The organism is Pedobacter cryoconitis (assembly GCF_001590605.1).
Lineage (GTDB): Bacteria > Bacteroidota > Bacteroidia > Sphingobacteriales > Sphingobacteriaceae > Pedobacter > Pedobacter cryoconitis_A.
On record NZ_CP014504.1, the window covers coordinates 5,535,510 to 5,593,180 of the forward strand.

Sequence of the window (57,671 nt, forward strand, 5' to 3'; positions counted from 1 at the left end):
CATTACTATTGCCGAAGACAAGATCGATAAATTAAACGAGGTATTATTTGGCATACTAGGTGTGAAAGAGAAACCTCTTTTAACTTTAAAACAGCGTGTAAAACTGGAAGATGAAATTGCAGACTGGTTTGAAGCAAAAAACGTAGAGAACGGTTATGCCATTGCAGAAAGTTTTGTTGATTTTAACTTCAATATAGCCGACCTGGAAGCCTGTGCAGCACCTGTTGCGGAACATCTTTCTCCGGTTTTTAACTGGATCAGTAATCTGCTGGTTACAGAGCGGATGGTCGAAGATATTCAGGAATCTTCTAAAAGAATAGCTGATCTGGTTAATTCAGTTAAAACATTCACCCATATGGACAGGGGAATGGATAAAGAATACGCAGATATCCATATTGGTATCCGCAATACACTGACCATGTTAGGTCACAAAATCAAGAAAGGGAATATTACAGTGTTGGAAGAGTATGATGAAACGCTTCCGCAGGTCAAAGGGATAATTGGTGAATTAAACCAGGTCTGGACAAACCTGATTGACAATGCAATTGATGCTATGGAACCAAACCAGAAAGGTACTTTAATCCTGAAAACAGAGCAGGACAGAGAATTTGTCAATGTCTTTATTATTGATGATGGCCCAGGCATCCCTGCCGATGTTCTCACAAGTATATTTGATCCTTTTTTCACAACTAAACCCATGGGTAAAGGCACAGGAATGGGGCTGGAAGTGGTTCAAAGAATCATTCATCAGCACAATGGTAATGTTAAGGTTAAATCTGTACCGGGCCGAACGGAATTTACGGTATGTTTTCCGCTGGAAAACTAATGGCTTGATAAGCTGTTTAAACGAATTTTAAATTAGTATAAAAGATGAACCTTCCTATAATTTTTTCTATAGATGATGACCCACAGGTTTTGCGCGCAATCAGCCGTGACCTGAAAATAAAATACAGTAAAGAATATAAAATATTAAGTACTACGTCTGCTCAGGAAGCACTGGATATGCTGATCGATCTTAAAAACAGTGCTGATGTGGTTGCTTTATTTTTATGCGACCAGCGGATGCCTGAAATGGAAGGTGTAGCTTTTCTGGAGAAAGCAATGCTGATTTATCCCGAAGCAAAGCGTGTTTTGCTGACTGCTTATTCTGATACTGAAGCTGCAATTAAAGCTATCAATGAGGTGAAGCTTGATTATTATCTGATTAAACCATGGGACCCGCCAGAGGATAAACTCTATCCTGTGATCAATGACCTGCTGGATGACTGGCAAGGTGATTATACGCCTGAATTTAAAGGGATCAGAGTGGTCGGTTTTCAATTCTCCCCGTTATCGCATGTCGTCAAAGATTACTTAGCCAGCAATTTGATCCCATATCGATGGCTGGATGTCCAGACCAATCCTGATGCGACCAGTCTATTGACACTCAATAAGCTAACAAATGATGATCTGCCCATGGTTTTAATGGATGATGGGACATTTTTAACTAAACCATCTATTAAGGAAATTGCAGCAAAAATAGGCAAGAACCCGGAAATAATCCATGACATGTATGATGTGGTGATTATTGGTGCGGGCCCGGCAGGTTTAGCTGCGGCAGTTTATGGGGCTTCCGAAGGATTAAAAACACTGATGATCGAACGTAAAGCTCCCGGAGGACAGGCAGGAACAAGTTCAAGAATAGAAAACTATTTAGGCTTCCCGGCTGGATTGAGCGGAGCAGATCTGACCAGGAGAGCAATCAGCCAGGCTGTACGTTTAGGCGCCGGATTCTTATCTCCGCAATCGGTGAGCGATATTAAACAAAAAGATGGTTATAAAACCATTATCCTGGAAGACGGGCCTGAGATTATCAGCCGCTCTGTGATCATCACCACAGGCGTGGATTACCGGAAGCTGGAAGTAAAAGGTGTTTCTGATCTGACTGGTGCTGGTATTTATTATGGTGCTGCCACTACAGAAGCCAGTGCTTGCAGAGACAAAAATGTTTATATCATTGGCGGAGGTAACTCTGCTGGGCAGGCGGCAATGTATTTATCAAAATTTGCCTGCAGTGTCAACATTGTTATCCGTAAAGATGATTTGACATCGACTATGTCCTCTTACCTGATTGATCAGATTGGACATACACCGAATGTGCATACTTTAGGGAATACCGAAGTGATTGAAGCGAAAGGAGATAAGTGTTTAGAGAAATTGGTACTGATTAACGTTAAAACAAAAGAAACCAGAGAAGAAGAAGCTGCTGCACTTTATATTTTTATAGGTGCTAAACCCTACACAGACTGGCTGAAACTGGATATACTGAAAGATGAAAAAGGTTTCATTGAAACTGGCCGTGAATTGAGAAATTATGAGAGTTTTACTAAAACATGGAAGTTGAAAAGGGATCCTTTTTTACTGGAAACCAGTTGTGCAGGCATTTTTGCCGCAGGCGATGTCCGTTCTGGTGCCATGAACAGGGTAGCCTCAGCTGTGGGAGAAGGCTCTATGGCGATCAGCTTTGTCCATAAGTATTTGGCTGAAGTTTAAATAATACTCCGGTGTTTAACAATGCTCCGGAAGTTAACGATCGGAATTTAAACAATACGCTGGAACTTAAACGACCTGCTGAAGTTTAAAATAAAATGGCTTTTCCTGATCAGGGAAAGCCATTTTATTTTAGTGCGTGACATACTATAAAAATTTATAAAATCAATTCAGGATCGAATAACTAAACCGGTTTCTATTGTTTAACAAAGGCTTTACACTAAAGAATTATGTGAGCAATATCTTTGTTACAGCGCATTAATTATAAATATATCTTATAATTTGATAACTAAAATGTGCTCCATTAGATTAACACACATAATTTGATTAACAAAATGAATTCAAGAAGAGACTTTTTGAAGAAAGCAGCAATGTTTTCTGGTGCTGCCGGTTTAGCAAACGTAATTCCCATGTCTATACAAAAGGCAATGGCAATTGAAGCTGATCCCGGAACTACTTTTTATGACGCAGAACACGTGGTTTTCCTGATGCAGGAAAATCGTTCTTTTGATCATATGTTTGGTAAGCTGAGTGGAGTACGTGGATTCAATGATCCCCGTGCAGCAATTCTGCCCAATAAAAATAAAGTATGGCTGCAACAAGATGCTTCTGGAAATACTTTTGCACCTTTCCACATAGATATTAACAAAACTAAAATTACCTGGCAGGGTGGGTTGCCCCATTCCTGGAATGACCAGGTTGCAGCCCGTAATAAAGGGAAATATGATAAATGGGTCCCGGTAAAAACCCTGATGACCTTAGGGCATTACGAGCGTAGTGATGTTCCTTTTTATTACGCTTTAGCAGACGCCTTTACCATTTGTGACCACAGCTTTTGTTCCTCACTGACCGGGACTACACCAAACAGGTTATTCTTCTGGTCAGGTACAATCCGTGCGGAGCAAAATGGAAAAGCTGTAGCAGCAGTCAATAACTCACAGGCTGAATCTCATTCTGGTACTTTTGTAGACTGGGATACTTTTCCGGAACTACTGGAAGACAATGGCATATCCTGGAAGGTTTATCAAAACGAACTCTGGACGGTAAATTTACAAGATAAAAGAGTTGGTGATTGGGTGGATAATTATGGAGATAACGCCTTGGAATATGTGAAAAGATATAACGTTAAACTTTCTGCCTACTTCCGTAAACACGGTGACCAGACTAATAAAAAAGAAATTTTAACTGCAGAACAAGTCACTGCAAAATACAATAAACTAAGCCAGAAGGAAAGAAACCTGATAGACAAAGCATTTGCGACCAATATCAATATGCCAGGAGATTATCTGGAACTAGAACCCTTCACCTATACCGATGATCAGGGGAAAAAAGAAACAGTGGATATCCCTAAAAATGATATTTTCCATCAGTTCAGAGCAGATGTAGATCAGGGTAAATTACCTGCTGTTTCCTGGTTAGTTGCCCCTCAGCGCTTCTCAGACCATACCAGTTCTCCCTTATATGGGACATGGTATGTATCCGAGGCCATTGACATTCTGACCAAAAACCCTGAAATCTGGAAAAAGACCATCTTTGTTTTGACTTATGATGAGAATGATGGGTATTTCGACCATATCCCACCATTTGTAGCGCCAAACCCTAATGACCCGGAAACAGGAAAAGTCTCTTCAAAAATGAATATTGACGTAGAATGGGAAGCTAAAACGGGAAGTCCGCTAGGTTTAGGATACCGCGTACCGATGCTGATCGCTTCACCATGGAGTAAAGGAGGATATGTGAATTCACAAGTATTTGACCATACCTCTTCACAACAATTCCTGGAGAAATTTCTAAGTAAAAAGATAGGTAAGAAGATCAAAAATAATAATATAAGCGATTGGAGAAGGGCCGTTTGCGGAGACTTAACCTCAGTTTTCAGACCTTATAACGGGGAGAAAATAGTTAACCCTAAAGCATTGCAAAAGAATGAGGTCGTAACCAGTATTCAAAATGCGAAGAATAAACCAGCACAGGTTACCCCTGATGCACTAACAGCAGCAGAAATTGCGGCAATTAATGCCAATGCGCCATTTTCTTCCGCGTCGCCCGCAGCTATGCCTGTACAAGAAAAAGGAACAAGAAAAGCTTGTGCTTTACCCTACCAGTTATTCGCAGAAGCTAATCTGAATGCAGATAAAACGGCAGTAGAATTAAAATTTGAATCTGGTAAAACCGGATTTGGACAATTGCTGGAGCCAGTTGGTTCTGCATTTAGTGTGACTTCTTTAAATCCATATAGTGGTATCAATGGTAAAAACTGGGATTATGCGGTGAATGCAGGAGATCAGGTAACGCACCAGCTTCAGTTGAGTAAATTTAAAACTGAAAATTATAACCTGCTGGTTAGAGGGCCTAATGGATTTTTCAGACATTTCAAAGGCAGTAAAAATGATCCTGAGCTTACCATAAAGTGTACCTATGAAAAATCGGGGTTACTGAAAGAAAAACTCAGTGGAAATGTTAGTATACTATTGGAAAATACAGGAGCAGCAGCTTTAACACTGGAAATCAAACCAGGTGTATATGCAGGTAATTCCCAGAAAGTCCAATTGAAACCTAAAAGTAAGGAACAAGTCGTATTGAATCTTGGAAAGCACTCCGGTTGGTATGATTTTACCATTGTAACCGCAGATGAAGCTTATAGCAGACAGTATGCAGGGCATGTAGAAACCGGTGAAGAGTCCGTTTCTGATCCTTACATGGCAGGAATCCTATAATTACCTATCCTTGTTTATAAGTGGGCAGAGAGATAAAGAAAGAGCTTCCAAAGTTTTTACCTTCACTTTCTGCCCATACTTTACCTTTATGGCTTTCCACAAGCATTTTTACAATAAATAAACCTAAGCCATAGGATTTTTCATGTGCTGTAGGAATGGCACTTAATTTCGCGAATTTCGTAAATAGCTTTTTCATATCGTCCTCACTCAGGCCCAGGCCTTGATCCTTGAACTCAATAATCAGCTCCTCCTCCATCATCGAAGTATTGATAACAATGGTAGCTCCTTCATAAGAGTACTTCATGGCATTACTCAGCAAATTATCCAATACATCCACTATACGTTCCCGATCCGCATAAATTAAAGCAGACAGGTCATTGTTAATGATTAAAGTTTGATTTTTCGCAGCCAGTGAAAGTTCAAAAGACTGTTGCAACTGTAACAGCAGGCCGGTAATCATCACAGGTTCATGAACTAATTCAACCAGTGAATTTTCATTTCTGGCGTCTGTCAGCAGGTTGTTAAGCTTTTTCTCTACGCCTTTAGAAGAATTCTCAATTTTGGCGGCCATAGTAAATACCTTTTCACTTGTCATTTCACGGCTGCCCAACAGTTGGGCGTACAGAGAAATTGAAGTGATAGGGTTTTTCATATCATGAGCCAGACGATGCAGCCGGTCATCATAAGCTCTCACAATTTTTCTGTTCACCATCCTGGTCTCCAGCTTCTCCATCACCATCCTGGAAAGTAACAATAGCATTCTGGATTGATGGTCGGTTACTGTAGTCCGGGGTTCAGCATCCAGGACACAGACCGTACCCAGTGCAAATCCATCCGCAGTTCTGATCTGTGCAGCTGCATAAAATCTTACGCCCCCTGGCCTTGCGATATAAGGGTTTTTCATCAGTTCAGGAAATTGATGAGTGTCGTGAAAAATAGTCAGGTCATCCTCCATAATACTCAGCGAGCAAAGACCATAAGCTCTGGAAATATGATCAACCTCAATCCTGCTGCTACTTGCTTTAACGAAAACATGCCCTTTATCAACAAAAGTTACAAAAGCCTTCTTCGTTCCGAATATTTCGGCCGCCATTAAAGCAATCGTATCAAAATCCGTTTCAAAATGGGTGTCCAGAATTTCATATTGGTATAGTTTTTTTAATCTGCTCTCGTCATTATTGGGAATAAGATTATCCGGCATTTGATTATTTATCATTGATTTAATTCAAGGCATGCATAGTGAGTTGATAGGGCACGTTTTAGCCCCTTTTTACCCGGTATAAAAAGAAATCCCGGGAATAATATTATGCATTAAACAAAAAACTGGTTTGATTGTTGTATAAATTGTTCTTTTTATGAAACGATGCTGATTAACTACAATATTAAAAGAATTACAATGACCGGTCCGTGTATGTTTATTTGTGAATATTATTCATCCTTATAAATTATGAGTATAATTAGACTTTGCCTGGGATTTATTAAGTTTCTTTATTCACAGGTATAAGAAGAGCATGAAATTCATGTTGTTCTTATACCTGGACTGAAAGGCAGGAGAAAAAAGGCTTTAAAATTATTGCGACTAAGCCTTCATTTCCTTCTTTACACGCTGCTGCTTTTAACCAGCACTTTACATGGAGAAGTAAGTTTTACACTTATCGTTCTTTGCTGTAAGCTGTTCAAAATTTAGCACAGGTGAGAATTCAGCCTTTCCTTAACGGTTTAACAGGGGTAAAATCTCATCCACATACTTTCTTTCATTAGCCAGCCGGGGCACTTTGTGCTGTCCGCCTAATTTGCCTTTTGATTTCAGCCAGTTATAAAAAGTATCTTTTGGTGCATTGTGGACTTTAGGCCTGCAAAGCGCCATATTATTGAAACGTTTAGCATCATAGTCAGAATTGATTTCCCGCAGTGTCTGATCCAGCACGTCCACGAATTTCTCAAAATCATCAGGCTGCTGGTCAAATTCTATGATCCATTCATGTCCTCCAGCATCATTCCCTTTAAAATAAATAGGACAGGCAGTATAATCTTTAAAAGCTGCGCCAGTTTCTCTGCACGCTTTACTGATGGCCTGTTCGGCATTGTCAATAATTACTTCTTCTCCAAAAGCATTAATAAAATGTTTAGTTCGGCCTGTAATTTTGATCCTGAAAGGGGATAAAGAAGTAAATTGAACCGTATCTCCAATTACATAGCGCCATAAACCAGCATTGGTAGAAATAATAATTGCATAATTTCTATTTAATTCTACCTCTCCAAGATTTAAGGTAACCGGGTTATCATCACAAAGCTGCTCTAAAGGTAAAAACTCATAGTAAATGCCATAATCCAGCATGAGCAACATCTCTTCAGAATTTACCTGATCCTGTATGCCAAAGAAGCCTTCAGAGGCATTATAGGTTTCCAGGTAATACATATCAGCTCTTGGGATCAATTCTTTAAACTGTTCCCTGTAAGGACTGAAATTTACCGCCCCATGAAAATAAAGTTCCAGGTTTGGCCATACTTCCAGTAAATTCTTCTTGCCCGTAATTTCCAGTACTTTTTTTGCCAGCACAATTGTCCAGGTAGGTACACCAGAAATATTGGTTACGTTCTCTTTAATGGTGGCTTCTGCCATGCGGTCCATTTTTTGCTCGTAATCATCCATCAAAGCGATTGAAATATCCGGTGTACGGTAATATTCCGCCCACATTGGCAGATTTTTGATCAGTACAGCAGAAAGATCGCCATAAAAAGAGTCTTCATTTAACTGATTAATTTGATGGCTGCCACCTAATACAAGCGCTTTTCCGGTCAGGATCTGGTTGGAGGGTTTGTTATTGCAGAAGATGGAGATCATATCTTTCCCACCCTTAAAATGGCATTCCTCTAAAGCCTCAGGAGAGACTGGGATAAATTTACTTCTGTCACTGGTTGTTCCGGATGATTTGGCGAACCACTTAATCTCTGAAGGCCAGAGAATATTTTGTTCCCCCTGCAGCATCCGTTCGATATAAGGTTTTAGAGAATCATAATTCTGCAGCGGAATACGCTGCTTAAACTGATCTGGGGTCTCAATAGACTTATAATCATATTTCTTTCCCCATTCTGTGTTCTCTGCACAGGAAATCAGGGTATGAAACCATTCCTCCTGGACATCTATCGGATATTTCATGAAAAGCTCAATCTGGTGGACACGCTTTTTCATATACCAGGTGAAAATAGAATTTACAATTGCCATACGATACCTTATAAGTTTTTACTGCGAAGTACAAAATTGGAACCCAGGTAGACCTTTCTTACCATTTCATTGGCGGCAAGTATTTCGGGAGTGCCAGACTCCAGTATTTTACCTTCAAATAGCAAATAGGCCCGGTCCGTAATGGAAAGTGTTTCCTGAACGTTGTGGTCGGTAATCAGGATGCCGATGTTTTTATTTCTGAGTTTGGCTACAATTGTCTGGATCTCCTCTACAGCAATGGGGTCTACTCCTGCAAATGGTTCATCCAGTAAAATGAAATTAGGACTTGCAGCAAGTGCTCTTGCAATCTCTGTCCTGCGGCGTTCCCCTCCTGATAAAAGGTCACCACGGTTTCTTCTTACTTTATGCAAACTGAATTCGTCAATTAACTCTTCCAGTTTTTCCTGGCGCTCTACCCTGGTCATGGTTGTCATTTCCAGAATCGACAAGATGTTATCTTCTACAGACAGCTTTCTGAAAACTGATGCTTCCTGTGCTAAATAACCAATACCTTTCTGCGCCCTGCGGTACATCGCATCCTTGGTAATGTCTTCATCATCCAGAAAGATATTACCTTCATTAGGTTTGATCAGTCCTACAATCATATAAAAGGAAGTCGTCTTTCCCGCTCCGTTAGGGCCGAGTAATCCTACAATTTCCCCCTGACTCACACTAAACGAAACGTCATTAACGACAGTCCGCTGTTTGTATTTTTTTATAAGATTATCAGCTCTTAATATCATTTATATGATTGGTTATTTATCTCTATTGCTTTAATATTCAATTGCAGACGCTTCTGCTCTTTCCACACATTTTCTTCTATCGTATAACAAACAGAGAAAGGTTGATCGGGTTTTAATAGTTGTTCAAATTCTGCCAGTCCGAATCCAATGGTTTCAAAAATACTGGAATTTTGTTGTTTAATACTCAACTTTAAATGTTTTGCCCCTACAATATAAGGTCTTCCCACATAAAATACATCATGGCTCACAAATACCGGGGCCGGGTTAACCGGGCCAAAAGGGGCCATCTGAGCGAGTATGCGTTGAAATTTGCCATCAATCTGAGCCAGTGAAATTTCATTGTCAATCAAAATTTCAGGACAAAGTAAATTTTCTGTGATAGTAGCAGCAACGACAGTTTCAAACCTTTCTGCAAAGGCTTCGATGTTTTCGGGCTTGATTGTCATACCGGCTGCAAACTTATGACCGCCAAATTGTTCCAGTAAATCAGCGCAACTTAAAAGTGCTTCATACAGATCATAACCAGGTACTGAACGTGCCGATCCGGTCAGCATCCCATTTGACAGGGTTAGAACGATAGTTGGCCTGTAATATTTTTCCGTCAGCCGGGAAGCGACAATACCGATCACTCCCTTATTCCATTGGTCGTTGTAAACTACTGTTGTTTTTTTATTGATCAGGATTTCAGATTCATCAATCAGCGCTAAGGCCTCTGCGGTAATATGCTGGTCTGTTGTTTTCCGGTCTGTATTCTGCAGGTTAATGAAAAGACTTTGTTCTGCTGCCAGGGTATCTGCTGTACACAATAACATTTTAACAGCCTGGTTACCATGATCCATTCGTCCTGCGGCATTAATCCGCGGTGCTAAAGTGAATACCACATCAGTAATGGTAAAATCTTTGTTTTTACCACAGCTATCCATTAAAGCTTTCAACCCAGTACAAGGGTTTGTATTTAATTTGATCAGCCCATAATAAGCAAGGGTACGGTTTTCGTCATTGATTGGCACAATGTCCGCAGCAATAGAAACCATCACCAGATCAAGGTATCTTTCGTAATTTTCTGCCGGCAGATGATGTGTCAGGCAATAAGCCTGAGCCAGTTTAAAACCAATTCCGCAGCCTGCAAGTTCTTTAAACGGATAAGGGCAATCCAATCTTTTAGGATCAAGAATAGCAACTGCTGCCGGTAATTCATCGCCTGGTAAATGGTGGTCACAAATGATGAAATCTATACCAAGCGTATTGGCATAGCCGATCTTATCATTTGATTTAATTCCGCAATCCAGGGCAATAATCAGTGTAATTCCCTGCGCTTTTGCATGATCAATCCCTGCGGTAGAAATCCCGTATCCTTCTTTATGACGGTCAGGGATATAATATTCAATAGCCGAAGTAAACTGGCTGAAAAAACTATAAGCAAGTGCTACCGAGGTTGTTCCGTCCACATCATAATCTCCATAAATCATGATCTTTTCTCCTGCAGCCAGTGCAAGATCAATCCTGGCGATTGCTTTATCCATATCCTTCATTAAAAAAGGATCATGTAGTTGGGTAAGCTGCGGTCTGAAGAAGTCTTTAGCTTCCTGAAAAGAGGTGATATCCCGTTGTACTAATATTTCAGCTAAACTTATATCTATATTTAATTGCTGTGCAAGCGAATCTGTTATTTCTACTTTACCCTTTACGGCCTGCACCCATCTTTTCTTCATTTAGTTTTAGTTTTGTGTTTTTTGCAAAGCGCTGTTTAAGCGGTAATGACGTTAGCATGAAGGTATTTCATACAGGTTCCATATCTTTGTAACAGATTGTAAATATATCATTAATTATTCTTTTGACTAACACCTACGCCATTGCAAGTTTTCACTTTATATGAAGGTTCTTATTCTGTAGCAGCCGACAAAAAGTTCGTCCCTTTTAATCCTCAGACAGATAGCCCTAAAGACAGACCCGGATCTCTATTTATTCACGTTAATCCCTTCCTTGTTAAATTTGGAGATAAATTATTGGTACTGGATACCGGATTAGGCTATAGTAACAGTGATGGAGCGCTGATTTTACATGAAAATATCCGCAAAGCAGGCTTTAATCCTGAAGATGTGGATTATGTTTTAATGTCACATCTGCATTTTGATCATGCTGGTGGTATGGTGCATAAAGAAAACAATGGAATGGAACTTAGTTTTCCAAATGCGACCTATGTGATCCAGCGTGGAGAATGGGAGGGTGCCTTTACCAATGCTTCTTCCTCTTACAGAACCGAGATCTTTGATTTCCTGCAGCGGAATGCAACGCTGGTTTTCGTAGACGAAACAGGTGATTTAATTCCGGGTATCAAACACATCCTCACGGGCGGGCACACCCCTTTTCACCAGGCCTGGTTATTAGAAGATGAAGAAAATAAAGTATTTTTTGGTGGCGATGTTTTACCAGAGCCAGAAGAACTGTACAAGAAATTTATTGCCAAATACGACTATGATGGCCGCAAGTCCATGGAATTAAGAGAAGAATTTGGGCGTACCGCTGTTACCGAACACTGGAACTGTCTTTTTTATCATGGTAAAAGCAAAGCGACCGGCTTTATAGAACTCGGTGAAGAAGGTCAGTTTAAAGTTATATAGCCTGCGTATTTTTGCCTTCAAAGAGTTCAATAAGACGTTCAATAGAAAGGGGTTTAGAAATAAACCCTTTTACTGTTTTATAGGTTTTGGCTTTTTCAATATCATTCTCATAAACTGAAGAAGAGAGCATATACATGTCTATCTCTGTTTGTATCCCTAGTTTCTCATAGGCATCTAAAAACTCCCAGCCATTGAGTACCGGCATATTGATGTCAATCAGGATCAGATGCGGAAGGACCTCATTGTTCGCTATTAATTCCTGCAGGTATTCAATCGCCATTGATCCGTTTGTCTTGGCAACCATTTTAGCCTCAAAGCCTGTTTTTTCTACAATTTTCTTAATAATGAAAATGTTAATGTCATCATCGTCAATTACCAACAGGTTAATTTTAGTATTCATCAGCTTAATAGTTTATAGAAAGATCACCAGGATTAATATAAAGATATAAAATAGAAACGTAAAGTAAATCCTTGAGGATTTATATATTTCAAAAAAGCAGGATCATCTTAAAAAAATGATCCTGCTGCTTATCAAAGGAAGGTGAAATTGGTTTATAAACTAACTTCTTCTTCCATATAACTTTCTATTGGCGGACAAGCACAAACTAATGACCTGTCTCCAAATGAATCGTTAACTCTTCCAACCGAAGGCCAGAATTTATGTTCAGCTACATAAGGTAATGGGAATGCTGCAGTTTGTCTGCTGTAGCTATGTGACCATTCGTCCCCTGTAACTTTAGCTGCAGTATGCGGTGCATTTTTCAATGGATTATCTAATTTATCCAACGTACCGTTCTCCACCTGGGTAATTTCATTTCTGATCGCAATTAAAGCATCACAGAAACGGTCAAGCTCATGTTTAGGTTCACTTTCGGTTGGTTCAACCATAAGCGTTCCGGCAACCGGGAAAGAAACTGTTGGGGCGTGGAAGCCATAATCCATTAATCTTTTCGCAATATCAACGACCTCGATACCAAAGTTTTTGAACCCGCGGCAATCCAGGATCATTTCATGTGCACAACGTCCTTTACTTCCAGAATAAAGTACTGGATAATGTTTCTCTAAACGCGCTTTCATATAATTCGCATTTAAGATGGCATATTCAGTCGCATTTTTTAATCCCTCGCCACCCATCATTGCAATATAAGCATGAGAGATGATCAGGATAGAGGCAGAACCCCATGGTGCAGAAGATACCGCGTGAATTGATTTCTCATTGTTGATGTTTACAACAGCGTGACCCGGTAAATATTTCACCAAATGTGCAGCAACACCGATCGGGCCCATACCAGGACCACCACCACCGTGAGGGATACAGAATGTTTTATGCAAGTTCAGGTGACATACGTCAGCACCAATGTTTGCAGGGCTGGTTAAACCAACCTGAGCATTCATATTTGCACCATCCATATAAACCTGTCCGCCATTGGCGTGGATAACTTCACAAATTTCAATGATACTTTCTTCAAATACACCATGTGTAGATGGATAAGTAACCATGAAACAAGATAAATTCGCTTTATGCTCTTCAGCTTTTGCTTTCAGATCAGCTACATCAATATTACCGTTTGCATCACATTTAACAATCACAATCTTCATTCCGGCCATCGCTGCTGATGCAGGATTAGTACCATGTGCAGAAGAAGGGATTAAAGCGATGTTACGCTGATGATCACCACGGTCCTGGTGATAAGCTCTGATCACCATTAAGCCTGCATATTCTCCCTGGGCACCAGCGTTTGGCTGTAAACTCATGGCTGCAAAACCAGTAATTTCGCTCAACCAGCGGTCAATCTCATTGAATACAGTGTAATAACCAGCCACCTGATCTGCCGGAGCAAAAGGGTGAACACGGCCAAACTCTGCCCAGGTAACCGGGATCATTTCTGTCGTTGCATTTAATTTCATCGTACATGAACCTAAAGCAATCATAGAATGACAAAGAGAAAGATCTTTTGCTTCCAGTGATTTGATATAACGCAACATTTCATGCTCTGAATGGTGCAGATTAAATACCGGATGTGTCAGGTAAGCCGAAGTACGTTGTAATTCAGCAGGGATTACAGTTTGAATATTTTTTTCTTCAGCAAGTTCAACGCTGTCCGCAGAGATCGCTTTTACTTTAGAAAATATTTTATTCAGCAGTTTGATGTCTTCGATAGAAGTAGTCTCATCCAATGCGATCGTAGCTACAGTACCGATATAGTTCAGGTTGATTTCATTATCGATACATTCTCTATGGATTGAATCTTTCAAATCACCTAAATCAACACGGATGGTGTCGAAGAAAACTTTATTTAATTGTTGATAACCGATTTGCTCAATTGATTGTGAAAGCGCAACAGCCAAACCGTGTGTTCTTTCTGCAATTAATTTAAGACCTTTCGGGCCATGGTATACCGCATAGAAACTAGCCATAATAGCTAATAAAGCCTGTGCAGTACAGATGTTCGAAGTTGCTTTATCCCTGCGGATATGCTGCTCTCTTGTTTGCAGCGCCATACGTAAAGCGTAATTGTTGTGGCTGTCAATAGTTACACCGATAATCCTTCCTGGGATAGAACGTTTATATTCATCCTTAGTAGCGAAAAATGCTGCGTGCGGACCACCAAAGCCCATTGGTACACCAAAACGTTGTGTAGTACCTACAACGATATCAGCTCCCCATTCTCCCGGAGGAGTTAATAAGGTTAAGCTTAAAATGTCAGCTACTACTGTTAATTTAACATTTTTAGCATGTGCTTTTTCAGCGAACGAAGTATAGTTGAACACTTCACCGTTTCCGGCAGGATATTGAACAATTGCACCAAAGAATTCTTCAGTTGCTTCAAATGCCTGGTGATCACCAATTACCAGTTCAATTCCGAATGGATTTGCACGGGTTTTTAAAATGTCTATAGTTTGAGGGAATAACAATTCCGAAACGAAAAACTTATTTGCCTGTGTATTTTTACGCAAACTGAATTGCATAAACATCGCTTCAGCAGCTGCAGTGCCTTCATCTAAAAGAGAAGCATTTGCAATTTCCATACCCGTAAGGTCAATCACCATAGTCTGGAAGTTCAGCAAAGCCTGTAAACGGCCTTGTGCAATTTCAGCCTGGTATGGAGTATATTGTGTATACCATCCTGGATTTTCCATCACATTTCTCAGAATTACTCCTGGAGTAGTGGTGTCATAATATCCTTGTCCGATATAAGATTTGAAAACTTTATTCAGTGAAGCCGTTTGTCTAAGGCTTTCCAAATATTCTTTCTCAGACTTAGCAACAGGTAAATTAAGTGGTTTTTTCAGTCTGATTTTTTGAGGAACAGTTTGTTCAATCAGTTCTTCAATAGAAGTCAGACCAAGGGTGCTTAACATAGCCTCAGTATCCTCCGCATTTGGAGCGATATGACGGTTTTTAAAGTCTTCTTTGTAATGGATGTTTAAACTCATGACGGTTAACAATAAATTTGCGCAAAGGTATTAAAAATTCAGTTCCATTCCAATGGAATGGGCCGATCTAAATATATTCTACAATTGTTTCAAATAGAGCTGAATTGTGTTTTCCAGACCTAAATACAAGGAATCGCTGATTAAGGCATGGCCGATAGAAACTTCCAGTAAATTAGGAATGTTATCTGCAAAATATTTCAGGTTCTGCAAGTCAAGATCATGTCCGGCATTGATCCCTAAACCAAGCTTATTTGCTGTATGTGCGGCTTGTGTATAAGGACTGATTGCTTTGACAGGATCTTTTGCATAATTAGCTGCATAATATTCTGTATAAAGTTCTATCCGGTCAGTTCCTGTAGTTTGTGCAGCTTCGATAATTTCTCTTACCGGATCTGTGAAAATAGAAACCCTGATACCTTCTTTTTGAAATAGCTGGACCATTTCTTTAAGATAGGCCTGATGTTTAATCGTATCCCATCCATGATTGGAAGTGATCTGTCCTTCAGTATCTGGTACCAATGTGACTTGCGCAGGCTTATTGGCCAGTACAAGATCAATGAATTTTTGTTCTTTGCAGTTACCTTCTATATTGAATTCTGTTGAAATGGCTGTTTTAAGATCGAATACATCCTGATAACGGATATGACGTTCATCAGGTCTTGGATGTACAGTGATTCCTTCCGCACCAAAACGTTCACAGTCAAGTGCTACCTTAACCAGATCTGGATTGTTTCCCCCGCGACTGTTGCGTAACGTGGCTATTTTATTGATATTTACTGATAGTTTTGCCATGTACAAAGATAAACCATTAAACATGAACAGGTATAATATTATTGTAAACAGGTTAACGTTCTGTGTAATTATTTGTTGTTTTTTAATTATTGGGGCAAATGTCTGTGCTGCACAAGAGGCGATTAAAAATTATACCGTTTATAATGGGTTAGTAAAGGTACAGGGGACAGAACTTTTGGTGATCCGTAAAATGGAAAAAGCCGGTAAAGTGGTTTATCTGACTGTAAACCCACAAACTTTAGCGACGGCATTGACTGCTAATGCTATTGTCCGTCCGATGGACTGGAAAAGTGCAAAAGCTTATTTTCAGCAGGCCCCTTATTTCAAAGCTTACGATGCTGCCGCAAAACAGGCGCTTGCCTTACAGGACGCAGGAGTGACCCATGGTTTCCCTAAGGATAAAGGAATAACACTGACTATAGATCTTTGTCCTTCACATAAACCGCTGGACCGGATTATTTTTACTTCATTGATTAAGGAGTTTGCAAAAATTGAGCAGCCTGTGCCTGTAGCACTTTCTATAACCGGGCGCTGGATGTTGACGCATACTGATGATTTGAACTGGCTGAAAGAACTGGTCGCAAAAAAAGAAATTGAGATTACCTGGATTGACCATTCTTTTAATCACCATGTGAGCCCGACTGCGCCATTAAAAACTAATTTTTTGTTAGAACCGGGTACGGATATGAATTTTGAAATATTGGGTACTGAACTGGCGATGTTGCAGCATGGCTTAGTTCCCTCTGTATTTTTCAGGTTTCCGGGATTGGTTTCTGACCAGCGGGTGGTAGATAAAGTTTTAGCTTATGGGATTATTCCGATAGGTAGTGATGCCTGGCTGGCGAAAGGGCAGAAGCCCGCTGCCGGCAGTATCGTTTTGATTCATGGAAATGGAAACGAGCCTTTAGGTGTGGCTGATTTTATCAAGTTGCTAAAGAGCAAGAGTACTGAGGTAACGAGCAAACAGTGGCTGATGTATGATTTGTCTGAGAGTATAGCAGACGAATTTGAAGGGGTTAAATAACTGTTTAATAAAAAAGAGGGATGTCCTCTTCGTGCATTGCACTCCGGCACATCCCTCTTTGATTATCTTTAAACAGACTAGTATCTGTAAGCTTCCGGTTTGAAAGGACCTTCAACTGGTACACCGATATAATCAGCTTGTTGTTGATCTAATACGTCTAATTCAACACCGATTTTAGCTAAGTGTAAGCGTGCTACTTTCTCATCCAGTGATTTAGGAAGAACATATACTTTGTTCTCATATTTTCCTGGGTTAGTCCAAAGCTCTAACTGTGCTAAAGTCTGGTTAGTGAAAGATGCAGACATTACGAAACTTGGGTGTCCGGTAGCACATCCTAAGTTTACTAAACGGCCTTCAGCTAATAAAATAACGTCTTTACCATCAATAGTATATTTATCAACCTGTGGTTTGATCTCTATTTTAGTATCGCCATAGTTAGAGTTTAACCAGGCTACGTCGATTTCATTGTCAAAGTGACCAATATTACAAACGATCACTTTATCTTTCATTACTCTGAAATGCTCAGGACGAACGATATTACAGTTACCAGTAGTTGTCACTACGATATCAGCTTCTTTAACTGCTGTAGCGAATTTCTTCACTTCATAACCTTCCATTGCAGCTTGTAATGCACAGATAGGATCAATTTCAGAAACGATAACACGAACACCTTGTGAGCTTAAAGATTCAGCAGAACCTTTACCTACATCACCGTAACCTGCAACTACAGCAACTTTACCAGCAAGCATAACATCAGTAGCACGACGGATCGCATCTACCAATGACTCACGGCAACCGTATTTGTTGTCAAATTTAGATTTAGTAACTGAGTCATTTACATTGATAGCTGGTAAATGCAAAGTTCCGTTTTTCATACGTTCGTATAAACGGTGAACACCAGTAGTAGTTTCTTCTGATAATCCTTTGATTGCAGCGATCAGCTCAGGGAATTTATCGAAAACCATGTTGGTTAAGTCACCACCATCGTCTAAGATCATATTTAAGGGCTGTTGCTCCGGACCGAAGTGTAAAGTTTGCTCAATACACCAGTCGAAATCTGCTTCATTCAAGCCTTTCCAAGCATAAACCTGGATTCCGGCAGCAGCAATAGCAGCAGCAGCGTGGTCTTGTGTAGAGAAGATATTGCAGGATGACCAGGTCACTTCTGCTCCAAGTTCAACTAAAGTTTCAATTAAAACCGCAGTCTGGATAGTCATGTGCAGACATCCTGCGATACGTGCACCTTTTAATGGTTTTGAAGGACCAAATTCAGCACGCAAAGACATTAAGCCTGGCATTTCTGCTTCTGCTAATCCAATTTCTTTACGGCCCCATTCTGCCAGTGAAATGTCCTTTACTTTAAAAGGAACGTAAGTAGTCTCTACTGATGACATATTTTGTTTTGTTAAGTTGTTTATTTATAGTTAGTTGTTGAGTAAACAGAATCGACAGGATTATTCCCTTGATCTATAGCCTCTTTTACTATTACAAAATTACACAATAGTTTAGCCAAATTCAAAAAGGGATCATATGGTTGGGCTGTTTATACAAAGATCTCCACATTCTTGATTTTCAAATGATACTCTGGTGCGCAAGACTGTAAGTCTTAAGCAGTCTTTTAAACGGTTTATTCTTATTGATCAGTATGGGAAATCTATAAACATATGTTTAAAAAAAATGCCCTTCATTGAGGAAGGGCATTGAGTTGAAAAACTTTGTTATAGCTTAAATCTTTAAAATCTTAATCTACCGGACAGCTATTACAACCGGATAGTTTTTGAATTAATGTTCCTTTTTCACCTGTATTATTATTTACAGCAGTAATTGTAATATAAAAGGGAAACGTATTTTCTGATATTTGTTGGTATTGCACCACTATTGAACTGGTTCCCTGGCCACTTACGATAGTTCCAAGATTACCGATAGTCCAGGTATAGCCTGTCCCTGCCTGGCCGGACACACTGTAAGTATAGTTGCTGCCCCCACCATAAACAATTCCACTTGGTCCGGAGATCGTTAGTGCGAAAAAAAGATCTGCAAATGAGCTGCTTACCGGAGAAATAACTGAATCCTTAGTCAAAGAATTTGTTTTGGAAGGCTCAGCAGGGAGCTTGCCTGCAGTAGCCTCTGTAGTATAATAAAGAAGAATTAGGGCCAGAAAAGATAGTGATAAATACTTTTTCATAATAATAACAGTTTAGTTTAAGCTAAACTAAATATTCTTATGAAATAAACAAAATGTTATATTGATTTATTTTTGTTATTAAAGAGGTATTTTGTGTTGTTATGATTAAAAAAATAAATTAAATTGCACAGTAAAATAATAAATTATGATAAAAAACATCTCTCTTTTTCTATTGCTGGCCTTGGGCCTTAATGTAACTGGTTATCCGGCACAGGCTCACGATAAAATTCAAAACGCATTAGTTTCGACAAAAAAACAGCGTTCCATGCAAATTTTTGTAAATACTTTATTAGGCAGGACAATTACACTTGAAGTTGAACTTTCAGATACGATTGATAATATAAAACAGAAAATACAAGATAAAGAAGGTATCCCTGTCGATAAACAGGCATTATACTATGCAGGAAAAGTACTGGAAGATGGAAGAACTTTAAGTGATTATAATATTCAGAAAGAAACTACACTGCATCTGATCATAAGACCGTAATGGACATTTATCGATCAAAAAATAATATCCGGATAAACCCTTAAATCGTTCAATTTACCCAAGTAGGAAAACATAAGTATAACCTTATTACTCTTATCTATTGAAACCTCATCTCAAGGTCCTTTTAATTATGTTTCAACACCTGTTTTTCAGGCGAAGGCCATGTTTTGGTTTTTTCTGAAATTTTGGGCATAACTGTATCCTTTAACTACAAACTGTAGCCTAATTCAACATTCACGAAACAATATCTAATTTGATTTCAGCCCCTGTTTTATCCCTGATAAAAAAAATATATCTCCCTGATCTGCAATCAAAGGGGGGCGGGTCTGATAAAGAAACGAAAGTTGTAATGTTGGCAAAATTATTGTTAGTATTGTGTATACTTAGTAAATATATTTCACCCAAAAATTAAAGTTATGGCTTTCAAAGCAAGATTAAACTTTTCGGGCAAGGAGTACGATGTGCTCCATTGTTCCTATTCGCTCAACCGGGATGTAGATGCCAAAGGAAGGCCCTCTTCCGGAGTATATGGCGGTACAATCGACGTGGAAATTGAATCGACTGAAGATACTTCTATCGTCGAATCAATGGTCAACAATCAATATAAACCTTTAGCGGGTACACTGCTGATCAAGAAATCAGAAGAAGATGCCAAAATGAAAGAAGTTCATTTTGAGGACGGTTATATTGTCAAATATACCGAAGGAATTAATATCACGGGCGATAACCCGATGACCCTGAAGTTCCAGATTTCTGCCCGTAAGTTAAAGCTCGGCAATGCTGAACATACTAACGACTGGCCGAAAGCCTAGCCTAAGCCAGCTTAATAATCTATAGCTTTTGAATTCCGGGACTGCCGGGTTCTTTGCGATAGGATAATCAATTCAAACTATTAGTAATACGATTTAACTCATACAATTATGGCTTTTAAAACCAGACTAACTCTAGGCGCTAAGGAATTTGATGTATTGCAATGCAGTTTCTCCTTAAATAGAGATGTAGATGCCAAAGGACGTCCGTCTTCAGGCGTTTATGGTGGATCTATTCACCTTGAAATAGAATCAACTGAAGATACTTCAGTCATTGAATCCATGGTTAATAATCAATACAAACCATTAGCGGGCACGATCGTCTTTAAAAAAGGCGAAGAAGATGCCAAGATGAAAGAGCTTTCATTTGAAGATGGGTATATCATTCAGTACAATGAGGGAATTGCTGTTAATGACAATACACCAATGACACTGAGTTTTGTCATTTCTGCCAGAAAACTAAAACTTGGAAATGCTGAGCATACCAACGACTGGCCAAAAGCTTAATGTTCTCTTAGTTATCATCTATGTTACGCTACAAAAAAGATACGCCTTATTTCTCCATCTTGTTCGACCTTGAAAAAAATGATTTTAAAGTGGTGCAAAGATGGAGATATAACTGGAACAACATTCCGGGTACCAGCAGGTGGACGTATACAGAAACCAAAGATTTCCACAGAAAAGTAGAAAGACTGATCCGGTCTGTCTGGGGAGGTAAGCTGCTCATCAAAATTATTCCCGGATCAACATTGCCCATGAATTATCTGGCTGCACCTATTAAAACTTCTTTCGAAGTAAACTGGGTCATGGACAATAGCGCGCACTGGACAGCAGCGATTCATAAGACAAATCCAAATACCTACCAGAAAGGGGATATCCGCTGGGACGCAAGGAAACTAAGTCTCGACAGCCCTGACCGATCCCCCATAAATCACAAGTTTGACCATACAGGCAGTGGAGTACTTTACACGCCAGGTCCTTATCTGGAACAGGGCGTGTCCTGGGAAAATACCCTGAATGACTTTCCCGGAATTATGAATACCGGAACAGAACTCAAAAGAAGACATCTTGACTTTATAAGACAAACTATGAACGGATTAGTGCCGGGAATGAAATTCGAACTGAGTTATGGAAAATAATACCAATAAAATTAAAAGCTAATTTCTGCAAGATGGAAAAGAAAATAAATCTGGAAATACATATTGATGATACAGCAATTGTTCATTTTAACTCACTGAGTATTACTCAGGCGTTTAACCGTCACCATGAATTTGAGCTCATCATTAACCAGGATGTGATTGAACAAACCGGAGGATTTAAAATTGATCAGTCGAAAACGTGGGTAGGCAAAAGCTTTATCGTCAGTATTGATAAAGGTAATATGGACTTTAAAGGGGTGGTTTGCGAAGTTAATCTGACGCAAAGCCATGGCTTGAGAGGCAACCTGATTATTAAAGGATTTTCTCCGACAATCTTGCTGGAAACTGGTGGGAACCTCATCTCTTACAGCGATATGAAACTGGATCAGATTGTGAAAAAAGTTACAGATACGCTGCCTGCAAATGAAATGGAGTTTGCCATTAAACCTGCTTACAAAGAAGAACTAAAATATATTACTCAGTTTAAAGAAAGCAATTTTGCCTTTATTAACAGGCTGAGTTCAGAATATGGGGAGTTTTTCTTTTACGATGGAAAGGCGCTTCATTTTGGAATGCCAGCCAGCCAGCGTACAGTTTCACTGGTACATGGCCAGAATTTAAATTTCATGAATATGGCTGTGAGGATTCAGCCGATGAATTTCTCTTATTATTCTTACCGCTCTCAGGAAGATAACACATTGTCTACCAACTCTGCTAACCAGAGTAAAGGGCTCAATGACTTCTCTCAGCATGCCTTTAAGGAATCCACTACCGTATTCGACAGTAAAGTCAATACGCCGGTTAAACCAAGAGTAGAGAATAAGAGTCAGCTGGAACAGCTGGCAGATAAACATAAAGCGGCAATGGCCTCAAATCTTTCTGATCTTACCGGAGAGAGCACCAATACAGCTTTAAACATTGGAAGCATTGCTGATGTGCAGGTTTCCCATAAAATAGGATCAGCAACTTTTAACCAGGATTCTGTAGGCAAGTTTTTAGTGACAGAAATCAGCCATCATATTGATGGTCTGGGCAGATATAATAACACTTTTAAAGGTGTTCCTTCAAATACGGAGGTTTTACCCGTGGCGCATATTCAAGCCCCTCAGGCAGAATCTCAGATTGCTATTGTAACCGACAACAATGATCCTTCGCAAACAGGCAGGATTAAAGTTCAGATGCTTTGGCAAAAAGACAATTCTACTACCGACTGGATCAGAGTATTGACTCCTGATGGGGGAAGCAGTGAACCTTTTGCGAAAAACAGAGGGTACGTTTTCATTCCTGAAGTTGGAGATCAGGTGGTGGTAGGTTTCAGATATAATGATCCTGACAGGCCGTTTGTAATGGGGAGTATCTTTCATGGGAATACAGGCGCCGGAGGTAAGGATGCCAATCACCTGAAAAGTATTACCACCAGAAGCGGGCATCTGGTTGAATTCAATGACGGACCTTCCGGACATGGAATTACGATCACAGATATCAACAAAAATATGATCCATATTGATACCAGCGGAAACAATATTACCATTACTGCCAACGAAAACATGACGTTGAATTCCAAGAACATGCAAATCAATGTCGGAGAGAATCTGGACATTAACGTGGGTAAGAATATTGGGACACTTGCTGGTAATGACATGACCACACAGGTTGGCGTGAACAATACCATCAGTACCGGAGCAGATTATTCCCTGACTGCTGCAAATATCAGTGAGGTTGCTGTGGATGCTTTTAAGAGTGAAGCTACCAATATTACTAAAACCGCGGCAGGCGCACTCAGTATGAGTAGTTTAGAGGGAAGTATTACCAAACATGCTGCTAAAACAATTCATAATAATAGTGGGGAAAAAAGTAATCTCTTTTAAGGATGGGAAATGGTAATATCACGAAAATTGCCAATGGGCATATGCAGGAAGTGGCAAAACAGGAACATACTTCTTTTGCCAAGACTATACAATCCAATGCTGCTCAAAAAGTAAGGGAGAACTCTAAAGACGGGATTGTTTACGGAGAGCCTAAACAAATGAAATACACGACAGTGGATGGTATAGACATTCTTGCGGGTGTTTTTTTTGATGGTACTTTAAACAATATGACCAATACTAAGAATCATGACACCGGTAAAAATAAGGGGAGTTATGGAAATGATTTGTCTAATGTAGCGAGGTTACTTGCTTATTATAAAGAATCTGATAAGGTTATTAAGACTTATACCGAAGGGATGGGAACAACAAATCTGGACTCAGATGATACCACTGGTTCTGGATTTGGTGCCGGAAAAACTGGTATACCTAAAAAGGTTTTGAAAGGTTGCCAGCAACTGGCTGACCGTGTTGTAGCCAAAGCCACAAAGAAAAAGGTGAATACATTAACGATTGATGTATTTGGCTTCAGCAGGGGAGCAGCTGCCGCGAGAAATTTCATATATGAGGTGACTCATGCTGAATATACATCCTATCAGGCAGGTACAGGTGTCAGATATGATATGCACAGACAGGAGACTACCCTGGAGAAATTACCAAAAGGCGGAGAATTAGGCAAACTACTCCTAGCTAAAGGTGTGAAAGTTACCAATATCATTATTCGTTTTGTAGGTTTATTCGATACTGTATCATCGTTTAATAAAAGTGGTTTTGTGATTTCTCCTGATTTCAGCAATGATGTGGAAGAACTGCACCTGGACAGGCTTTTTAAAGCACAAAAGGTTATTCATTTTACAGCCGAAAATGAGCATCGTAAATATTTCGCGCTTACCCGTATTCAAAGTGCCGGAAACAAAGGTATAGAGAAAGAACTACCCGGCGTACACTCTGATATTGGAGGTAGTTATCCGGATGAAACTGAATATGTAGATGAAATTCTGAATGGTGGCAGTGATGTTCTGGAAAAAGAAAAAAGCAGGCTCATTGCTGAGGGCTGGTATTCAGAAGGGCAACTGGAATTGCATTCTGTAATGCGTAAATTATCAGGTACACGTGTGCTGAAAAAAAATTACAGCTATATCCCGCTTCATTTTATGTCTGAATTCGGATTGAAAGAACCAGTGCCTTTACCTTTTGATCAGGCTGGTGTAGAAGGTGAATATAAATTAACCTATACCATATTACATAGGGTTAAAAAGAAGTTACATGGCTATGTATTTGGTAAGGAGCTTCCTTATAAATTCATATACTATAAACAATTAATGGCAAATTATAATGCCAAAAAAATTAGTGCATTTGATTATAACAAAGCAGTAGCCGAACAAAAGGACCTGAGAGTGTTACGGAATAATTTCCTGCATTGGTCGGCTGATTATGACGGAATAGGAGACCCATTCCAGCCAAATATAGAGAATGGTGTACGTAAAAGAATACCTTATGAAGGTTAAAATAGTAACGATATTCCAGCTGATCTTAATTCAGCTGGTCTTAATTTTTCAATTATCATCTTGCCAGCGTATGCAGACAGAAGAATATAAGTGGATACCAACAGTTGGAGCTCCGCAGGAGTACCCTATCAGAATTATTGAAGGACAATTTATTTCCAATCATGGGTATAGCCCAAATTTACCAAGATCTGCTTTTGTAAATATGGGTTGGGGAGATAATGGTGGGGTAATGGATGTTGGCCCGGAGAAAAGACCAGCACCTGATAGTCTTGCTTTAACCTGGTTGTCTTTTGCGGAAAATAAGTTTTATCGTGGACGCTTTGCTTTGCCTCAGCAGGAAATAGCAAATCTTTTAAAAGAGGGTTATATTGATCATATCACTAATAAAAGGGAGGATTATAATTATTTAACACTTGGGCTCACTCCTGGCGGGGGTATAGTTTTATGGCTTTCGGGTGGCCCTAAACAAATAGCAGTAGCTAAATTTCAGGCTAAAGAGGTGAAATTGACTGCACATGATTTGGGCAAGGATTATGCTTTTATGTTCGAACCGGGATTTGTTCAGGAGACTTACGAAAGAAATGCTCCGGCAGAAGTACGCGAGCGTGTAGTGAAAGGGGAAATACAGCCTGCCCAGTTTGATGTCTGGCAAAAGCGGTATAACTGGAATTTTACAGTAAACTCAAAGACCGTTAAATTTCATGAGCTTAAACCTCTTTATTTTAACCAGGAATCTGAAGAGATTTTTGGAGATTCCCTGCTAAATAATCCGGTAGCAGAAAGAGCTTTACCAAGAGAAGTTATTGTAGCCTGGATTGATAAAAAAGGGCAAAAGATGCTGACTACGCTTGATTTTGATGAAAACGAGCTCAGAACAGCATTTGCAAGGATCCCTGAAATGGGTAAAGCGGAACTTCATTTGGAGGTAAATCCTGATGAATACACCATTGCGGTTACTTTTAAAACAGGAACTCAGGAGACTAAAATAACTAAACAGAAAGCTAAGACTGAACTTGAATCAGATTAAAGATGAAAAAGGTAGAATTCGTTGATCAGCACGCGCTTAAACTACGGCTAAAATCAGGTGATTTTTGCCGTAGTTATGGGGTGCAGTATACGTATTTATTGGGTGAAAAAGAGCATTCCATAAAATTTAACCTGGACATCAGTTTTGCGAAAACTATTGTTGATCGGGCACGGATTTTTAAAGTAGAAAGGACTTCACCTGTTTTCCTGAACAATAAAGTCCCGGATCTGGTAGCTGATCAGCTGGCTTATGAATGTGGAAAGGTATTTTATCCGCTGCTGCTGGAAATAGATTTTGACGGACAGTATATCGGAGTCCATAATTATACGGAACTCATTAGCAGGTGGAGTGAAACTAAAAAAGCAGTGCTGGAATATTTTCAGGGTGAAACAACCGAAAAGTACCTGGAGCTGATGGAGGAAGCTATTTCTACGCCAGAGCGGGTGAGTGAGCTATTTAGAAACGAGTTGTTTTATTCGGTTTTCTTTTCTCCTGTTTACAAGTCTTACGGAGGTGAATTTAAGGTAGAAGAACAGGTGTTTTTCCCAATCGCGGGCCGTGCAGCACCAGTAGAATTCAAAACCACACAGGAAGTCATCCCTTTTTTGAATGAAGCACATTATATCGAGATACATCATCATGGTGTAGTAACTGATAAAAGAAGTAATGCTGATCTTTTAGAAGAGCAGAGTTTTCCTTTAGAACAGTTGCTCAATCCAGATGCAGCCGGAGCAACAGGAATTTATACAGCAAAGTATGTATTGGATCCAACAACCAGGTCTATCCGGTCGATTGTGGCTAAATGGACTCTTGAATTCAATATTCCTCAGGAAACAGAGCTCAAAATATTTGAGTTGATTGAAGATAAAGAGGAAGAAATTAAAATTATAGCAACTGAAAATCAACAAAGGGGAATGACATTCCTTGATGGGAATGCTTCGCCGAAAGGGAGAAAAGTAACAGATATTTTTAACTTTTTGTGGGAGAAATAACTTAAAGATAAAGACATGGCAGAAAAACATTTAGTAGTGGAGGGCGCAATGTGTATGTGTGATTTTGGTAAAAATCCTGACTTTTTAAAAGTGCTTACGCATAAGCGTGAGTATGCTAATGACAAAAGCGGATCAACCAAATATATTGCCAGTACCAAAGATATTGGTGCCACATTTAAGCAGAATACATTTGGCCCATGTGCAAAACAGCTGGGCAAACCCTGTAATGCTATCGTTTTGGAATGGAAATATTTTTATGAACATACTACTTTAACCAATGGTGGTAAAATAATACTGGAAGACAGCAAGGCAACTTGTCCGATTGGCGGGCCTGATTGCATTAAAATAATTAAACATGGTCAGATTGCTGAACCGGGCGGGCAGAATTTTAAAAATGCAGAGCCTAAGGTGAGCAAAGTATTAAATCCTGCGGTAGATCCCAGAGCATTAACAGAAGAACCGGTTAGTATTGAAGGAATAATTTTTGAATAGCATGGCGAAAACTGTAAAAGGACCAAAGAAGATTCGATTAAAAGCTGGAGAAAGTTATTTCCCCGGAACCACCAATGATAGTTTAGTACTGATCAAAGCAGATGTAGCCTCTGCATTTGAAGTAGTTGAATGGTTTCCAGGAACTACTGACGCACAAAAAAATAACATTACCTGGTTATATGAAGATGTGAAGCGCAAAAAGGTGCTAATGGCTTCAAAAACCGGTGTTCCGGAAGTCAGAGCGTTATCCATTCCTAAAAAACTTTGCGGGAGTTCACCCATGTATTACCTGGAAGCGAGTCTGACAGGATCTATTGACCTGAGTCTCCATGCTGGTATACTGGTTAGGGGAGTTTGCGAACCATTGATTGTAACATCAAGCTGGAGTAAAGAATATAAAGGAGCATCGCTGGGAAAAGAACCTATCCGTTTTGGCGATGATGTCCATCTGAGATTATTTACTGAAGGGTTAAATGGAAACAGAGTCACGATACAGTTCTTTAAAATGGAATGGGGAGATGATTTTCCAGTAGACACTTTAAACAATATTTTGTGTGAGAATGGTGAAGTCAATTTACTGATCCGGCATACTTATTTATGGTACCCCAAACTTAAAACTGGTCCGGACGTTCAGGAGATTTATGTTAAAGTACTGGATCCGTTAACAAAAAAACTGGTATTGGATAGCCGCAACCAGGATATGCATGCCAGGTTCCTCAGGCTTAAAAATGCAGTTTCTACTTCTGCAGTAGCAAGTCCGACCAACTTAACTGTAGCTACGGTAGGACCTCCATTGGAGAACTTGAAACAGGTAGATCATTGCCGGTATACTAAAATTGAGCTTATGGACCCTGAAGCGGTTCCGGTATTTGATGAAGGTAAGATCAACCTTGAAGGCGCAAAGAATTCAGAATTCTACCTGGATGAGAAAATCAATTATGCTTTTGATGAGTATAAAGTGCGGGACAGTGATAAAAAGAAGCTGGACAAAATTGCAGAGATTTTGATGAAAATCCCTTACACGCCAGTAGAATTAGGTTCACATACAGATCGTTTTGGTACACCGGAGTACAATATGAAACTCTCTGAAAAAAGGGCTAAAGCAGCTGTAGATTATTTGGTCTCTAAAAATATTGATGCTTCCAGAATTTTTCCCAAAGGATATGGAAAGACAAAACTTTACAATCCGGATGAAAATCTGAGTAAGCAGGGGAGTATAGTTAACCGCAGGACGACTATAAAACTTAAAATTTTTACGCATAACGCAGTAAGTATACAGTATGAGACTATCGGGCCTGGTGAAAGTATCAAAAGAGAAATTCCGATAAAGATTTCCAACTTTAAAACTAAAGGTCTGTGTAATCTGATTTCTAATCCGCACAAGCTGGAAGTTCCTTATGGTGATCTGCTGCCCAATAAAGCAAGTACGACACTAAAGCTGGATGCAGCGGAAACTATTCACCCTAAGGTTTATTCTCCTTTGGATGAAAGGACGCATGCTTATGATTATATCTGGCCGATGAGCAGGCAGGCGAATAAGTTCTATTATTATATCAATTCCTGTGCTTATTTTTCTGATCAGAATAAACCAACACTTGTAATCAACACCTATTCTGATATTAAATGGGTATTGACTTTTTTCTTAAACCTGACTAATGATCTGAGTGTGAAGTGGCAGAACTTTACGCCCGAACAGCATAAAGAGATGCAGAGCAGGGCTGGTAAACTGGGTGCAGAAAGAAGGTGGAAACAAAAGGAAGCTTCTTTTGGTTTCAATTTGCAAAGCAACTGGAATATGGGCGGTGACGGAACATATGGCGGGCATGATGAGTTTAAAAAAGAACATGAAGGGAAATTTAAAAAACTCTACAGCCTTTTTTCCGGATTAAATTCTATTTCTGATGCGATCACTGCGCAGACTAAAGGAACGGTAAGAAATATAGGATTTAAAAACGGGCCGATCTCATTTGCTGTAAAACCACCTAATCTTTCTTTATCAGCAACCTGGCAATTGCAGCGTGCTAAAAAGAAAGGGGCACCTATGTCTAAAATAGGTACCCGGATAGATATTAATTTTAATGCAGATCCGCTGATTGGTCTGGAATTGACAATCGATCTGATTGGAGCTGCTGTTGGTTTTGTCGCTGGTGCTATTTCTGGTGGTTCTGCTGCTCCCGGAGCAGTAAAATTATACCAAAAAATTAAAGAGCAGCTTAAAAAAGGTTTGGATCTTGGAAATGATGATGTAGGATTTAAAGCCAGTGTAGATTTTTATATGGATCTGGTCATTACAAGTATGATCAATACTAAAATAGGTTTTGGATTTAATACCGTATCTGAGACTAAAGAAGATACCTTCAAATTGGAAGCTAGCAGTACGCTGGGAGTGGAATTAAAGGCTGGTGTAATGGTCAAAGGGGAGCTTTCCATGCTAGTGGTTTCTGTAGATGGCTATTTTGAAGTTAAAGCAAAAGGAAGTGCCTCGATCACTTTCGGACATGGAGTTTATTATGATTCAAAAGGATTGATGTATAAACCTAAACTAGGATTTGATGGGTTGGATGCAGAATATATAATTACTGCAAGTGTAGGATTAGCCACTAAAAAAGGTACCCCTGCGGCAGATTTAGTTAAAGATCAAAAAGGAGATTGGGTACTTGCAGAAGGAAACTATAAAGAGGTGATCCCGAAATTTGATGTAATCAAAAGTTTAGAGGAAATTTCAGGAATAAGTGTTCAGATACCATTAATGAGAGGGGATGACAATTAATTATGAAAAAGAATATAATTTTAACACTTACACTGATCACTGTTTTTATGATCAATATAGTAAAAGCGCAGACTAAGTATGACCTTGAAAAACTGGCTTACCGAACTGCGATCACTGAGGTATTAAAAGGTAAAGATGCTTATCCTGAGGAAAGAGAGATATCCACAACTTTACCCTGTCTGACCACTAAGAGCGTTAATAAATTCAGATTTGGTACGCTGCAATTTACGGATGGCAGCCAGAGTGGTTCTAAATCAGACTTGAGCAGTACAGTTTCATTTCTTTTTAGTGATCAGGCGCATACAAAACTGGCCGGTCTGGTGATCAGAATACAGAAAAAAGCAGAAGCTAAAAAAATAGGGAAATATATAGCTGCGAAATACGGCAAGGGAACTGTACTTGCAGCTGTTCCAAAACCCAGGGCTACTGGAGAGGTACTGGGTTATCCAGCAGTATTTTATGTAAATAAGAAAACAAACCAAACAATTGTCGTTGCTGATAATTATACGGAGATAGATGGCAAGCCGGATTTTTCAACAGATCTGTTTATCATTGATAATGGTACTAAAGTTGCTGATCAGGGCAGCAGTGATACGGTAGCCGAAAGGCTGAAGCGGTCTTATAAGAGACTTCAGGAATAGACTTAAAAAACAAATTATAATGAAAACATCAATCTACTTAGCTTTAATTATACTGATCAGCTGCTCATGCAAAAGTGAGAAACCGGCTGAATTTGACCTGGCTCATATCAATTTTAAAGAAACCATAGGCCAGGCTCTCAAAGGTACTTCATTACCTGTAAAGGGAGGTAAAACTACGAGCTGGACACTGGCACAATATGATATATTTGAAAGTGCAGATCCAAAAGTGATGAAGTTTAATGGTGTTGACGTATCAGGAAAACTAGGTGATTCTGTGAACAGGGTTATTATTCATTATTCCCGTAAAGACAGTACGATAAGTTTTGTGGAGCTTAAAGTGTTTTCTGAACCACAAGTTAAAGCTCTTGCTGCCGCACTGGATCAGAAGTTAGGAAAAGCACCTTATCCAAATGATGCTTATACCACTGTTTTTAGTGAAAACGTCCAGTATTTCAACCGGGTATGGATAGATCCAAAAACTACTATTGGTCATTTCTTTACGGATGCGATGTCAAAAGAGAAACATGAAGAAGCAAGATTGGCAATCCTGAATTATTCAAATTCCCAAGTGTCGGAACTAGCTTCACTGAAAGGTTATTCTTCAAGTATCAGTCTGGATGTCCGCGAAGCCAGTAAACAACTTACCACAGCAAATAAAAAATAAGATCTGATGAGGCAACCCTATTATATGGTCGATTTCAGTGTGGCACATTGCATGTTTGAAATCCGTATTAATGATATTTCTGTAATGACACTGGATATTCCGGGGCAGGTTGCCTCTATGACTCCAGTGAATTTTTCCATACTGGAGAGTGGCGTACAAACGATCTCTGCAACTTTACTTCCTCATTCGGGGCAGCTGAGTCTTGATCCTGCTGCAATGCTTAAATTTAATATTAAGTTGTATGATGTGGAAAAGGATTTTGTGTTTAAAGAGCAATTGGCAGCTTACCAATTCGCACCTGTAAAAGAAGAACAGAAAATACCGGTCTTACGGCACCAGTTAACCTTTAATGCGACTGTTCCTTATCAACTGAAAGGGTGGCAGGAGGGAACTAACCTGAAAGATGTGGAAGATATGAATGAGAAGTTGAGAACAGCTTATCAAAATATAGCTACATTAATAAACAATAAGAGATATGATCATTTCAAAGAATTGATTACTAACCGGGAACATATCATGGTCACTTCGATGTATATGAGTCCGCAACAGGCAAATGCCAGGATTAATGGTTTAATTGAAGATTTTGAGGCCGGATTTAAAGTCGCACCCATTCCAGCCAATGCTGTGCTGCAAACTTATGGAAACGGAAAAATGGCTGCTTTGAAGAAAATAAACGGCGAATCGGCTCTGTACCTGGTGAATGAAGAAACTAAGGAAGAGCTGATGCTGGATATGATGTTCTATATTCCGAAGGGAAAAACGGCTTTTGAAATCATTTAATCCTGTCAGATCCGGATTTACAAGGCTGGCGGTTCAAAGTAATTTCAAGGTAAAAAACTATTCAGCCTGTGAGTAATCCTTTGATGCTATGTAACAGTGCAGTACCTTTGTAGAGTAAAATTGAATAATATTAAAGCTTTTATATATGTATCCAGAATATTTAGTTGAACCAATGCGTGCAGAACTTACAAATGTAGGTTTTGAAGAAATGAAAACTGCAGAAGATGTGGACAACGCGATTTCTTCAAAAGGAACTGTTTTTGTAGTGGTGAATTCTGTTTGTGGCTGTGCAGCCTCAAATGCAAGACCAGCAGCAAAATTAGCAGCTGCGAATGAGAAACACCCTGATAAAATGATTACTGTTTTTGCAGGAATGGAAAAAGAAGCGGTAGACAGAGCAAGAAGCTATATGGTACCATTTCCTCCATCTTCTCCAGCTATGGCATTGTTCAAAGATGGTAAATTAGTACATATGATCGAACGTCATCAAATTGAAGGACGTGCTGCTCAAATGATCGCTGACAACCTTAAAGGTGCTTTTGATCAATATTGCTAATTGATATCTTAAAAGATATGTCCGGTGTATACCGGTAAGGAATCCGGTCATTGTACCGGATTTTTTATTGCGTCTGAGTTTCTGGTGACCCTGTAGTTTGAACAGTTTAAAAATCCTTATTCAGTAGTTTTTCCAGTTCTCCGAAAGAAACATTCATCCTTACCCTGCCTTGTTTCGCATAAGCAATTTCGCCAGTTTCTTCAGATACAATAACTGCAACGGCATCGGTAGTTTCTGACACACCAATTCCGGCGCGGTGACGTAAGCCGAATTGCGGAGGCAATTTATCATTGTCTGTCAACGGTAAGATACAGCTGGCACTTTTAATCTTATTCTCCGCAATAACTACAGCTCCATCATGCAGCGGACTATATTTTTGAAATATACTTTCTAATAAACGTTTGGAGATTTTAGAATCTATCAATTCACAGCTGTTAGCAAATAGCTGATCATCATAAAATTTAACGAATACAATCAAAGCCCCTGTTCTGGACTTTTTCATGCTTTTACAGGCATCGATAATAGGTTTAATCCTGACCAGGTTATCGCGTTCAATATCTTTGCTGCCGAATAGGTATCCCCACCAGGCTTTGTTTTTCTGTAGAAAGGTGTTCTTACCAATCAGCAGTAAGAAACGCCTGATCTCGGGCTGGAATATCACAATCAATGCGATAATCCCTACACTCATGAATTTATTGATGATAGTTGACAGCAGACGCATATTCAGCGCATCTACCACAAACCACAGAATCAGAATGATAAACATACCGAGCAGTAAATTAACGGCCAGCGTATTTTTAATCAGGTTATAAGTATAATAGATCAGGAAGGCAACGAACAAAATGTCCACTACATCCGTCACTGTTATTGTTAGAAAATCAAAATCGAAGCCTTTCATTGTCGCCAAGTTAGGAAAATATTAAGATTGTTGCATTTTTTCGACAATTGAGATACACTCAACAGCAGCCTTTACATCATGCACACGTAAAATTGCTGCCCCCTTTTGTAAGGCGATTGTATTTAAAACTGTCGTTCCGTTCAGTGCTTCATCGGCCGTAGTGCCTAATAATTTATAGACCATCGATTTTCTTGAAATACCAACCAGTACTGGTAAACCGAATACATCCAGGTTTTGCAGCTGATTCATTAATTGGTAATTGTGTGTTGTGTTTTTAGCAAAGCCGAAACCGGGATCCAGGATAATATCTTTAACACCGAGTGCCTTTAATGCATTCACTTTTTCTGCAAGGTAGTCTACCACTTCAAGTCCTATGTTTTTATAAACGGGCTTTTGCTGCATAGTTTGCGGAGTACCCTGCATATGCATCAGGATATAGGGTACATTTAATGCCGCAACGGTCTCAAACATCAGTTCATCAAGGTTTCCTCCCGAAATATCATTCACCACATGTGCTCCGGCTTCAATACTTTCTCTGGCAACTTTAGCACGGAAAGTATCAATAGATAACTTAGCTTCCGGAAATCTTTTACTGATGGCTGTAATTGCAGGGATCATTCTCTGAAGTTCCTCCTCTGTAGTCACTTCAGCTGCTCCCGGACGGGAAGAATAGGCCCCGATATCAATAAAAGCAGCGCCCTCCTTAAGACAAATTTCTGCTCTTTCCAATGCTGCATCTATAGAGTCCATTCTGCTGTTGCTATAGAAAGAATCGGGAGTTAAATTCAATATGCCCATGACACACGGACGGCTTAAATCAAGGAGTTCACCTTTTAGGTTAAGTGTTATTTTTCGGTTTAAAAATGTATCTTTAGCCATCATTCTGTACAAAAATACAGTATTAAAATAGCTTTAAACTAAGAAGCTGTTTAAATTTATCTGATAAATTTAGACGATTTCTAAGAGCCGTTTAAAATTTATCAGACTCTAAATATTTTAATTGTTTTGGCAACAAATACCTCACAAGAATTCGACTCAGTAATTGCGGTTTGTAAATCGCTTTTTTTAAAGAAAACCAAAGACTATGGAACGGCATGGCGCATTCTGCGTTTGTCTTCTATTACTGATCAGTTGTTCATCAAAGCGCAGCGGATACGGACGCTGGAAGAAAAGAAAGTTTCTAAAGTTGGAGAGGGGATTATTCCTGAATATATCGGTATTATCAATTACTGTGTAATTGCAATGATGCAAAGTGAAATGACAGCGAATGACCCGAATGAACTGGAGCTTGCAAAAGTGGAGGCCCTGTTTGATCAAAAGGTAAAAGAAACCAGAGATTTGATGCTGGCGAAAAATCACGATTATGGTGAAGCCTGGAGAGACATGAGAATCAGTTCACTCACTGACCTTATCCTGATGAAAGTATTCAGAGTGAAACAAATTGAAGATAATCTTGGAGAGACTGTCGCCTCAGAAGGTGTGGTTGCCAACTATCAGGACATGCTGAACTATGCAGTTTTTGCACTGATCAGAATGGATGTGAAATAATATCAATACATAAAAATAGCTGTAAAAAGATGAACAAAGCCGCGCTGAATTTTTCAAGAATATTTGTAGGGATACTTTTTATTTTCTCTGGTCTGATCAAGGCCAACGATCCACTGGGATTCGGATATAAGTTAGAGGAATACTTTGATGTATTTCATATCTCTGTCTTTAGTCCATATGCGACTGGGATAGCGATCTTTCTTTGTGTGCTTGAAATTGTATTGGGTGCCTTATTATTATTTGGTTTCTGGAGTAAGAAAGTGTCCACAGGTCTGCTTGGGATCATCATCTTTTTTACTTTCCTGACCTTTGTATCTGCTGCCTTTAAAGTAGTCACTTCTTGCGGCTGTTTCGGAGATGCTATTCCTTTAACGCCATGGCAATCTTTCTCCAAAGATCTGATCTTATTGGTCCTGATTGTATACCTGTTTATCAACCGCAATAAAATTTTACCGCTCACTACAAATCCCGGCCAGCAAAAGATTGGCCTGATCGCTGTGGTTGCACTTGCTGTAATCTTCAGTATCTACACTTATACCTACCTTCCTGTACTCGACTTTTTACCTTATAAAAAAGGGGCAAGCTTACCAGAGGCGATGAAAATTCCTGCTGGTGCAGAACCGGATCTTTATCTGATCATGTACAAGCTGAAAAACAAAGCAACCGGAGAGACCAAAGAAATGAGTGACAAGGACTATCTGAAAACAGAAATCTGGAAAGATAACAACTGGGAAATTGTTGGCCAGCCGGTACAGAAACTGCTTAAGAAAGGTTATGAAGCTAAAATTAAAGATCTGGTGATCAGCGATGCTTCAGGAACTGATTATACTAAAGAACTGATAGAAAACCCATATTATAATATTTTGATCGTTGCCTATAACCTGAACCATACCGATGAAGATGCTATCGGGAAATTGAATGCAATGACCCTGGATCTGACAGAACAGTTCAATATCCGGACAGTATTGCTGACTTCTAATTCTGCTCAGGATGCTGCGGTATTCAGTAAACAACATAAGTTATTTGCGGAGATATTTTATGCCGATGCTGTACCTTTAAAAAGTATGGTCAGAGCTAATCCTGGTATTGTACTCATGAAAAACGGGGTTGTTATTAATAAATGGAGTTACCAGTCTCTGCCTTCACTGGAAAAATTAAAAGCCACTTATTTCAATAAGTAACTCAGATGTGGTTTTACGCGCTCAGGAAATTCGGCTATGGGCTCGCTGTGATGGCGGGTGTAGTAGTTGTTGTATTTGTTCTGTTCAACATCCTGCCGGGCGATCCGGCAAGGATGACACTGGGACAGCGCGCTGACATACAATCTTTAGAAGCTGTACGTAAAGAATTCGGGTTAGACCGCTCTAAGCCCATGCAATTTATCCTGTTCCTGAATGATCTGTCCCCGGTTGGTTTGCATGAGGATAATAAACAGGCACAGGAAAAGTATCATTATATACGTTTGATTAGTTATTCATCTGGTGTTATTGCCTTGAAATGGCCCTATTTGAGGCGATCTTATCAAACAAAGCGGGAAGTATCAACGATACTATCAGAAACTGTCCCTAACACCTTTGTATTAGCTGCCACAGCCATGTTGTTTGCCACATTACTGGGTGTTTTACTGGGCGTACTCTCAGCGGTATATAAAAATACCTGGATTGATCATTCGGTCAATTCTTTTGCAATCATGGGATTATCAGCGCCCTCTTTTTTTGCGGGTATTATTATCGCCTGGTTTTTCGGTTTTGTACTGGGGCCGTATACTGGCTTGAATATGTCCGGGAGTTTATATAGTTATGATCCATTTAAAGGAGAAGTGCTGACGTTGAAAAACCTGGTATTGCCGGTGCTTACACTTGGTCTTCGCCCGCTGGCAATTATTGTACAGCTGACCAGAACAGCAATGCTTGATATACTGGCGCAAGATTATATCCGCACTGCACGCGCCAAAGGCTTGGGACGCAATGCTATTATTTATAAACATGCTTTAAAGAATGCCATGAATCCTGTAATTACAGCAATTTCAGGCTGGTTTGCATCTTTACTTGCTGGTTCTTTCTTTGTAGAATATATTTTTGGTTATAATGGGTTAGGCAGGGCTACGGTCAGAGCTTTGGAGATGTCCGATTTCCCTGTAGTGATGGGATCGATTCTTTTTATTGCACTGGTATTCGTAGTAATTAATATTTTTGTAGATGTATTGTATGCTCTTGTTGACCCAAGAGTAAAATTGAATAATTAATGAAGATATTTCTGATTGGTTTTATGGGATGCGGCAAGAGTACGCTGGGAAGAAAATTGGCGACTAAGCTTGGTTATGATCTGATTGATCTGGATCACCAGATTGAGAAAAATACAGGGCTTGCCGTAGGTGATTATTTTTCAACCCATGGAGAAGAAGCTTTCCGTAAATTGGAAAGTGAAACGCTTCAGGCTTTTAATTATCCAAAAAACTGCGTAATCGCGACGGGCGGGGGAACACCATGCTTCTTTGACAATATAGACTGGATGAATGCCAATGGCACAACAATCTACATTGAGATGCCGCCAACTGCCTTGGCTAAACGCCTGGAAAGTGGAATAGCCAAGCGTCCGCTGCTGCGTAATCTGACTCCCGAAGGAGTGCTTGAATTTATTGAAAGTAAACTGGCTGAACGTGAGCCATTTTATACTAAAGCAGCATTGGTGATGAGTGGGATCAGCTTGACCGCCGACGATATCCGTGCAGAAATCCTGGCCCGGAACTAATGATCTTCGGCAGCGAACTGCTCTTCTATAAATTTGATTTCTTTTCTGCCGTGTGCGACCGGATTGCCATATTCATCAACGTTTACGAAGACCATTTTATCGATTGTTAAAATGCTTTTTCTGGTAATCTTGTTGCGGACTTCACAACGCATCGTCAAAGAGGTATTGCCAAAAGCGATTGCAGTAATCCCCATTTCAATAATATCTCCCTGTTTTGCAGAGCTGACAAAGTTGATCTCCGAAATATATTTGGTCACAACTCTTGGATTGCCTAGTTGAACAATAGCATAAATTGCTGCCTCTTCATCTATCCATCTTAATAAACTGCCTCCAAATAAGCTTCCGTTAGGATTTAAGTCTTCGGGTTTGATCCATTTTCTGGTGTGGAAATTCATAATATTTAAATTTCTACAAAAATAAGAGTTTCTTAATGCCCGAATCTCACCTGAGCGTAAATAATGTTAAAGCGCTTTCCAGTTCGTATCTGCGTGTTTTTGAAGTACAGCAGAGAAATCTACTCTTGGCGGAAGGTTCAGGTAGGGGTAAGTTACTTTAGAAAGGTATAATCCCTGAGGATGTGCAGGAGTAATTAAGGCAGGTGTTTTTCTGCTGATCAGATGGCTTTCAAACTCATCCACACTAAGTGTTCCTTGTCCGATTTTCAAAAGCTGCCCCATAATAATACGGATCATCTTTCCTAAAAACCGGTTAGAGGAGATCTGAAACCTCATTTTCTCCCCTTTTTCGTCGACCATTAAACTGGCAGATCTTACATAACATAAAGTATGCTCATATTTATCGGGACTGGTACAAAAGGCGCGGTAATCTTTGTATAATGGGAGTAAAGCGACCGCTGCTTTCATTTGGTCCCATTGCAGATTCTCCAGCAGATAGTAAGAGCTCAGGCCGTTTAAAAACGGGTCTTTATAAGTATGCAGAAAATAATCATAAGCGCGTTGTACGGCATCAAACCGGGCATGGGGTAAACCTTCCATCGGTATAATATCGTAAACCGCAATATTCAATGGGAGTAGTTTATTGAGCCTGAAGATCAGATCAAAATCCCATGGCTGTTCAATATCCATATGAAAAAAGAACTGGCTGGCATGAACCTGCGCATCTGTCCGGCCGCATCCATTAATGAATACGGGTACCTTGAAAATCTGGGTCAGGGCGTTTTCTATCACGCCCTGAATATTCAATACATTCAGCTGCTTTTGCCAGCCATTGTATTGTAAACCATTGTAACTGATGTGTACGAAGTATCTCAACCGCTTATCTTTTTCCTGCTCTTTTATTTAAATCATCAACAGCTATTGTTAGTAATCTGCCGATCGCCTGTTTACCTCTGTAGGTAATCACACGCATTTGGTTTGCATCCTTCGGGATGACCACTTTCTCTGTATATTTTGGATAAAACCTGTCAGGAGTCGAATTGTCGAAGCTGTAATAAATATCCAGCCCATCAATTTCAGTAGTCAGTTCAACCATCACCTGTTTATCAGCAGTTCTGCTTGCTTTTACAATAGGGTCATAAATTGCTGGTGAATATTTAGTTTCAGCAATGTCCATTCTATGAAAATGCTGCTCGACTTTACCGGTAAAATTAGTCCAGTTTTTCTTCTCTTTGGGAGACCATACAGATTCTGCAATGGCATAACCTCTTGGCCAGGTCATATATTCGGCCTGGCGGATATTATAGACTTGTTCTGTCCATAAGTTCCCTTGTCCTCCTTTGATGTATTTAGGGTCTGCTCCGGCTGGGATAGGGTCAAATTCATAGGCCTTACCTAAACGGACAGAATTATATACTTTGGATTCAGAAGTAACATCACCTTGCATCAAATCGAGATAGTTAGTGCCTTGTGGGCTCATTACCACTTCATGTTTGGCACGGGAAGCTTCTATTCCGAATTTTGGGCTTCTCCAGCTCATCACTGCTGCACCTGTTGGGATATCACTCTCCATGATCTCATCCCAGCCCATAAATTTCTTACCTTTCGATTCCACAATTTTCTCTACTCTCTTCTCAAAATATCCCTGCACCTGATGTATATCTTTTAAGCCTTCTCTTAACATCAGTGCTTTAATCGCCTCACTTTTCTGCCAGTAATTTATCGGAGCTTCATCACCACCCATATGAATGTATTCAAAAGGGAATAATGCGGCTACCTGCGTAATGACGGTATCCAGGAAAGCGTAAACTTTTTCATTGGCCGGGCATAGGGTATTGTCTACCAATGCAATTGGTGGCGCCCCTTTTGACCAGTCCATAATGCGTTCTCCTGAACGTACACGGTAAGTTTCTGCGCCCGGGGTACAAGAGAGTTCCGGATAAGAAACAACTGCTGCAAGACTATGTCCGGGAACATCAATCTCTGGTAAAATATCTACGAATCTGTCTTTGGCATATTTAATCAGTTCTCTGACATCGTCCTGCGTATAAAAACCACCATAAGTACGCGGTTCATCAGCTCCAGGTGTGCTGAAAGTACCGAAATCACCTACTTTTTTAACATTCCATGCGCCTACTTCAGTTAATTTCGGTAAGCCTTTAATTTCTAATCTCCAGCCCTCATCATCCGTGAGGTGAAGATGCAGCAGGTTAAACTTATAGCGGACCATTGCATCGATGTACTGCTTCACTTCTTGTTTGGTGAAAAAGTGGCGGGCTACATCAAACATCAATCCTCTCCAGGCTACGCGTGGGTAGTCAGTAACTTCTACACATGGGATCTTCCAGGTGACACCTTCCACTAACTCTTTGGATTCTATTTCTTTCGGGAAAAGTTGCAACAAACTTTGCACACCATAGAACAATCCCGCAGCCTGATTCGCTTTAATGATGATCATAGTTGGCGTTACTGAAAGGTGATAGCCTTCATTTCCTAAAGTTGCATCTGGTCTGGGATTGAGTACTAATCTGATGGTCCCTGTTGCTTGTGTATGTGCAAATTCAGCGATAAACTTACCCGTAGGAATGGACAGTTTTTCCTTCAGGTAATCCACGACAAATTTCATCTCCGGAGTCGCTAAAACAACTATTTTATCTGGTAAAGTGAAAGAACCATTGGTTTTTAACAAAGATACAGGCTCAGGAATTATTGAAAATTCAGGTGGTCTGCTGGTAAAATTGGTATTGCTATCTATAACAGAAGAATTAGAAGTTCCGGATCCCATTTGTTGACTATATGTGCTTGTATAAAAAAGTAGGCAGCATATAAAAGGTAAGAATTTATTCATAAAATGAAGAGGGGCTTGTGCTTGTGAAATTGGTAAAAGGTTGCAATTTAACAATTTGTGGATAAATACGGGGTTTCTGTGGATAAATTATTGCTACTTAAGGGCATCGAGCACTTTGAATAGTTTACTGTTAATGCCAGAACCTGAATAATTGTTAATATTGATTACAATTACATATTTACTGCCATTATCAGCAGTATAATAGCCCGCAAATGCAGAAACATCGTTGATCGTACCGCTTTTTAATTTCATGCCATTGTATTCTGGTAAAGATTTATAGAAGTCCGGGAACCAGTTTTCCTGCTGTACCTGGAAAAGGATATTGGCCATGGCCGAAGTTGTTACTCTGTTTGCTGGGGAAAGTCCGCTGCCATCAATAATGTTCATGGCATTTTTATCAAATCCTTTAGCGGCCCAGAATTTAACCTCTGTGGCTGCACCATTACTTGTAGTAGGTACAACACCCGATTTCCAGGCGATAGTTCTTAAAAGATGTTCTGCATATAAGTTGATACTTTTTTTATTTAACCAATAAACGATCTCGGGCAGGGCAGGAGAGGTTATCGTACTCAGTTTTTGTTTAATCTCTGGCAAAGGTAATTTGGCTGCAGAAAGCTGGCGGCTTGTTACCGGCGCTTCAGTAACCTGGATGCCTGCCTTGGCTAAAGTATCTTTCAAACGGAATGCTGCTTCATAAGCCGGATCAGGTAAGGCTGCTGCAATACCTTGTTTTTGTATATCTGTTGCCCATGTGCCTCTCAGGTAAGCCACATTCGATAAAGGCGGGAGGTAAGCATAAGCATTATCTCCACTACCTGCAGTACCCGGTTTTAATTCATTGACGATAGTCAGGTAGGGCATATCTGGTACTGTTTTAAGTACAGCAACCGGATTCCCCGGACGGAGTTTAATGTCAAACTGATTTTCTCTCCAGCTTAAGGCCGATGTACCTGCACCATAATAATTGCCTAGATCTTGCCATATCCAACCATCTGGTGTAGATTGGGTGCCCCAAAGGCCATCATCACCAATCACTTTACCTTCAACTCTTTTAATACCTGCTGCTTTGATTGCCGAAACCCATTGCGCTAAGACTACATTTTCTTTGCTGTTTGCATAACGTGGAGAGCCCAGCGTAGGGTCGCCACCGCCCATTATAATCAAATCTCCTTTTAAGGTGCCATCAGCACTGATACTGCCACTGTAGCCCATCGTAGTTTGATAGTGGAAATCCTTTCCCAGAATAGAAAATGCAGTTGCTGAGGTGATTGTTTTTAACGTAGAAGCAGTAGCAAGCCCGATATTCTCGTTCTTTGCATATAGTTGTTTTCCTGTTTTAGCATCTAATACACAAATTGAAGTAATCGCATATTTTGCTTGCTTGTCTTCTGATAGTGTATTGAAGGATTGTGTTAATTTTTGCACAGGGCTCTGGGCAAATGAAAAACCGTGCGAAAGCACGAACAGGAATACTATTGATTTTTTTAACATCTGTATCGGATAATTCTATTGCAAATAACGGGAAAGCAAAAGACTAATAACAAAAAAATGTGGTGTTATTCGAGCATTTTGCCAGATTAACACCACATCCTGTATTTTAAAGAACCAGCTTAGATCAGTTCTTTTCTCAGTAAAAATTCGGCAATCTGCACGGTATTCGTTGCAGCACCTTTACGCAGGTTATCCGCAACAATCCACATGTTTACAGTGTTTGGTAAAGATTCGTCTCTTCTGATACGGCCTACAAATACTTCATCTTTTTCATGTGCATCTTTTGGCATTGGGTATTTAAGATTTGCAATGTCATCTACTACGATAATGCCTTCTGTTTTCTCTAATATTGATCTGATCTCAGCTACATCAAATTCACTTTCAAACTCTATGTTCACAGACTCTGAGTGACCACCCATAACAGGGATCCTTACTGTTGTTGCTGTAACGCGGATGCTATCGTCGCCCATAATTTTACGGGTTTCTTTGATCATTTTCATTTCTTCTTTGGTATACCCGTTTTCTTCGAATACATCAATCTGTGGAATAACGTTTAAGTCGATCTGGTGAGGATAAGCCATCGGGCCATCTAAAATACCTTTGCGCTCATTCATCATTTGCGCTACAGCTTTAACACCAGTTCCGGTAACAGACTGGTAAGTAGAAACAACTACACGTTTAATTCTGTATTTATCATGTAATGGTTTTAAAGCCACTACCATTTGTATCGTTGAACAGTTTGGATTAGCAATAATCTTATCATCAATTGATAGTTCATGTCCATTAACCTCTGGTACAATCAGTTTTTTAGATGGATCCATACGCCATGCAGATGAATTGTCAATCACTGTTGTTCCTGCTTCTGCGAATAAAGGTGCATATTTTAAAGAAGTATTGCCACCTGCAGAGAATAAAGCCACATCAGGTTTCATCGCAATTGCTGTTTCCATGTTAACGACCTTGAACTTCTTACCCTTGAATGTGATTTCTTTACCAACACTCTTCTCAGATGCAACCGGAATTAGTTCGGTCAACGGGAAATTACGCTCTTCTAGTACTTTTAACATAACAGTGCCTACTAAACCAGTAGCACCTACAACTGCAATTTTCATGTTTCGATTTTTTTTTTAATGGTTTTATTTAAAGTTTATTAGGATCATACACCATATTCCAAATATGGGAAAAAACTTCGCTTTTTCCTTAGCATCTGTTTAAATAGTTTCTTAAAGCCAGCGCTTTATGAAGCATTTTTCTGATTTCAGGAAACCTTACTGCACAAAAAAGGCGGGCTTATTTTTAAGCCCGCCTCTAAAATATTGTATTTATAAGATTGACTTTTTGACGTAATCTGCACTTTGCTTAATACTTACATATGGATCAATGCTGTAGTTCTCCTGCTCTACAATCAGGTGTTTTAATCCTGCTAGTTTAGCTCCTTTATAGATTGCTTTAAAGTCAATCTTACCAGAACCTACTTCTGTATTAATCGTGTTGTCAACTTTGTCCATATCTTTTACATGCCACATTGGAAAACGTCCCGGGTGATCAGTAAATAATTTGATTGGATCATTACCTGATCTTACAACCCAGTATAAGTCCATTTCAAACTTAACTGCATTCGGATCTGTTTCTTTTAGCAGAATTTCATAACCAGTCTTTTCACCATATTTTACAAACTCAAAGTTGTGGTTATGGTAACCAAGGCCTAGTCCGCTTGCTTTACAGATCGCTGAAGCTTCATTTAATCTTGCTGCAACTTTCTTCCAGTCGTCTTCTGTTTTGCGTAAATTATCCCCTAAATAAGGGACTACGATATAGCTGCTGCCAATTGTATTCGCTGCCTCTATATAGCTTTTAAGCTCATCTGCGTTACCAGTTCCAATGAACTTATCCATTCCATAATGCCCGCTTGGCGCAGTTAATCCATTATTTGAGAGTAAAGTTTTAAAAGCCTTAGGGTCTAAACCCCAGTACTTACCATTTAATGAATAACCATAAGTCTCTACTTCTTTGTAACCAGCTTTTGCAACTTTAGCAATCGTACCAGCTACATCAGGTGGTAATTGTGCTCTTAAGGAATAAAGTTGTAAACCAACAACTTTAGCCGGGGCAGCAGCAAAGGTTAGGGAGGGTAATACCACAGCACCTGCCGCAGCTAAACCCGCCTGTTTGATGAAATTTCTTCTTGAATTCATAATTAAATCTTTATAAGTCACAAATTTTTATCGCGTTTCTTAAGGACTGAAGTTTATCCTTCTGTTTTGGAATAAATTCCTGTGCGATGTATCCTTTAAAACCTGTTGCCAATATAGCTTTGATGATTGCAGGATAAAAAAGCTCCTGTGTATCATCTATTTCATTTCTGCCAGGAACACCTGCAGTATGGTAATGCGCAATATATGGATGATAAGTTCTGATATTATGAATAACGTCACCTTCATCAACTTGCATATGATAAATGTCGTATAGCAGCTTAAAGTTTTCTGAACCCAGTCTTTTAGCCAGTTCAGCACCCCAGGCAGTATGGTCACATTGATAATCTTTGTGATCAATTTTACTATTCAGTAACTCCATCACGAGCACAACATTGTGTTTTTCGGCAAGCCCGATAACCTGCTTTAATCCTTCTACACAATTATTCCATCCTTCTTCATCCGTTTTGCCTCTGCGGCTTCCGCTAAAACAAATCAGATTTTTATACCCGGCTTCCGCTACCAGAGGAATCATTTTTGTATAATTCTCTATCAGTTTCGGATGAAAGGCTTTATCATTCCAGCCATCAGTCAGATTAATTTCTGCACCATTGCACATCGAAGAATACAATCCATGTTTCTTCAAAACAGGCCATTCAGCAGGCCCTACAAGGTCTATTGCTTTCAAACCCATTCCTTTGACAGCAATACAAAGTTCATCCAATTCAATGTCACTGAAACACCAGCGGCAAACAGAATGGTTCACATTTCCTTTTAAAGGGGCATTATTTTTTAAAGGAGTATTGCCTGATTCCCTTTCTGCAGCGTAAGAGGGGATCGTAGCAGACAGTCCCAAAATTGCTGAACCTGTAATCATTGTTTTCAACGCATTTCTGCGGCTTTGCTCAGTTCCCATCTTTAAACTTCGTTAAATTGAGTGTCCACAACTCTTTTACGCTTCTCATTAAAGAAAACGGTGAAAAGCAGGAATACAACCAATGCAATTCCTGCAGGGATGATCCAAACCATTTTCCAGTCTACAGTGCCATCAACTAATTTATAGCTGTCAGTAATCATACCAGCAACTTTAAAGCCAATCAGCATCCCTACACCATAAGTAGCCAGCGTAATTAAACCCTGAGCAGCACTTTTATATTTTTCTCCAGCTCTTGAATTCGTGTAAATCTGTCCCGATACAAAGAAGAAGTCATAGCATACACCATGTAAAGCAATACCGATAATTAGCATAAAGCTTAATTCACCAGCATTACCATAAGCGAATAATGCATAACGAATTGCCCATGCAATCATGCCCACCAGGATCGTGGTTTTAAATCCGAATCTTTTGAAGAATACAGGTATCATTAATAAAAATAAGGCTTCAGATACTTGTCCGATTGCCATTTTACCAGTAGGCCCCTCTACACCAATATTGGATAAGAAAAGATTTGCATTCTGATAATAAAAAGCAAGCGGGATACAGATTAAAATCGCAGATACGAAGAAAACCGCGAAGTTTTTATCCTTCAGTAATTTCAAAGCATCTAAACCCAGGATATCTGAGATCGTAACTTTATCATCTTTAGATACTTTTGGTGGGGTTTTAGGCAATGCAAAACTAAACAAACCTAAAATCAGAGAAGCTACTCCGGCCATCAGGAAAGTGTTTTTTAACAGCCCTGAATCCATCCCAGCTTTTGAATCCCATAAGAATAAATAACTGATACATAATCCGGCAACAATCCATCCGATAGTACCCCAGAACCTGATATTTGAAAACTCTTTTTCAGCATCTTTCATCTGATTAAATGATACTGAATTTACCAATGCCAGGGTAGGCATGAACAGGATCATGTAACCTAAAACATAAGGATAGAATACATTTACATCCGTTGCTGTATACATCTGGTACATTAACACCGCTCCGATCAGATGCAGTACACCGAGAATTTTCTCTGCATTAAAGAATCTGTCGGCAATCAGTCCGATAATAAAAGGGGCAATAATCGCTCCCCATGACTGCGTAGAGAATACAGCAGCTGAGTCCGCACCTGTAGCATGCAGGTTTTTTTCTAAGAAAGTACCCAGCGTAACAAACCATGAACCCCAGATAAAGAACTCCAGGAACATCATAGTTGATAATTTAATACGGGTATTGATATTCATCATATAGTTTAAAGGTTTTTAAGGTGTATCAGAATTAAACAAGCTTACAGTTCTTTGATCATAATATTACGGAACCAAACTTCATCTCCGTGATCTTGTAATGCAATCTTTCCTTTTGTAAATGCTCCAAAACCTTCCCATTTAGCAAATTTGCTACCTGCGATCAGTGCTTTCCAGTTCTCATCGAACTGTGTAGTTGAAACTGTTTTTACGCCATTCAATATAAATTCTAATTTACCTTTATTACTGATAATTTCGGCAGTATTCCATTGTCCAACGGGTTTAACAGGTTCTGAGCTGCTTTTTACCAGGTCGTACAAATCACCTGCACGGTGTTTAATAATCTTTCCATCAGGGTGTCCATCATTGTCAATTACCTGCATTTCAGGGCCAGTACTATAAGTTTGATGGTATTTCTCCGGATTCTCATTGACGTGGAATAAGATACCACTATTAGATTTAGGGGCTACTTTCCAGTCAATTTTTAAATGGAAGTTTGCATATTCTTTATCCGTAATCAGGTCACCATCGTCTTTTTGTTTAGATTTAGGGTCAAGATGTATTGCACCATTTTCAACTTTCCAGCCTTTTCCGACAGCAGTTTTTCCATAGCTATGCCATCCTTTAGTCGTTTTTCCATCAAATAAAGAAGTGAACCCTTTTTTTGAACGCTGAGCTTGTGCGTTGAAGCCAATCATTGTAAATACCAGTATCGCAGAAATTGCGTAAGTCTTCATATAAGTTGTTTTAGATAAAATTAAGCACCCAGTGTCCATCCTTTGCGGTATTCGCGTTTGACGTACTGGTTTACAGCATCAAAATTGGTAACTTTCATATTGTCATTATCCCATAACAGTTTGATATTTCTGCCAGGATAACTAACTTTTCCATTGGCATCTTTGCGTTGTACATCATTTGCTCTGATCGCAAGGTTAGCCATTAACAAGGCTTCGGTAAGCGGGCCTGCAATTTCGAACGGAGAACTCAGTTCTTTTTTGCCATGACCGGCGATACAAGCCTCAACCCATTGCGCATAGTGACCTTCTGCGCCTTTCGGTACACGCGCAAATTTTTCAGGAACTTTAATGTCCTTATTACGGCTCAATGGTAAAAGACGAGGATTCGCGCTATAGGTTTCACTCACCATTTTTCCTTTTGTTCCGATGAATAACGTTCCATTACCACCATCACCAAATACTTCATTGGCTTCCAGTTCTTCCGGACGCGTGGGTTGAATACCACCATCCATCCAATGTACGGTAACATCGCCCTGAGTTTTAGCAGTTTTAGGGAATTTTAACGTTACGTGACTTGAAGGCGGGCAACTATCCGGGAAATAACCGCGTTTAAATTCATCGACATAAACAGAACCAACACTGGCTTCTACTTCAGAAGCATACTTTAAACCAAGCACACTAAAAGGAGCTTCCAGCAAATGGCATCCCATATCTCCTAATGCACCTGTTCCATAATCCCACCAGCCTCTCCAGTTAAAAGGAACAAGTTTTTCTACGTAATCTTTGTAAGGAGCACTGTTCAGCCATAAATCCCAATCCAGGTTTTTAGGAATATCAGCTTTGTTTGCAGACCATGGAATACCTTGCGGCCATACCGGACGATCTGTCCAGGCATAAACGGTATGTACATCTCCAATCAGACCAGCATCATACCATTCTTTCATTTGACGGGGACCATCATTTGAGGCACCCTGGTTACCCATTTGCGTAACCACTTTATATTTTTTAGCCGCTTCTGTTAGCTTTCTGGCCTCATAAATATCATGCGTTAATGGTTTTTGAACATATACATGTTTACCCAACTGCATGGCAGCAAGGGCAATCATTGCATGACTATGATCTGGCGTTGAAACACTAACTGCATCAAAGTTTTTATGCTCTTTATCAAGCAATTCGCGCCAGTCTTTATAAAATTTAGCTTTAGGGAAGCTTTTCACTGATCCCGCAGCTCTGTTTGTATCTACATCACATAAAAATCCGATATCTGCTTTTCCGCTTTTAGCAAAATTTGCAATATCTGAACCACCTTTCCCACCTGCTCCAACTCCTGCTACTATTAATCTGTCACTCGGCGCTATAAATCCATTGCCTCCCAATACATGGCGGGGTACAATCATAAATGAAGCTGCGGCTATTGCTGTTGTCTTAAGAAACGAACGCCTGTTAGACGCGTCTATCTCTTTGTTGGTTTTTTTCATCAGATTATATTGGTTTTAGGTTATGAAGCTTGCATGAGTTTTGTCAGCTAAACGCTGAGTGTAAACTCATGCAGGTTTCATGCTTAATACTATTTGGTTAGATAGGGATATGTTGATGTTCCGGAGAACTTATTTTTTTAGTGACAAAATCCAGGTCACCATTTGTTTTGCATCGTCTTTGCTTAAGTTAGGGTGAGGAGTCATTGGCAGATCGCCCCAGGTTCCTTTACTTCCGGCAATCACTACATCAGCTAATTTATTGATATTTTCTTCGCTTGAAGGGTATTTTGCTGCGATATCTACATAGGCAGGTCCGATTACCTTTTGAGTTTTGTTATGGCAGCCGATACAATCTGCTGTAGCTATTAGTTTTTCACCAGGCAACATTTCTGATGGAGTTTGTGCCTTTACCGTAGTTTCAGTATCTGTTGAAGCTGCTGTAGTTGATCCTTCAGTAGTAGCTCCCGGGTTTCCGCAAGAAGCTATCGCTAAACTAATACATCCCAAAATTAACAGTGTCTTTTTCATAATGTTCTTGTTCTTCTTAATGGTTATGAAGCTTTCCTGAGCTTTTTATCCTGCTTATAAAAGGTAAGCTCATTCAGGTTTCATTCTTTTGTGTGTTTGTGTTTTACTATTTATTTTATACCTAATATTTGTTTGTTGAATTCTGAATCTGCACCTGTCGCAGCGAAATCATCAAATGCTCTGGTGGTTACCGGAATGATGTGGTTTTTAATAAACTCAGCACCCTCTCTTGCACCAGTCTCAGAATCTTTAATACAGCATTCCCATTCCATTACTGCCCAACCTTTAAAATCATACTGAGCTAATTTACTGAAGATAGTTTTGAAATCTACCTGTCCATCTCCCGGAGAACGGTAACGCCCTGCACGGTTTGCCCAGCTTTGGTAACCGCCAAAAGTACCTTGTCTGCCAGTTGGGTTAAATTCTGCATCCTTTACATGGAAAGCTTTAATTCTTTCATGATACAGATCAATATACTGGATGTAATCCAGTTGTTGTAATACAAAGTGTGACGGATCATATAATAAACATGCTCTTGGATGGAAATTTACCTGCTCCAAAAACATCTCATAAGTTATCCCGTCGAACAAATCTTCACCAGGATGGATCTCATAACAAACATCTACACCACAAGTGTCAAATTCATTTAATATCGGTAACCAGCGGCGGGCAAGTTCTTTAAAACCTTCCTCTACTAACCCTTCTGGTCTTTGTGGCCAGGGATGGAACATATGCCATAAAAGAGAACCACTAAAAGTAGCATGTGCATTCAAACCAAGATGCTGAGAAGCCTTTGCCGCATATTTCAGCTGCTGTACTGCCCACTCAGTTCTGGCTGCAGGATTATTATGATAAGCAGCTGGCGCGAAACCATCAAATACCTTGTCATAAGCAGGATTAACTGCGATTAACTGACCTTGAATATGCGTAGAAAGTTCTGTAATTTCCAGGCCATATGAATTGATTTTTCCTTTCAGTTCATCCGCATAGGTTTTACTCTCTGCTGCTTGCTGCAAGTCAATAAATCTATTATCCAGGGTTGGCATTTGTATACCTTTAAACCCTAAATCTGCCGCCCACTGACAAATCCCGTCAAGGGAATTGAACGGGGCCTGGTCTCCAATAAACTGGGCTAAAAAAACTGCTGGTCCTTTGATTGTTGTCATCGTTATTTATATTTTAAAATCAAACCATTTCTGATCTGACAGCCCTGAGGCCACTACATTTTCTATAAATGCCATTCCACGTACACCATCTTCTACGCCAGGAAAATCTAACATTTCCGGAGTAGGGGTTTTACCTTCTTGCTTTGATTTTAAAGTTAACGCGAAATTCCGGTAAATGTTCGCAAAAGCTTCCAGATAACCTTCCGGATGTCCTGCTGGTGTTCTCGCATTAAACTGTGCCGCAGAGGTTAAATAACCTTGTCCGGCGCGGTAAAGTTGAGTGGGGGCATCCAGCCATTTTACTTTCAGCGTATTCGGTTCTTCCTGGTGCCATTCCAGGCTTCCTTTTTCCCCGTAAACTTTAATCTTCAATGCATTTTCTTCTCCCGCAGCAATCTGTGAAGCCACTAAAACACCATTTGCTCCGTTGTTGAACTTGAGCAAAACGTTTCCATCATCATCAAGCGCGCGGCCATCTACCATGATATTGAGGTCTGCGCAGATTTTTGTAATCTCTAAACCTGAAATATATTCGGCAAGCTGTGCAGCATGTGTTCCGATGTCACCCATACAACCACTAATCCCACTTTTCGAAGGATCAGTTCTCCACGCAGATTGTTTGTTGCCATCACGTTCAGAAGGTAAACTTAGCCAGCCCTGAGGATATTCTACCAGGATTTTTCTGATCTTCCCGAAAGCATTATCTTTTACCATTTGACGGGCCTGTTTAACCATCGGATAACCAGAATACGTATAGGTAAGTGCTAACGTTAAACCAGTTTCCAATATTTTGTCTCTGAGTAGTTTAGCTTCTGCCAGTGTCAAGCTGATCGGCTTGTCAATCACCACATGGAAACCATGTTCCAATGCCATCATTGCAGGTGCAAAATGCGCAAAATTAGGTGTAACAATAGTTACAAAATGCATTCTTGCAGTTGCAGGCAGGAGACTCTCTTTTTCGATCATCTCCTGGTAAGTCCCGTAATTTCTGTCTGCTGCCAGGAACAATAATTCGCCCGATTCCTTTGCGGTTTCAGGATTGGAACTTAAAGCTCCGCAAACCAGTTCTATCTGACCATCTATATTGGCTGCGATACGGTGGACGGCGCCTATAAAAGCATTTTTACCGCCACCGATCATCCCCATTCTTATTTTACCGTTCATTAAAGATTACCTTTTTTTAGTTCACTTACTGCAAAATCTGCTGCTCTTGCTGTCAAAGCCATAAAAGTCAGCGAAGGATTTTGACAAGCAATCGATGGCATACAAGAGCCATCCGTTACAAACACATTTTTAACTTCATGCATCTGGTTCCATTTATTTAATACCGAAGTCTTAGGATCATTTCCCATACGGGCTGTTCCTTGCTCATGGATAGCCATACCTGGAGTTGATCCCGCATCATAAGTTTGTATATTCTTGATTCCTGCTGCTTCCAGCATTTCTGCTGCATCATTCATCATGTCAATACGCATTTTTTCTTCGTTACCTTTAAACTCACAGTCAATAGCCAATACCGGCATACCCCATTTATCTTTTTTGGTTTTATCGATATAAACCCTGTTTTCATGGTAAGGAAGAGACTCCCCGAAACCACCTAATCCCATTTTCCAGGCACCTGGCTGTGTCATCAGATCTTTAAAGTCGCCACCAAAAGCAAGTTCAGCGACATCTTTATGCCATCCTGTGCGGCTTGCACCACCTTGATAACCGAATCCACGTAAATAATCACGTTTATCGCCACCCATGTTCTGGTATCTTGGTACATAAATACCATTTGCCCTGCGGCCATAAGTATATTTATCGTCAAAACCTTCTGCATCTCCAGAAGCACCACAACGAAAATGGTGATCCATTAAATTGTGTCCAAGCTCACCACTCGCATTCCCTAAACCATTAGGATGCTCAGCAGAAGTTGAATTTAACAATAAGAAAGTACTGCCTAAAGTAGAACCATTTACAAAGACAATCTTTGCAAAGTATTCTATGTTTTCTTTAGTCTCTGAATCGATGATCACTACACCTGTTGCTTTCTGCGTTTCTTTGTCATAAACAATATGGTCTACCAAAGAGAAAGGGCGTAAAGTAAGGTTTCCAGTAGCTACTGCAGCCGGAAGGGTAGAAGACTGTGTACTGAAATAAGCACCAAAAGGACAACCTCTGCTACATCTGTCACGGTATTGGCAACTTCCTCTTCCTCCATGGGGAACAGTCAGATTTGCTGTACGGCCAATAGTCATGATACGTGATTTCTTCCACTTATCTTCTATTCTCTTTTTAACATCTTTTTCCACGCAATTCATTTCCATTGGTGGCAGAAAGTGTCCATCAGGTAAAGCAGGCCAGTTTTCTACCTGACCACTAATTCCTGCAAACTTTTCTACATGGTCATACCATGGGCTTAAGTCTTTATATCTGATAGGCCAGTCATTACCATGACCATCTTTTTTATTGTCTTCAAAGTTCAGGTCACTGAAACGGTAACTTTGACGGCCCCACATCAATGATTTTCCACCCACGTGAAATCCGCGGTACCAGTCAAAACGTTTAACTTCTGTATACGGACATTCGTGGTCATTCACCCAAAAGCTTTCATTGAATTCCTGGTAAGGATAATCACGCTTTTGTACCGGGTGTGCATCTTTTTGTACTTCAGTTAATTTACCACGGTGTTCAAATTCCCATGGCTTTTTCATTGCTGTAGTATAGTCTTTTATATGTTCAATGTTTCTGCCGCGTTCAAGCAACAGAACTTTAAGTCCTTTTTCAGTTAGTTCTTTTGCTGCCCATCCTCCACTTATTCCTGATCCGACTACGATAGCATCGTATGTATTTTGTGCGGTTGCTTTTGTGTTTAAATTCATGTGTTTTGTAAATAGAAATTAAGAAGAATAAACTTTTTGTCCAGGTTTTAAATCAACACAGCCATTGTAACGGCCAGGAACGTCAATGTACTCTAACGCTTGTGTTGCACCGATTTCTGAAGTGAAATAACCTAGCATGGTTAAATCCCTTGCGATGGCAAAAAAGTAAGAAGGGCCTTGTGGGCCATATTTAGCAGCTTTAACAGTATTTGTCAAAGTTTTTCCAGTTCCTTTAGCTTTTTCTGCAGCTGCGGCTTTTTCACCATCAGCTTTCTGAGCAGCAACGGTCTCATCTCTTACTTTTCCAAGTAATTCTCCGCGTTCTTTTACAGAAATTTTAAGGAATGAATTGTTGTATTCTTTTTTAGAACGTGCTTCCAGATCTTCAAGACCTTTCACAAATACGTCTTGTGCCTCTTTAGGGTAACAATCCCTGACCATCATTGAAATCCATGGCCCTACACCTGCTGCTTTTGCACCCGGTGTTTTAGTTGACGGGATAATAATGTCAGCTACTTCAGTGATCAACTGGTCCTGATCTGCTGAAAATAGTCCCGATCCTTTCTTAGTGGAAGGGGTGTTACAGCTGTCAAGAAATACTCCGATTGTAGTAGCAGATAATGCGCCTCCCATTAAAAAGGCAATGTTTCTGACTGCGTCTCTTCTTTCCATACTTTGATATTTGGTTATTTAAGGTGTTGTTTATACACTATCAACTACTAAAAATAGAAAAAAAATAGACGTAACGAACAAAATAATGATATTTAATTTTCAATATTCTTGCTTTTGTTACACCCTATATTCATTCTAAATAAGGATTTAGCAAAAGGATGTCTAAACACCCTTCTAAGGGCTATTTTAACACCGCTTATTAAATATAAACAATACCTGTGTAAAAACATTTTTCAACAGGTTTCATGCAATTTTTTACCTTTGCCAAAATCAAAAGACCAATGACCGAAAAAATACTAGTATTAGGCTCTAATGGGCAGATAGGAACTGAACTGGTTACTGCGCTGCGCAAAACTTATGGTGAAGACAATGTAGTGGCCTGTGATATCCGACGTCCTGATTATGACATTAAGAATTCAGGACCTTTTGAGTTCGTTAATGTTTTAGAGAAGGATACTTTAAATACCATTTTTAATAAATACAAACCTAGCCAGGTTTATTTGCTGGCTGCCTTATTATCAGCTACCGGTGAGCAGAATCCAAAGCTTGCCTGGGACCTAAATATGAATGGTCTGCTGAACATCCTTGACCTGGCGATTGTCTATAAAACTGCCAAAGTTTACTGGCCAAGCTCCATTGCAGTATTCGGCCCTAATTCTCCAAAGGACCAGACTGAACAATACTGTGTGATGGATCCGAATACGGTTTACGGAATCAGTAAATTAGCGGGTGAAAGATGGTGTGAGTATTATCATCAGAAATTTGGTCTGGATGTACGCAGTATCCGTTACCCAGGTTTAATCAGCTGGAAAGCTGCCCCGGGTGGTGGTACAACGGATTATGCCATCCATATTTTCCATGACGCATTAAAGAAAGCTAATTATGCTTCTTTCCTTTCTGCAGAAACAGAATTACCAATGATGTACATGGATGATGCGATCCGTGGAACTATAGAATTGATGGATGCTCCGGCAGACCGTATTTCTATTCGTTCGAGCTATAATTTTGCTGGTGTAAGTTTTACGCCTGAAACTTTGGCCGCTGAAATAAGGAAACATATTCCGGAATTTACATTAACTTATACTGCTGATGATCCCCGTCAACAGATCGCTTCAAGCTGGCCCCGTTCAATGGATGATCAGATTGCAAGACGTGACTGGGGTTGGAAGCCTGAATTTGATCTGTCAAAAATGACGATTGATATGTTAAACAATTTAAAAAAGGTAGGGTAACCTATATAATTTATACCATGGGAAGAGCATTTGAGTTTAGAAAAGAAAGAAAATTTAAGCGTTGGGCTAAAATGGCCGTACAGTTCACCCGTATAGGGAAAGAGATTGTAATGGCAGTAAAGGACGGTGGTCCGAATCCTGATACGAATTCACGTTTACGTACAGCGATCCAAAACTCTAAAGCGGTAAATATGCCGAAAGACAGAGTGGATGCTGCAATTAAAAGGGCTTCTAATAAGGATGAGAATGGTTACGAGGAGCATGTTTACGAAGGATATGCACTTCATGGTGTAGCTATATTAATTGAAACTGCTACTGACAATACCAATAGAACTGTAGCTAATGTGCGTAGTTACTTCAGTAAAACCGGTGGTTCTTTAGGAAAAACAGGTTCTCTGGATTTCATTTTCAACCGTAAGTCTATTTTTAGGTTCTTACCAGGAGAAAAAGATTTGGAAGAACTGGAATTTGAACTGATTGATGCAGGCCTGGAAGAGCTTTATCTGGAATCTGATGAAGAGGGCCACGATATTGCAGTTGTTCAGACAGCATTTGAAGATTTCGGTAAAATGCAAAAGGCACTGGAAGATTTAGGCTTTGAAATGAAAAGCGCGAAATTGGAAAGAATTGCAATGTCTACAACTCCTATTTCTGAAGAGCAGGCACTTGATGTTTTTAAACTTATTGATAAGTTGGAAGACGATGACGATGTACAGGCTGTTTATAACAATATGGCAGAGTAAGAATAAGGGGGATATCCTCTGAGTATAAAAAAAACCAGGAAGTAGTTTTCTTTTGACGTTCATGAAGAATGAACAATATCAGAAAACTTACTTCCTGGTTTTTTTATTGACATCCGGATTTGGAGGAGTTGGAATAGATGGAGAAAACAAAGGGGCTACTTCTTGTGGCTGAATAACCACGGTAGAAACTTTGGTTCTGCAAAAGTGGAATCCCAGCTGTTATGGTTTGCATCAGGATAAAGCGTAAATTTCACCTCTTTACCAATAATTTTTAATTGATTGGCGATTGCAGTAGAACCGGCTGGGGGTACCACATCATCCTTACCACCGTGGAAAATCCAAAGTGGAACATGCTTGTATTTTTCAACGTTTGCAATGTTATCACCTCCGCAGATGGAAAAGGCAGCGGCGAATGTTTTAGGTTTGCGTCTCAAAAGTTCAAGTGTGCCCATACCACCCATAGAAAGTCCGCCAACATAAACTTGTTGATGATCGATATAAGGTTTATCAAGAATATTATCAATCATTCCTAAAAGGGCTTTCATCGCTTTTGTAGGTTTTCCCCTTTTTTGATAATCGAAGATTCTTTTTCCGGTAGAATCAGAAGACATCTTCACGTTAGCCCAGAAGCTATCTTCTGAACATTGAGGGAAAACTATAATGGCGGGATATTGTTCACGGATATCTTTTCTCAAGAACAGCTTTCCGCCATGCAGTAATTGTTTTTCATTGTCATTTCCACGCTCTCCACTTCCATGAAGGAAAAACAGGACAGGATATTTTTGTTTTGGATCGAAGTGTTCAGGGAACAAGATACGGTAGGAGATACTGTCCTTGCCGTCAATAAAACTTCCTTTGTCGTATTTTTTGAAATCCTGAGCCATTGTTTGCAGGGTAAATAAGAGGGAGAACCAGAGAATTAATTTAAAATGCTTCATAGAACTAAATTAAAAAAAC

52 protein-coding genes (1 of these 52 only partly in view) are annotated in these 57,671 nt (G+C 39.7%); 25 read left to right on the top strand and 27 right to left on the bottom strand.

Annotation, left to right across the window (positions count from 1 at the left end):
- The 3 genes from AY601_RS23470 to AY601_RS23480 all read left to right on the top strand — a co-directional run.
- A protein-coding gene (locus AY601_RS23470) for a sensor histidine kinase (protein WP_068405944.1) crosses the window boundary here: on the top strand, window positions 1-826 show its 3' portion. It extends 572 nt beyond the left edge of the window; only the last 826 of its 1,398 coding nucleotides appear in the window; the start codon falls outside the window, past its left edge; the stop codon is at window positions 824-826.
- Window positions 827-870: 44 nt separating this feature from the next.
- A complete protein-coding gene (locus tag AY601_RS23475) occupies window positions 871-2,532 on the top strand; it encodes an FAD-dependent oxidoreductase (RefSeq protein ID WP_068405946.1) in 1,662 nt (553 codons plus the stop codon).
- A 332-nt stretch (window positions 2,533-2,864) separates the two neighbouring features.
- A complete protein-coding gene (locus AY601_RS23480) occupies window positions 2,865-5,246 on the top strand; it encodes a phosphocholine-specific phospholipase C (RefSeq protein WP_068405949.1) in 2,382 nt (793 codons plus the stop codon).
- Between the two features lie 4 nt (window positions 5,247-5,250).
- Here the strand turns inward: AY601_RS23480 and AY601_RS23485 are convergent, their stop codons facing one another.
- The 4 genes from AY601_RS23485 to recJ form a co-directional block, all read right to left on the bottom strand.
- Window positions 5,251-6,462, bottom strand: coding sequence for a GAF domain-containing sensor histidine kinase (locus AY601_RS23485; protein WP_068405951.1), 1,212 nt, complete (start codon window positions 6,460-6,462; stop codon window positions 5,251-5,253).
- A gap of 495 nt (window positions 6,463-6,957) precedes the next feature.
- Window positions 6,958-8,472 carry a GH3 auxin-responsive promoter family protein gene (locus AY601_RS23490; protein ID WP_068405955.1) on the bottom strand — a complete coding sequence of 505 codons (1,515 nt, stop codon included), beginning with the start codon at window positions 8,470-8,472 and terminating at the stop codon, window positions 6,958-6,960.
- Between the two features lie 8 nt (window positions 8,473-8,480).
- The gene (lptB, locus tag AY601_RS23495; protein WP_068405958.1) at window positions 8,481-9,215 is read right to left on the bottom strand and encodes an LPS export ABC transporter ATP-binding protein; all 735 of its coding nucleotides are present in this window, start codon (window positions 9,213-9,215) and stop codon (window positions 8,481-8,483) included.
- Window positions 9,212-10,927, bottom strand: a complete 1,716-nt coding sequence (recJ, locus tag AY601_RS23500; protein ID WP_068405961.1) for a single-stranded-DNA-specific exonuclease RecJ — start codon at window positions 10,925-10,927, stop codon at window positions 9,212-9,214. Before recJ ends, lptB begins: the two co-directional genes overlap by 4 nt.
- A 141-nt stretch (window positions 10,928-11,068) precedes the next feature.
- Here recJ and AY601_RS23505 point away from each other — a divergent pair, with 141 nt between their 5' ends.
- Window positions 11,069-11,836, top strand: a complete 768-nt coding sequence (locus AY601_RS23505; protein ID WP_068405964.1) for an MBL fold metallo-hydrolase — start codon at window positions 11,069-11,071, stop codon at window positions 11,834-11,836.
- Here the strand turns inward: AY601_RS23505 and AY601_RS23510 are convergent.
- From AY601_RS23510 to AY601_RS23520, 3 genes are all read right to left on the bottom strand, one after another.
- On the bottom strand, window positions 11,829-12,236 hold the full coding sequence (locus AY601_RS23510) for a response regulator (protein WP_232324659.1): 408 nt from the start codon (window positions 12,234-12,236) through the stop codon (window positions 11,829-11,831). The two genes, AY601_RS23505 and AY601_RS23510, sit on opposite strands and share 8 nt — an antisense overlap.
- 152 nt (window positions 12,237-12,388) lie before the next feature.
- Window positions 12,389-15,274 (bottom strand): aminomethyl-transferring glycine dehydrogenase, encoded by a 2,886-nt coding sequence (gene gcvP, locus AY601_RS23515; RefSeq protein ID WP_068405969.1) that lies wholly within the window; start codon window positions 15,272-15,274, stop codon window positions 12,389-12,391.
- 78 nt (window positions 15,275-15,352) lie between these two features.
- Window positions 15,353-16,066 (bottom strand): pyridoxine 5'-phosphate synthase, encoded by a 714-nt coding sequence (locus tag AY601_RS23520; protein WP_068407893.1) that lies wholly within the window; start codon window positions 16,064-16,066, stop codon window positions 15,353-15,355.
- A 22-nt stretch (window positions 16,067-16,088) separates the two neighbouring features.
- Here AY601_RS23520 and AY601_RS23525 point away from each other — a divergent pair, with 22 nt between their 5' ends.
- Window positions 16,089-17,090, top strand: coding sequence for a polysaccharide deacetylase family protein (locus AY601_RS23525; RefSeq protein ID WP_068405972.1), 1,002 nt, complete (start codon window positions 16,089-16,091; stop codon window positions 17,088-17,090).
- A gap of 77 nt (window positions 17,091-17,167) precedes the next feature.
- On the opposite strand, the gene ahcY is transcribed toward AY601_RS23525, so the two are convergent.
- Window positions 17,168-18,484, bottom strand: a complete 1,317-nt coding sequence (gene ahcY / locus AY601_RS23530; protein WP_068405975.1) for an adenosylhomocysteinase — start codon at window positions 18,482-18,484, stop codon at window positions 17,168-17,170.
- A gap of 347 nt (window positions 18,485-18,831) precedes the next feature.
- Complete coding sequence (locus AY601_RS23535; RefSeq protein ID WP_068405978.1) at window positions 18,832-19,275, bottom strand: hypothetical protein; 444 nt, start codon at window positions 19,273-19,275, stop codon at window positions 18,832-18,834.
- A gap of 145 nt (window positions 19,276-19,420) precedes the next feature.
- Here AY601_RS23535 and AY601_RS25980 point away from each other — a divergent pair, with 145 nt between their 5' ends.
- The 14 genes from AY601_RS25980 (at window position 19,421) to AY601_RS23605 (ending at window position 33,005) form a co-directional block, all read left to right on the top strand.
- Window positions 19,421-19,762, top strand: coding sequence for a ubiquitin-like protein (locus AY601_RS25980; RefSeq protein WP_198163572.1), 342 nt, complete (start codon window positions 19,421-19,423; stop codon window positions 19,760-19,762).
- A 416-nt stretch (window positions 19,763-20,178) separates the two neighbouring features.
- On the top strand, window positions 20,179-20,574 hold the full coding sequence (gene tssD, locus AY601_RS23545) for a type VI secretion system tube protein TssD (protein WP_068405981.1): 396 nt from the start codon (window positions 20,179-20,181) through the stop codon (window positions 20,572-20,574).
- 108 nt (window positions 20,575-20,682) lie between these two features.
- A complete protein-coding gene (gene tssD, locus AY601_RS23550) occupies window positions 20,683-21,078 on the top strand; it encodes a type VI secretion system tube protein TssD (RefSeq protein WP_068405984.1) in 396 nt (131 codons plus the stop codon).
- A 20-nt stretch (window positions 21,079-21,098) separates the two neighbouring features.
- The gene (locus AY601_RS23555; protein ID WP_068405987.1) at window positions 21,099-21,710 is read left to right on the top strand and encodes a hypothetical protein; all 612 of its coding nucleotides are present in this window, start codon (window positions 21,099-21,101) and stop codon (window positions 21,708-21,710) included.
- A 32-nt stretch (window positions 21,711-21,742) separates the two neighbouring features.
- Window positions 21,743-23,578, top strand: a complete 1,836-nt coding sequence (locus AY601_RS23560; RefSeq protein WP_068405990.1) for a type VI secretion system Vgr family protein — start codon at window positions 21,743-21,745, stop codon at window positions 23,576-23,578.
- Window positions 23,579-23,580: 2 nt separating this feature from the next.
- Window positions 23,581-25,083 carry a T6SS phospholipase effector Tle1-like catalytic domain-containing protein gene (locus tag AY601_RS23565; protein WP_068405993.1) on the top strand — a complete coding sequence of 501 codons (1,503 nt, stop codon included), beginning with the start codon at window positions 23,581-23,583 and terminating at the stop codon, window positions 25,081-25,083.
- Entirely contained in the window at window positions 25,073-26,110 is a 1,038-nt protein-coding gene (locus AY601_RS23570) for a DUF2931 family protein (protein WP_068405996.1), read from the top strand. The genes AY601_RS23565 and AY601_RS23570 overlap by 11 nt, the downstream gene beginning before the upstream one ends.
- Window positions 26,111-26,112: 2 nt before the next feature.
- On the top strand, window positions 26,113-27,102 hold the full coding sequence (locus AY601_RS23575) for a hypothetical protein (RefSeq protein WP_068405999.1): 990 nt from the start codon (window positions 26,113-26,115) through the stop codon (window positions 27,100-27,102).
- A gap of 15 nt (window positions 27,103-27,117) precedes the next feature.
- Window positions 27,118-27,594, top strand: a complete 477-nt coding sequence (locus AY601_RS23580) for a DUF4280 domain-containing protein (RefSeq protein WP_068406003.1) — start codon at window positions 27,118-27,120, stop codon at window positions 27,592-27,594.
- A gap of 1 nt (window position 27,595) precedes the next feature.
- Window positions 27,596-30,364 carry an OmpA family protein gene (locus tag AY601_RS23585; RefSeq protein ID WP_068406005.1) on the top strand — a complete coding sequence of 923 codons (2,769 nt, stop codon included), beginning with the start codon at window positions 27,596-27,598 and terminating at the stop codon, window positions 30,362-30,364.
- 2 nt (window positions 30,365-30,366) lie between these two features.
- Window positions 30,367-31,005, top strand: a complete 639-nt coding sequence (locus tag AY601_RS23590) for a hypothetical protein (protein ID WP_068406008.1) — start codon at window positions 30,367-30,369, stop codon at window positions 31,003-31,005.
- A 19-nt stretch (window positions 31,006-31,024) separates the two neighbouring features.
- Window positions 31,025-31,669, top strand: coding sequence for a hypothetical protein (locus tag AY601_RS23595; RefSeq protein ID WP_068406011.1), 645 nt, complete (start codon window positions 31,025-31,027; stop codon window positions 31,667-31,669).
- 6 nt (window positions 31,670-31,675) lie between these two features.
- Window positions 31,676-32,449 carry a hypothetical protein gene (locus AY601_RS23600; protein WP_157288081.1) on the top strand — a complete coding sequence of 258 codons (774 nt, stop codon included), beginning with the start codon at window positions 31,676-31,678 and terminating at the stop codon, window positions 32,447-32,449.
- 145 nt (window positions 32,450-32,594) lie between these two features.
- Window positions 32,595-33,005 carry a BrxA/BrxB family bacilliredoxin gene (locus tag AY601_RS23605; protein WP_068406018.1) on the top strand — a complete coding sequence of 137 codons (411 nt, stop codon included), beginning with the start codon at window positions 32,595-32,597 and terminating at the stop codon, window positions 33,003-33,005.
- Window positions 33,006-33,111: 106 nt separating this feature from the next.
- Here AY601_RS23605 and cdaA read toward each other — a convergent pair whose 3' ends face one another.
- Together cdaA and folP are read right to left on the bottom strand one after the other, a co-directional pair.
- Window positions 33,112-33,903: a diadenylate cyclase CdaA gene (gene cdaA / locus AY601_RS23610; RefSeq protein ID WP_068406022.1), complete on the bottom strand. Its 792-nt coding sequence runs from the start codon at window positions 33,901-33,903 to the stop codon at window positions 33,112-33,114.
- Between the two features lie 21 nt (window positions 33,904-33,924).
- Entirely contained in the window at window positions 33,925-34,782 is an 858-nt protein-coding gene (folP, locus tag AY601_RS23615; protein ID WP_084359605.1) for a dihydropteroate synthase, read from the bottom strand.
- A 126-nt stretch (window positions 34,783-34,908) separates the two neighbouring features.
- Here folP and AY601_RS23620 point away from each other — a divergent pair, with 126 nt between their 5' ends.
- From AY601_RS23620 to AY601_RS23635, 4 genes are read left to right on the top strand one after another with little or no spacing between them, the layout of a single operon-like run.
- Window positions 34,909-35,451, top strand: coding sequence for a DUF1599 domain-containing protein (locus AY601_RS23620; RefSeq protein WP_068406028.1), 543 nt, complete (start codon window positions 34,909-34,911; stop codon window positions 35,449-35,451).
- Window positions 35,452-35,480: 29 nt separating this feature from the next.
- Window positions 35,481-36,632, top strand: coding sequence for a BT_3928 family protein (locus tag AY601_RS23625; protein WP_068406032.1), 1,152 nt, complete (start codon window positions 35,481-35,483; stop codon window positions 36,630-36,632).
- 5 nt (window positions 36,633-36,637) lie between these two features.
- Window positions 36,638-37,696 carry an ABC transporter permease gene (locus AY601_RS23630; protein WP_068406036.1) on the top strand — a complete coding sequence of 353 codons (1,059 nt, stop codon included), beginning with the start codon at window positions 36,638-36,640 and terminating at the stop codon, window positions 37,694-37,696.
- Window positions 37,696-38,202, top strand: a complete 507-nt coding sequence (locus tag AY601_RS23635) for a shikimate kinase (RefSeq protein WP_068406039.1) — start codon at window positions 37,696-37,698, stop codon at window positions 38,200-38,202. Before AY601_RS23630 ends, AY601_RS23635 begins: the two co-directional genes overlap by 1 nt.
- Here the strand turns inward: AY601_RS23635 and AY601_RS23640 are convergent.
- The 15 genes from AY601_RS23640 to AY601_RS23710 all read right to left on the bottom strand — a co-directional run bounded on the left by AY601_RS23640 (window position 38,199) and on the right by AY601_RS23710 (window position 54,739).
- Window positions 38,199-38,597 carry an acyl-CoA thioesterase gene (locus AY601_RS23640; RefSeq protein ID WP_068406043.1) on the bottom strand — a complete coding sequence of 133 codons (399 nt, stop codon included), beginning with the start codon at window positions 38,595-38,597 and terminating at the stop codon, window positions 38,199-38,201. The genes AY601_RS23635 and AY601_RS23640 overlap by 4 nt on opposite strands.
- 66 nt (window positions 38,598-38,663) lie before the next feature.
- Window positions 38,664-39,473, bottom strand: a complete 810-nt coding sequence (locus AY601_RS23645) for a tRNA pseudouridine synthase A (protein ID WP_068406046.1) — start codon at window positions 39,471-39,473, stop codon at window positions 38,664-38,666.
- Between the two features lie 4 nt (window positions 39,474-39,477).
- Window positions 39,478-41,382 carry a beta-N-acetylhexosaminidase gene (locus AY601_RS23650; protein WP_068406049.1) on the bottom strand — a complete coding sequence of 635 codons (1,905 nt, stop codon included), beginning with the start codon at window positions 41,380-41,382 and terminating at the stop codon, window positions 39,478-39,480.
- Window positions 41,383-41,538: 156 nt separating this feature from the next.
- Window positions 41,539-42,936 (bottom strand): D-alanyl-D-alanine carboxypeptidase/D-alanyl-D-alanine-endopeptidase, encoded by a 1,398-nt coding sequence (dacB, locus tag AY601_RS23655; RefSeq protein WP_068406052.1) that lies wholly within the window; start codon window positions 42,934-42,936, stop codon window positions 41,539-41,541.
- 119 nt (window positions 42,937-43,055) lie between these two features.
- Entirely contained in the window at window positions 43,056-44,048 is a 993-nt protein-coding gene (locus AY601_RS23660; RefSeq protein ID WP_068406055.1) for an aspartate-semialdehyde dehydrogenase, read from the bottom strand.
- Window positions 44,049-44,258: 210 nt separating this feature from the next.
- Window positions 44,259-45,131: a sugar phosphate isomerase/epimerase family protein gene (locus AY601_RS23665; RefSeq protein ID WP_068406058.1), complete on the bottom strand. Its 873-nt coding sequence runs from the start codon at window positions 45,129-45,131 to the stop codon at window positions 44,259-44,261.
- A 10-nt stretch (window positions 45,132-45,141) separates the two neighbouring features.
- Complete coding sequence (locus AY601_RS23670) at window positions 45,142-46,044, bottom strand: hydroxypyruvate isomerase family protein (protein ID WP_068406061.1); 903 nt, start codon at window positions 46,042-46,044, stop codon at window positions 45,142-45,144.
- Between the two features lie 2 nt (window positions 46,045-46,046).
- Window positions 46,047-47,294, bottom strand: coding sequence for a nucleoside permease (locus AY601_RS23675; RefSeq protein WP_068407909.1), 1,248 nt, complete (start codon window positions 47,292-47,294; stop codon window positions 46,047-46,049).
- A gap of 44 nt (window positions 47,295-47,338) precedes the next feature.
- Complete coding sequence (locus AY601_RS23680; protein ID WP_068406064.1) at window positions 47,339-48,031, bottom strand: 3-keto-disaccharide hydrolase; 693 nt, start codon at window positions 48,029-48,031, stop codon at window positions 47,339-47,341.
- Window positions 48,032-48,051: 20 nt separating this feature from the next.
- On the bottom strand, window positions 48,052-49,509 hold the full coding sequence (locus AY601_RS23685) for a Gfo/Idh/MocA family protein (protein WP_068406068.1): 1,458 nt from the start codon (window positions 49,507-49,509) through the stop codon (window positions 48,052-48,054).
- 129 nt (window positions 49,510-49,638) lie between these two features.
- A complete protein-coding gene (locus AY601_RS23690; protein WP_068406070.1) occupies window positions 49,639-50,037 on the bottom strand; it encodes a c-type cytochrome in 399 nt (132 codons plus the stop codon).
- 110 nt (window positions 50,038-50,147) lie between these two features.
- Window positions 50,148-51,203 carry a sugar phosphate isomerase/epimerase family protein gene (locus tag AY601_RS23695; protein WP_068406073.1) on the bottom strand — a complete coding sequence of 352 codons (1,056 nt, stop codon included), beginning with the start codon at window positions 51,201-51,203 and terminating at the stop codon, window positions 50,148-50,150.
- A 6-nt stretch (window positions 51,204-51,209) separates the two neighbouring features.
- The gene (locus AY601_RS23700; protein ID WP_068406076.1) at window positions 51,210-52,367 is read right to left on the bottom strand and encodes a Gfo/Idh/MocA family protein; all 1,158 of its coding nucleotides are present in this window, start codon (window positions 52,365-52,367) and stop codon (window positions 51,210-51,212) included.
- Window positions 52,367-54,067, bottom strand: a complete 1,701-nt coding sequence (locus tag AY601_RS23705; RefSeq protein WP_068406080.1) for a GMC oxidoreductase — start codon at window positions 54,065-54,067, stop codon at window positions 52,367-52,369. Before AY601_RS23705 ends, AY601_RS23700 begins: the two co-directional genes overlap by 1 nt.
- An 18-nt stretch (window positions 54,068-54,085) precedes the next feature.
- A complete protein-coding gene (locus AY601_RS23710; RefSeq protein ID WP_068406083.1) occupies window positions 54,086-54,739 on the bottom strand; it encodes a gluconate 2-dehydrogenase subunit 3 family protein in 654 nt (217 codons plus the stop codon).
- A 281-nt stretch (window positions 54,740-55,020) separates the two neighbouring features.
- On the opposite strand from AY601_RS23710, the gene AY601_RS23715 reads away from it, so the two are divergent.
- Window positions 55,021-55,971: an NAD-dependent epimerase/dehydratase family protein gene (locus AY601_RS23715; RefSeq protein WP_068407912.1), complete on the top strand. Its 951-nt coding sequence runs from the start codon at window positions 55,021-55,023 to the stop codon at window positions 55,969-55,971.
- 17 nt (window positions 55,972-55,988) lie between these two features.
- Window positions 55,989-56,714: a YebC/PmpR family DNA-binding transcriptional regulator gene (locus tag AY601_RS23720; protein WP_068406087.1), complete on the top strand. Its 726-nt coding sequence runs from the start codon at window positions 55,989-55,991 to the stop codon at window positions 56,712-56,714.
- A 155-nt stretch (window positions 56,715-56,869) separates the two neighbouring features.
- Here the strand turns inward: AY601_RS23720 and AY601_RS23725 are convergent, their stop codons facing one another.
- Window positions 56,870-57,652 (bottom strand): prolyl oligopeptidase family serine peptidase, encoded by a 783-nt coding sequence (locus tag AY601_RS23725; RefSeq protein WP_068406090.1) that lies wholly within the window; start codon window positions 57,650-57,652, stop codon window positions 56,870-56,872.
- Between the last annotated feature and the right edge of the window lie 19 nt (window positions 57,653-57,671).

Coding starts and splice junctions, on each gene's coding strand:
- AY601_RS23705 (WP_068406080.1), bottom strand. CDS start 54,067: ATGAATTTAAACACAAAAGCAACCGCACAAAATACATACGATGCTATC.
- AY601_RS23535 (WP_068405978.1), bottom strand. CDS start 19,275: ATGAAAAAGTATTTATCACTATCTTTTCTGGCCCTAATTCTTCTTTAT.
- recJ (WP_068405961.1), bottom strand. CDS start 10,927: ATGAAGAAAAGATGGGTGCAGGCCGTAAAGGGTAAAGTAGAAATAACA.
- AY601_RS23680 (WP_068406064.1), bottom strand. CDS start 48,031: ATGAAGACTTACGCAATTTCTGCGATACTGGTATTTACAATGATTGGC.
- AY601_RS25980 (WP_198163572.1), top strand. CDS start 19,421: ATGATAAAAAACATCTCTCTTTTTCTATTGCTGGCCTTGGGCCTTAAT.
- AY601_RS23565 (WP_068405993.1), top strand. CDS start 23,581: ATGGGAAATGGTAATATCACGAAAATTGCCAATGGGCATATGCAGGAA.
- AY601_RS23605 (WP_068406018.1), top strand. CDS start 32,595: ATGTATCCAGAATATTTAGTTGAACCAATGCGTGCAGAACTTACAAAT.
- AY601_RS23580 (WP_068406003.1), top strand. CDS start 27,118: ATGGCAGAAAAACATTTAGTAGTGGAGGGCGCAATGTGTATGTGTGAT.
- tssD (WP_068405981.1), top strand. CDS start 20,179: ATGGCTTTCAAAGCAAGATTAAACTTTTCGGGCAAGGAGTACGATGTG.
- AY601_RS23720 (WP_068406087.1), top strand. CDS start 55,989: ATGGGAAGAGCATTTGAGTTTAGAAAAGAAAGAAAATTTAAGCGTTGG.
- AY601_RS23485 (WP_068405951.1), bottom strand. CDS start 6,462: ATGATAAATAATCAAATGCCGGATAATCTTATTCCCAATAATGACGAG.
- AY601_RS23520 (WP_068407893.1), bottom strand. CDS start 16,066: ATGGCAAAACTATCAGTAAATATCAATAAAATAGCCACGTTACGCAAC.
- AY601_RS23560 (WP_068405990.1), top strand. CDS start 21,743: ATGGAAAAGAAAATAAATCTGGAAATACATATTGATGATACAGCAATT.
- AY601_RS23585 (WP_068406005.1), top strand. CDS start 27,596: ATGGCGAAAACTGTAAAAGGACCAAAGAAGATTCGATTAAAAGCTGGA.
- AY601_RS23675 (WP_068407909.1), bottom strand. CDS start 47,294: ATGAATATCAATACCCGTATTAAATTATCAACTATGATGTTCCTGGAG.
- AY601_RS23685 (WP_068406068.1), bottom strand. CDS start 49,509: ATGAAAAAAACCAACAAAGAGATAGACGCGTCTAACAGGCGTTCGTTT.
- AY601_RS23480 (WP_068405949.1), top strand. CDS start 2,865: ATGAATTCAAGAAGAGACTTTTTGAAGAAAGCAGCAATGTTTTCTGGT.
- dacB (WP_068406052.1), bottom strand. CDS start 42,936: ATGTTAAAAAAATCAATAGTATTCCTGTTCGTGCTTTCGCACGGTTTT.
- lptB (WP_068405958.1), bottom strand. CDS start 9,215: ATGATATTAAGAGCTGATAATCTTATAAAAAAATACAAACAGCGGACT.
- AY601_RS23490 (WP_068405955.1), bottom strand. CDS start 8,472: ATGGCAATTGTAAATTCTATTTTCACCTGGTATATGAAAAAGCGTGTC.
- AY601_RS23600 (WP_157288081.1), top strand. CDS start 31,676: ATGAGGCAACCCTATTATATGGTCGATTTCAGTGTGGCACATTGCATG.
- AY601_RS23650 (WP_068406049.1), bottom strand. CDS start 41,382: ATGGGATCCGGAACTTCTAATTCTTCTGTTATAGATAGCAATACCAAT.
- AY601_RS23590 (WP_068406008.1), top strand. CDS start 30,367: ATGAAAAAGAATATAATTTTAACACTTACACTGATCACTGTTTTTATG.
- tssD (WP_068405984.1), top strand. CDS start 20,683: ATGGCTTTTAAAACCAGACTAACTCTAGGCGCTAAGGAATTTGATGTA.
- AY601_RS23570 (WP_068405996.1), top strand. CDS start 25,073: ATGAAGGTTAAAATAGTAACGATATTCCAGCTGATCTTAATTCAGCTG.
- AY601_RS23625 (WP_068406032.1), top strand. CDS start 35,481: ATGAACAAAGCCGCGCTGAATTTTTCAAGAATATTTGTAGGGATACTT.
- AY601_RS23595 (WP_068406011.1), top strand. CDS start 31,025: ATGAAAACATCAATCTACTTAGCTTTAATTATACTGATCAGCTGCTCA.
- AY601_RS23525 (WP_068405972.1), top strand. CDS start 16,089: ATGAACAGGTATAATATTATTGTAAACAGGTTAACGTTCTGTGTAATT.
- AY601_RS23710 (WP_068406083.1), bottom strand. CDS start 54,739: ATGGAAAGAAGAGACGCAGTCAGAAACATTGCCTTTTTAATGGGAGGC.
- AY601_RS23575 (WP_068405999.1), top strand. CDS start 26,113: ATGAAAAAGGTAGAATTCGTTGATCAGCACGCGCTTAAACTACGGCTA.
- AY601_RS23635 (WP_068406039.1), top strand. CDS start 37,696: ATGAAGATATTTCTGATTGGTTTTATGGGATGCGGCAAGAGTACGCTG.
- AY601_RS23510 (WP_232324659.1), bottom strand. CDS start 12,236: ATGAATACTAAAATTAACCTGTTGGTAATTGACGATGATGACATTAAC.
- AY601_RS23670 (WP_068406061.1), bottom strand. CDS start 46,044: ATGGGAACTGAGCAAAGCCGCAGAAATGCGTTGAAAACAATGATTACA.
- cdaA (WP_068406022.1), bottom strand. CDS start 33,903: ATGAAAGGCTTCGATTTTGATTTTCTAACAATAACAGTGACGGATGTA.
- AY601_RS23695 (WP_068406073.1), bottom strand. CDS start 51,203: ATGACAACAATCAAAGGACCAGCAGTTTTTTTAGCCCAGTTTATTGGA.
- AY601_RS23725 (WP_068406090.1), bottom strand. CDS start 57,652: ATGAAGCATTTTAAATTAATTCTCTGGTTCTCCCTCTTATTTACCCTG.
- AY601_RS23640 (WP_068406043.1), bottom strand. CDS start 38,597: ATGAATTTCCACACCAGAAAATGGATCAAACCCGAAGACTTAAATCCT.
- AY601_RS23665 (WP_068406058.1), bottom strand. CDS start 45,131: ATGAATTCAAGAAGAAATTTCATCAAACAGGCGGGTTTAGCTGCGGCA.
- AY601_RS23630 (WP_068406036.1), top strand. CDS start 36,638: ATGTGGTTTTACGCGCTCAGGAAATTCGGCTATGGGCTCGCTGTGATG.
- gcvP (WP_068405969.1), bottom strand. CDS start 15,274: ATGAGTTTAAACATCCATTACAAAGAAGACTTTAAAAACCGTCATATC.
- AY601_RS23660 (WP_068406055.1), bottom strand. CDS start 44,048: ATGAAAATTGCAGTTGTAGGTGCTACTGGTTTAGTAGGCACTGTTATG.
- AY601_RS23700 (WP_068406076.1), bottom strand. CDS start 52,367: ATGAACGGTAAAATAAGAATGGGGATGATCGGTGGCGGTAAAAATGCT.
- AY601_RS23715 (WP_068407912.1), top strand. CDS start 55,021: ATGACCGAAAAAATACTAGTATTAGGCTCTAATGGGCAGATAGGAACT.
- folP (WP_084359605.1), bottom strand. CDS start 34,782: ATGGCTAAAGATACATTTTTAAACCGAAAAATAACACTTAACCTAAAA.
- AY601_RS23475 (WP_068405946.1), top strand. CDS start 871: ATGAACCTTCCTATAATTTTTTCTATAGATGATGACCCACAGGTTTTG.
- AY601_RS23690 (WP_068406070.1), bottom strand. CDS start 50,037: ATGAAAAAGACACTGTTAATTTTGGGATGTATTAGTTTAGCGATAGCT.
- AY601_RS23555 (WP_068405987.1), top strand. CDS start 21,099: ATGTTACGCTACAAAAAAGATACGCCTTATTTCTCCATCTTGTTCGAC.
- ahcY (WP_068405975.1), bottom strand. CDS start 18,484: ATGTCATCAGTAGAGACTACTTACGTTCCTTTTAAAGTAAAGGACATT.